At 41.5% G+C, this 57,671-nt stretch carries 47 protein-coding genes and 1 pseudogene (2 of these 48 running past the window's edge); 36 read left to right on the top strand and 12 right to left on the bottom strand.

Annotated features, from left to right (window positions below):
* From DWZ47_RS09245 to tsf, 8 genes and pseudogenes are all read left to right on the top strand, one after another.
* A protein-coding gene (locus DWZ47_RS09245) for a hypothetical protein (RefSeq protein ID WP_117512901.1) crosses the window boundary here: on the top strand, nt 1-580 show its 3' portion. The gene continues 971 nt to the left of window position 1, outside the view; 580 of the gene's 1,551 nt are visible here — the last part of the coding sequence; its start codon lies beyond the left edge, outside the window; the stop codon is at nt 578-580.
* A 126-nt stretch (nt 581-706) separates the two neighbouring features.
* Nucleotides 707-3,253 (top strand): DUF4962 domain-containing protein, encoded by a 2,547-nt coding sequence (locus tag DWZ47_RS09240; protein WP_117512899.1) that lies wholly within the window; start codon nt 707-709, stop codon nt 3,251-3,253.
* Nucleotides 3,254-3,293: 40 nt separating this feature from the next.
* Nucleotides 3,294-6,510 (top strand): annotated as a pseudogene (locus DWZ47_RS09235) (SusC/RagA family TonB-linked outer membrane protein).
* Between the two features lie 21 nt (nt 6,511-6,531).
* Nucleotides 6,532-8,226 carry a RagB/SusD family nutrient uptake outer membrane protein gene (locus DWZ47_RS09230; RefSeq protein WP_117512897.1) on the top strand — a complete coding sequence of 565 codons (1,695 nt, stop codon included), beginning with the start codon at nt 6,532-6,534 and terminating at the stop codon, nt 8,224-8,226.
* A 203-nt stretch (nt 8,227-8,429) separates the two neighbouring features.
* Entirely contained in the window at nt 8,430-8,891 is a 462-nt protein-coding gene (rplM, locus tag DWZ47_RS09225) for a 50S ribosomal protein L13 (RefSeq protein ID WP_004297202.1), read from the top strand.
* A 6-nt stretch (nt 8,892-8,897) separates the two neighbouring features.
* The gene (gene rpsI, locus DWZ47_RS09220; RefSeq protein ID WP_004297203.1) at nt 8,898-9,284 is read left to right on the top strand and encodes a 30S ribosomal protein S9; all 387 of its coding nucleotides are present in this window, start codon (nt 8,898-8,900) and stop codon (nt 9,282-9,284) included.
* Between the two features lie 121 nt (nt 9,285-9,405).
* The gene (rpsB, locus tag DWZ47_RS09215) at nt 9,406-10,242 is read left to right on the top strand and encodes a 30S ribosomal protein S2 (protein WP_004305566.1); all 837 of its coding nucleotides are present in this window, start codon (nt 9,406-9,408) and stop codon (nt 10,240-10,242) included.
* 121 nt (nt 10,243-10,363) lie between these two features.
* Nucleotides 10,364-11,356: a translation elongation factor Ts gene (gene tsf, locus DWZ47_RS09210; protein ID WP_004305564.1), complete on the top strand. Its 993-nt coding sequence runs from the start codon at nt 10,364-10,366 to the stop codon at nt 11,354-11,356.
* A 121-nt stretch (nt 11,357-11,477) separates the two neighbouring features.
* Here the strand turns inward: tsf and DWZ47_RS09205 are convergent, their stop codons facing one another.
* Both DWZ47_RS09205 and DWZ47_RS09200 read right to left on the bottom strand, forming a co-directional pair.
* On the bottom strand, nt 11,478-11,987 hold the full coding sequence (locus DWZ47_RS09205; RefSeq protein ID WP_117512895.1) for a TlpA family protein disulfide reductase: 510 nt from the start codon (nt 11,985-11,987) through the stop codon (nt 11,478-11,480).
* Nucleotides 11,988-12,004: 17 nt separating this feature from the next.
* Nucleotides 12,005-12,355, bottom strand: coding sequence for a translation initiation factor (locus tag DWZ47_RS09200; protein WP_004305562.1), 351 nt, complete (start codon nt 12,353-12,355; stop codon nt 12,005-12,007).
* A gap of 165 nt (nt 12,356-12,520) precedes the next feature.
* Here DWZ47_RS09200 and DWZ47_RS09195 point away from each other — a divergent pair, with 165 nt between their 5' ends.
* The 4 genes from DWZ47_RS09195 to DWZ47_RS09180 are packed head-to-tail and all read left to right on the top strand — an operon-like array spanning nt 12,521 to nt 15,334.
* A complete protein-coding gene (locus DWZ47_RS09195; protein ID WP_008650453.1) occupies nt 12,521-13,171 on the top strand; it encodes a redox-sensing transcriptional repressor Rex in 651 nt (216 codons plus the stop codon).
* Complete coding sequence (locus DWZ47_RS09190; RefSeq protein WP_004297209.1) at nt 13,171-13,785, top strand: fumarylacetoacetate hydrolase family protein; 615 nt, start codon at nt 13,171-13,173, stop codon at nt 13,783-13,785. The genes DWZ47_RS09195 and DWZ47_RS09190 overlap by 1 nt, the downstream gene beginning before the upstream one ends.
* A 39-nt stretch (nt 13,786-13,824) precedes the next feature.
* A complete protein-coding gene (gene ispF, locus DWZ47_RS09185; RefSeq protein ID WP_117512893.1) occupies nt 13,825-14,307 on the top strand; it encodes a 2-C-methyl-D-erythritol 2,4-cyclodiphosphate synthase in 483 nt (160 codons plus the stop codon).
* 19 nt (nt 14,308-14,326) lie between these two features.
* Nucleotides 14,327-15,334: a metallophosphoesterase family protein gene (locus DWZ47_RS09180; protein WP_004297211.1), complete on the top strand. Its 1,008-nt coding sequence runs from the start codon at nt 14,327-14,329 to the stop codon at nt 15,332-15,334.
* On the opposite strand, the gene DWZ47_RS09175 is transcribed toward DWZ47_RS09180, so the two are convergent.
* Nucleotides 15,324-16,187 carry a hypothetical protein gene (locus DWZ47_RS09175; RefSeq protein ID WP_008776696.1) on the bottom strand — a complete coding sequence of 288 codons (864 nt, stop codon included), beginning with the start codon at nt 16,185-16,187 and terminating at the stop codon, nt 15,324-15,326. The two genes, DWZ47_RS09180 and DWZ47_RS09175, sit on opposite strands and share 11 nt — an antisense overlap.
* 110 nt (nt 16,188-16,297) lie before the next feature.
* Here DWZ47_RS09175 and mnmA point away from each other — a divergent pair, with 110 nt between their 5' ends.
* From mnmA to DWZ47_RS09135, 8 genes are all read left to right on the top strand, one after another.
* A complete protein-coding gene (gene mnmA / locus DWZ47_RS09170; protein ID WP_008776697.1) occupies nt 16,298-17,383 on the top strand; it encodes a tRNA 2-thiouridine(34) synthase MnmA in 1,086 nt (361 codons plus the stop codon).
* A gap of 24 nt (nt 17,384-17,407) precedes the next feature.
* Nucleotides 17,408-18,775, top strand: coding sequence for a S8 family peptidase (locus DWZ47_RS09165; RefSeq protein WP_008776698.1), 1,368 nt, complete (start codon nt 17,408-17,410; stop codon nt 18,773-18,775).
* A gap of 12 nt (nt 18,776-18,787) precedes the next feature.
* Nucleotides 18,788-20,077 (top strand): exodeoxyribonuclease VII large subunit, encoded by a 1,290-nt coding sequence (gene xseA / locus DWZ47_RS09160; protein WP_032849644.1) that lies wholly within the window; start codon nt 18,788-18,790, stop codon nt 20,075-20,077.
* Between the two features lie 60 nt (nt 20,078-20,137).
* On the top strand, nt 20,138-20,347 hold the full coding sequence (gene xseB / locus DWZ47_RS09155; protein WP_004297216.1) for an exodeoxyribonuclease VII small subunit: 210 nt from the start codon (nt 20,138-20,140) through the stop codon (nt 20,345-20,347).
* Nucleotides 20,348-20,385: 38 nt separating this feature from the next.
* The gene (locus DWZ47_RS09150) at nt 20,386-21,417 is read left to right on the top strand and encodes a branched-chain amino acid aminotransferase (protein ID WP_255299315.1); all 1,032 of its coding nucleotides are present in this window, start codon (nt 20,386-20,388) and stop codon (nt 21,415-21,417) included.
* 45 nt (nt 21,418-21,462) lie between these two features.
* A complete protein-coding gene (locus DWZ47_RS09145) occupies nt 21,463-22,086 on the top strand; it encodes a DUF975 family protein (RefSeq protein WP_004297218.1) in 624 nt (207 codons plus the stop codon).
* A 112-nt stretch (nt 22,087-22,198) separates the two neighbouring features.
* Nucleotides 22,199-22,957 carry a tRNA (guanosine(46)-N7)-methyltransferase TrmB gene (gene trmB, locus DWZ47_RS09140; RefSeq protein ID WP_008776700.1) on the top strand — a complete coding sequence of 253 codons (759 nt, stop codon included), beginning with the start codon at nt 22,199-22,201 and terminating at the stop codon, nt 22,955-22,957.
* Nucleotides 22,958-23,047: 90 nt separating this feature from the next.
* A complete protein-coding gene (locus DWZ47_RS09135) occupies nt 23,048-24,148 on the top strand; it encodes an Mrp/NBP35 family ATP-binding protein (RefSeq protein ID WP_004297220.1) in 1,101 nt (366 codons plus the stop codon).
* Between the two features lie 307 nt (nt 24,149-24,455).
* Here the strand turns inward: DWZ47_RS09135 and DWZ47_RS09130 are convergent, their stop codons facing one another.
* From DWZ47_RS09130 to DWZ47_RS09120, 3 genes are all read right to left on the bottom strand, one after another.
* The gene (locus DWZ47_RS09130; protein ID WP_008776701.1) at nt 24,456-26,369 is read right to left on the bottom strand and encodes a TlpA family protein disulfide reductase; all 1,914 of its coding nucleotides are present in this window, start codon (nt 26,367-26,369) and stop codon (nt 24,456-24,458) included.
* 189 nt (nt 26,370-26,558) lie between these two features.
* The gene (locus DWZ47_RS09125) at nt 26,559-28,376 is read right to left on the bottom strand and encodes a M56 family metallopeptidase (RefSeq protein ID WP_008776702.1); all 1,818 of its coding nucleotides are present in this window, start codon (nt 28,374-28,376) and stop codon (nt 26,559-26,561) included.
* A gap of 18 nt (nt 28,377-28,394) precedes the next feature.
* Nucleotides 28,395-28,760, bottom strand: a complete 366-nt coding sequence (locus DWZ47_RS09120; protein ID WP_004305524.1) for a BlaI/MecI/CopY family transcriptional regulator — start codon at nt 28,758-28,760, stop codon at nt 28,395-28,397.
* A gap of 398 nt (nt 28,761-29,158) precedes the next feature.
* On the opposite strand from DWZ47_RS09120, the gene DWZ47_RS09115 reads away from it, so the two are divergent.
* Entirely contained in the window at nt 29,159-29,728 is a 570-nt protein-coding gene (locus DWZ47_RS09115; RefSeq protein ID WP_004314733.1) for a porin family protein, read from the top strand.
* A 147-nt stretch (nt 29,729-29,875) separates the two neighbouring features.
* Here the strand turns inward: DWZ47_RS09115 and DWZ47_RS09110 are convergent, their stop codons facing one another.
* The 5 genes from DWZ47_RS09110 to mdh form a co-directional block, all read right to left on the bottom strand.
* Entirely contained in the window at nt 29,876-31,135 is a 1,260-nt protein-coding gene (locus tag DWZ47_RS09110) for an ABC transporter permease (RefSeq protein ID WP_117512891.1), read from the bottom strand.
* Nucleotides 31,136-32,317: an ABC transporter permease gene (locus DWZ47_RS09105; protein ID WP_117512889.1), complete on the bottom strand. Its 1,182-nt coding sequence runs from the start codon at nt 32,315-32,317 to the stop codon at nt 31,136-31,138.
* Between the two features lie 2 nt (nt 32,318-32,319).
* Nucleotides 32,320-33,312 carry an HlyD family secretion protein gene (locus tag DWZ47_RS09100; RefSeq protein WP_117512887.1) on the bottom strand — a complete coding sequence of 331 codons (993 nt, stop codon included), beginning with the start codon at nt 33,310-33,312 and terminating at the stop codon, nt 32,320-32,322.
* Nucleotides 33,313-33,418: 106 nt separating this feature from the next.
* Nucleotides 33,419-34,882: a TolC family protein gene (locus tag DWZ47_RS09095; RefSeq protein ID WP_117512927.1), complete on the bottom strand. Its 1,464-nt coding sequence runs from the start codon at nt 34,880-34,882 to the stop codon at nt 33,419-33,421.
* Nucleotides 34,883-35,154: 272 nt separating this feature from the next.
* Nucleotides 35,155-36,096 carry a malate dehydrogenase gene (mdh, locus tag DWZ47_RS09090; RefSeq protein WP_004297234.1) on the bottom strand — a complete coding sequence of 314 codons (942 nt, stop codon included), beginning with the start codon at nt 36,094-36,096 and terminating at the stop codon, nt 35,155-35,157.
* 634 nt (nt 36,097-36,730) lie between these two features.
* On the opposite strand from mdh, the gene DWZ47_RS09085 reads away from it, so the two are divergent.
* The 9 genes from DWZ47_RS09085 to DWZ47_RS09045 all read left to right on the top strand — a co-directional run bounded on the left by DWZ47_RS09085 (nt 36,731) and on the right by DWZ47_RS09045 (nt 52,450).
* Nucleotides 36,731-37,321: an RNA polymerase sigma factor gene (locus DWZ47_RS09085; RefSeq protein WP_117512885.1), complete on the top strand. Its 591-nt coding sequence runs from the start codon at nt 36,731-36,733 to the stop codon at nt 37,319-37,321.
* Nucleotides 37,322-37,465: 144 nt separating this feature from the next.
* Complete coding sequence (locus DWZ47_RS09080; protein WP_117512883.1) at nt 37,466-38,608, top strand: FecR family protein; 1,143 nt, start codon at nt 37,466-37,468, stop codon at nt 38,606-38,608.
* Nucleotides 38,609-38,895: 287 nt separating this feature from the next.
* A complete protein-coding gene (locus DWZ47_RS09075) occupies nt 38,896-42,165 on the top strand; it encodes a TonB-dependent receptor (RefSeq protein ID WP_224440821.1) in 3,270 nt (1,089 codons plus the stop codon).
* 6 nt (nt 42,166-42,171) lie between these two features.
* Complete coding sequence (locus DWZ47_RS09070; protein ID WP_117512881.1) at nt 42,172-44,022, top strand: RagB/SusD family nutrient uptake outer membrane protein; 1,851 nt, start codon at nt 42,172-42,174, stop codon at nt 44,020-44,022.
* 20 nt (nt 44,023-44,042) lie between these two features.
* Nucleotides 44,043-45,503 carry a DUF3823 domain-containing protein gene (locus DWZ47_RS09065; RefSeq protein WP_004323584.1) on the top strand — a complete coding sequence of 487 codons (1,461 nt, stop codon included), beginning with the start codon at nt 44,043-44,045 and terminating at the stop codon, nt 45,501-45,503.
* A gap of 103 nt (nt 45,504-45,606) precedes the next feature.
* On the top strand, nt 45,607-47,820 hold the full coding sequence (locus DWZ47_RS09060) for an alpha-N-acetylglucosaminidase (protein ID WP_233525026.1): 2,214 nt from the start codon (nt 45,607-45,609) through the stop codon (nt 47,818-47,820).
* Nucleotides 47,807-49,675, top strand: coding sequence for a hypothetical protein (locus DWZ47_RS09055; RefSeq protein WP_055235504.1), 1,869 nt, complete (start codon nt 47,807-47,809; stop codon nt 49,673-49,675). The genes DWZ47_RS09060 and DWZ47_RS09055 overlap by 14 nt, the downstream gene beginning before the upstream one ends.
* A gap of 33 nt (nt 49,676-49,708) precedes the next feature.
* Entirely contained in the window at nt 49,709-51,418 is a 1,710-nt protein-coding gene (locus DWZ47_RS09050; RefSeq protein WP_117512877.1) for a hypothetical protein, read from the top strand.
* Between the two features lie 159 nt (nt 51,419-51,577).
* Nucleotides 51,578-52,450 carry a hypothetical protein gene (locus tag DWZ47_RS09045; protein WP_117512875.1) on the top strand — a complete coding sequence of 291 codons (873 nt, stop codon included), beginning with the start codon at nt 51,578-51,580 and terminating at the stop codon, nt 52,448-52,450.
* Between the two features lie 632 nt (nt 52,451-53,082).
* Here the strand turns inward: DWZ47_RS09045 and DWZ47_RS09040 are convergent.
* Nucleotides 53,083-53,952 (bottom strand): NAD kinase, encoded by an 870-nt coding sequence (locus DWZ47_RS09040; protein ID WP_004305502.1) that lies wholly within the window; start codon nt 53,950-53,952, stop codon nt 53,083-53,085.
* 148 nt (nt 53,953-54,100) lie between these two features.
* Between DWZ47_RS09040 and DWZ47_RS09035 the strand changes: the two genes are divergently transcribed.
* The 6 genes in view from DWZ47_RS09035 to DWZ47_RS09010 are tightly spaced (at most 27 nt apart) and all read left to right on the top strand, a layout consistent with a single transcriptional unit that may run on beyond the window.
* Entirely contained in the window at nt 54,101-54,817 is a 717-nt protein-coding gene (locus DWZ47_RS09035; RefSeq protein WP_004297247.1) for a pyridoxine 5'-phosphate synthase, read from the top strand.
* A complete protein-coding gene (locus DWZ47_RS09030; protein WP_004297248.1) occupies nt 54,814-55,530 on the top strand; it encodes a MotA/TolQ/ExbB proton channel family protein in 717 nt (238 codons plus the stop codon). The genes DWZ47_RS09035 and DWZ47_RS09030 overlap by 4 nt, the downstream gene beginning before the upstream one ends.
* Before the next feature lie 7 nt (nt 55,531-55,537).
* Entirely contained in the window at nt 55,538-55,954 is a 417-nt protein-coding gene (locus DWZ47_RS09025; protein ID WP_004305499.1) for an ExbD/TolR family protein, read from the top strand.
* Nucleotides 55,955-55,960: 6 nt separating this feature from the next.
* Complete coding sequence (locus DWZ47_RS09020) at nt 55,961-56,833, top strand: cell envelope integrity protein TolA (protein WP_117512873.1); 873 nt, start codon at nt 55,961-55,963, stop codon at nt 56,831-56,833.
* Between the two features lie 27 nt (nt 56,834-56,860).
* Nucleotides 56,861-57,412, top strand: a complete 552-nt coding sequence (locus DWZ47_RS09015; protein ID WP_004297251.1) for a DJ-1 family glyoxalase III — start codon at nt 56,861-56,863, stop codon at nt 57,410-57,412.
* A 7-nt stretch (nt 57,413-57,419) separates the two neighbouring features.
* A protein-coding gene (locus DWZ47_RS09010; protein WP_004297252.1) for a 2-C-methyl-D-erythritol 4-phosphate cytidylyltransferase crosses the window boundary here: on the top strand, nt 57,420-57,671 show its beginning. The gene runs 408 nt beyond the window's last position; the window shows 252 of its 660 coding nt (coding positions 1-252); the start codon lies at nt 57,420-57,422; its stop codon lies beyond the right edge, outside the window.

Below are 57,671 nucleotides of genomic sequence, written 5' to 3'. Positions count from 1 at the left end.
TGATGATGTGCCGGCTAATTATCCTGTAGCACTTCAGAGCAAGACAATTGTCGGATATGCGGTAGCGATTGAGAATGTAGCGGCTGGTCGTCAATCTCTTAATCCTGACGGTGTGTTGACAAATTTGGTTGAGACAGCAGCAAGTATGACTAATGGAACACAGATTACGGAGGCGTTGTTAACAAGTATTGGAGACGTGGCGTTTAAAACAACTTATGAAAAATGGGTGGGAGAACATTCTCTTAGCAGTGAGAATTTGAGTGCATGGTATATTCCTACATTGTCGCAATTGAGTGCGTTCATGGGTACATTGTTTACTATGAAAGGAGTACCTGCTACTGGTAGTGAAGATTTCAGAAACCTTCCGGAATTTGAATTTGCCAATGGTAAAATGTTTGATAGGGAGACGATTGCTACGGTGAATTATGCTTCCAGTACTATCAATAACCAAAGTAATGTTTCAGGGGTACGTATTAATGTAAACAATGGTGTAATTGATGCACAAGAGGCAGGTATTGATGTGAAAGGAAAGGCTAATCAACAAGCTCTTTGCCGTCCAATGATTACGATTTTTAAATAGTCACTATTCGACCTTACTCAATAGAAATTCAAGGAAAGTGGGATCCCCCCATCCCGCTTTACCTTCTTCTTACATTGAAACTTTTGAAAATAGCCCTCTAATCTTATACCTAGAAAAGAAAATAATATGCACACCACATTTCGCCTATCGGTTTTTCTTTTGTTCATTGTACAGCTGTTCTGTAGCTGTACATCTGACTCGCTGCCCGAACCGGACAGTACGCAGCCAGAGACGCCTGCCGGAATTCCCGATGCCTATCAGGATAAAATACGAACGCAACCTTATCCCAAAGCAGATAATGAATTGTATCTGAATCCTGCTCCTCTTATTGTTCCTCAAGCTATGAAGACGGGCGAAAGACTGCAATTTTCCCTTTCGCGTACTGAAGATTTCAACAGTTCTGAAACGCTACTTTCCGAACCGCAGGAATGGTGTATGTATAATCTTCATCGTCGTTTGGAGGTCGGCACATGGTATTGGCGCTTTCGTTCCACCAATCTTAATGGAACTACGCCCGGTGAATGGAGTGCTATCTATCGTTTCGAAGTAAAGAATGATACACCGGAATTTGTAACACCTCCTTTTCAGACATTCTTAGCAAATGCTCCCCGTCTGCATCCTCGTATTTACTGTTTTTTAGACGACCGTATCGGAGAGGCTCGTAACCGTGTCACTTCACACCCTGAATATGCAGAATTACAAAGTCGTGCTTCACAGGCATTGAAAGCCGAATACACCGGAATGACTGATTTATATAGCCGTGCAGAAGAGCTCCGGCAACATGCCACTTATCTTTATCAGGCCTATCATTTAACCCAAAAAGAAATTTATGCCGAAAAGTTACGCCAGCTTCTCGAAGCGTTGATTGCCGCTCCCCCTGCTGACGGACAGCTTTTTGCATCCAACTTTACTGCCAGCAACATCGCATGGTGTCTTGTTGCAGCCTACGATCTGCTTTATAATAACTTGTCTGCTTCCGATCGTACTGCTGCCGAAGAACTGATGATGCGTGTGGCACGTTACTATTACAAGGTAAATTGCGGTTTTCAGGAAAACCATCTCTTTGATAATCATTTTTGGCAGCAGAATATGCGCATCCTCTTTCAAGTGGCTTTGTCGCTTTACGACAAATCGGCCTATTCTTCCGAAGTGCTGCCCATGATGGAGTATTATTATGAATTGTGGACAGCCCGAGCTCCTGCCTCCGGCTTCAATCGTGACGGTATATGGCATAATGGCACAGGTTATTTCAGTGCCAATATATTGACTTTGGCGTATATGCCGTCTCTTCTTTCATTCATCAGTCAGTACGATTATCTATCGCATCCGTGGTATCAGAATGTCGGACGCTCGCTGGTTTATACTTGTCCGCCGGGATCGAAAAGCAATGGCTTTGGTGACAATAGTGAAAAGGGTAGTGAACCCAACCGTCTGGTTGCCGCCTTTGCTGACTATCTGGCGTGTGAAACGGGTGATTCCTATGCCGGTTGGTATGCCGGAGAATGTCGGGAGCTGTTGCGCCGGGATTATGAATTGCGTCTTTACCGGATGTGTACCGAGCAGGATTACAACACAGCTTTTCCTGCCGGGGCTGATAAAATGGTGTGGTATAAAGATGCCGGTGAAGTAGCCATGCACAGTGCACCGGAAGATGTAGAAAAAGATCTTGCACTCTCGTTTCGATCCAGTACATTCGGATCCGGCAGTCACACTACTGCCAGCCAGAATGCTTTTAATCTGTTGTATAAGGGTGTCGATGTGTATCGCAGTACAGGCTATTATCAGAATTTTAGCGATGCTCACAATCTGATGTCCTATCGCCATACGAGGGCGCATAATTCACTGTTGGTAAACGGCATCGGGCAACCTTATTCTGCCGAAGGTTATGGCAGTGTGATGCGTGCTATGGGCGGACAGCATATTAGTTACTGTTTGGGAGATGCTTCACATGCTTACAGAAGTATCAGCAATGACCCGATGTGGGTTGACTACTTCAAGCAGGCAGGTATTGAGCAGACGCCTGAAAATGGATTCGGTGCCACTCCGTTGACTAAATACCGCCGGCACGTGTTGATGCTTCATCCTCATACAGTAATAGTGTATGATGAATTGGAGGCATCGGAGGCTGTCCGCTGGGAGTGGCTGTTGCATAGTCCTACGGAATTTAAGATTGATGCGGTAAAGAAAACGTTGTCTACAGATAATAAGACCAAAGGATGGGTGGCTGTGACACAACTTTTTGGAGGACATGTTTTTACGCTGTCCCAAACGGATCGTTTTGTAGTGCCGCCCGCCATCACCGGAGCAGAGTATCCCAACCAGTGGCACTTGACTGCACGGGTTGACGGTTGTTCTGCCACCCGTTTCCTGGCTATTATTCAGATAGGAGATGAGGCTGTTTCTATTATTAACCGTGACGGTGATACCTTTAACGTAGGCGACTGGACGATCAAAGCGGTTTTGGATGCTTCTAAGGCTCCGGAGCTGACAGTGAGTCATCGCACCGAACAAGCAGTATTTAGTTATGGAACAGACAATCCTGCGTTGAATGGCAATTTTTACTCTCGACAATATACGGGTTCCTCGTTGCTTTACGACGAGATAGACGGAGCTTATCAGGTGGTAGAAATGACCGACCGGAGTCCTATATCTACCCGGGTAGTAAATCAATGATAAACAATGAAACATAGTGAATATAAATAACAAACAGAATATGATGAAAAGTAGAATTATTTGCATTTTGTTGCTTCTTGTCGGTGTATCCGGCATTTATGCCCAGAGTTTGACCGTTACCGGTAAAGGTGGTGGACAACGAAGGCTTGGAAGTGATTGGAGGAAATGTGACCGTGAAAGGAAAACAAAACACGGGTACCATTACCGATATCAATGGTAAATACACCATTACCGTTAGTGATCCGCAGAAAGATGTCTTGGTTTTCTCTTTTATCGGACTGGAAAATATGGAAGTACCCGTGAAAGGAAGGAAACAGATTGATGTGACCATGAAGGCTGCGTCGGTATTGTTGGATGAGGTGGTAGCTATCGGTTATGCAACAGTAAAGCGTAAAGACCTGACCGGTTCCGTGGCTTCTGTGAGAAGCGACGATTTGCTCAAAGTTCCTTCGTCTGATGTAACCCAGGCTTTAGCGGGACGTATGGCAGGGGTACAGATTATACAGACAGACGGTCAGCCCGGTGCTACGATGTCAGTGCGTGTTCGTGGCGGTATATCAATTACGCAAAGCAACGAACCGCTTTATATTATCGACGGATTTCCGACGGAAGATGGTATGTCCAGCCTTGATCCTGCCGATATTGAAAGTATTGATGTGTTGAAAGATGCTTCGGCAACAGCAATTTACGGTGCCCGTGGAGCAAATGGCGTAGTGGTAATCACTACCAAAAGCGGTGCGAAAGGAGAAGGAAAAGCAACACTTACTTTCGATTCTTATGTAGGTGTGCGTACGCTTGCCAAGCGGTTGGATGTATTAAGTGTAGAGGAATTTGTGTTGGCGGATTATGAAAGAACATTAGGGGATGCTACTGATCCCGAGGAAAGTATGCGGTCATGGCAAAATCGTTACGGTGGTTTTGTCGATCTTCATGAGAACTATGGCAATCGTAAAGGTATCGATTGGCTGGATCGTACGATGGGACGCACTACCGTTACGCAAAATTACCGGGTAGGCGTCAACGGTGGTAATGATAAGCTGAACTACAATATGTCTTATGGTTACTTCAAGGATGAAGGTGCGATGGTATATAGCGGCAGCGACAAACATAATATTGCGCTTAGCGTGAAAAGCGAAGTGAATAAGCGGCTCTCCGTTACAGGACGTATCAATTTTGATTATTTGAAAGTCTATGGAGCAGGTGTTGCCGGAAATGGTACGAATGAGGGCGGAAGCAATGTAGATGCAAAGTTTAATAAAATGGTTCAGATTTTGCAATACCGTCCTACTATTGGTATACGTGGTAGTGATTCGGATTTGTTGGCAGGAGAAGATCCTGTATTAAGCGATGCGGATGGAAACGTGATGCAGAATCCATTGATTGCCGCCGCTGAAGAAAAGGATAATAAGGAAACACGCACTTTGCAAGCCAATGGCGGACTGACTTTCAAAATCATCAAAGGATTGACCTTCCGCAACAATACGGGTATGCGTTATCAACTTTATCGCCGGGAGCTTTTCTATGGCGACCAATCTATAATGGGAAGACGCAACGGTATTTACGGCTCTATCAGAAATACAGAGACCGGAAGTTTTCAGACCTCTAACGTCCTGACTTATGACAAACGTTTTCAGAAAAAACATAAAGTAGTGGTACAATTGGGACAGGAATTTGTAAAACGCTGGACTCGTGTGCTCGAATCCGGTGTCAGTGGGTTGCCTACCGATGAGTTCATTTTGGGAGATATGAGTCTGGGTACTCCGTCCGTTGCTTCGTCCGATGAAAACTATGATGATAATCTGCTCTCTTTCTTTGCTCGTCTCAACTATGATTTTACCGATAAGTATTTGTTTTCTGCGACGTTCCGTGCGGATGGGTCTTCTAAATTCGGAAAGAATAATAAATGGGGATACTTTCCTGCTGTATCGGCAGCATGGCGTGTAGGTGAGGAGGATTTTATAAAGAAACTGAATGTTTTTTCCGACTTGAAATTCCGTATCGGATACGGTTTGGCGGGGAACAACAGAATCGGTAGCTATAACAGCCTTGCTTTGATGTCTTCTATCACCACAGCTATGGGAGATCAGCTTACTCCCGGTTATGCTTCCAAGCAGATACCGAATCCCGATCTGAAGTGGGAAGCGAACAAGACTTTTAATATGGGGGTCGATTTAGGGTTTCTGAATCAACGCATTACCATTTCACCCGAATTCTATATAAATAGGAGTAGTAACTTGCTGCTTAACGCCCAGCTGCCTTATTCTTCCGGTTATCAGAGTATGTTGATTAATGCCGGAGAAACGAAGAATGTAGGTGTGGAACTGACTGTGAATACTGTGAATTTCTCTACAAAGAAGTTTAGTTGGAACACTACACTGACGCTGTCGCACAATAAAAATTCCGTGAAAGCATTGACCGGTGAGGCGGTGCAACTCTATGAAGCCAAGTTCGGCTTTAATCAAAATACCCATCGTATTGCTGTCGGAGAACCATTAGGACAGTTCTATGGTTACATCACCGAGGGGCTGTATCAGGTAGATGATTTCAATTATGATGCTTCTACACAGACCTATACCCTGAAAGATGGTGTACCTTATCATGGTGATAAAGGTCAGATTCGTCCGGGCATGTGGAAGTTTAAGAACTTGACCGGAGATGATAATGTGATTGATGAAAATGATAAAACGGTCATTGGTAACGCTCAACCGAAATTCTACGGAGGCTTGAACAATTCTTTTACTTACAAAGGATTTGATTTAAGTATATTCCTGACTTTCAGCTATGGTAACGAAGTGTTGAATGCGACCAAACTGGTTACCAGTAAGGTGGGTAGCCTGAACTACAACGCATTGGACGTGATGAATAGCTCTAATCGCTGGATGACCATCAATTCGGATGGACAGAAAGTGACAGATCCCGGAGAACTGGCTGCTCTGAATGCTGGTAAAACCGTAGCTGCTTATCATGATGCTCAACAAGGAGACAATTATATTCATTCATGGGCAGTGGAGGATGCTTCCTATTTGAAACTAAGTAATGTGACTTTGGGATATACATTCCCTAAAAACCTGATTGCAAGGGTAGGATTGAAGAACTTGCGTTTGTATGCCACTGGTAATAATCTGTTAACTTGGACCAAGTATTCAGGTTTCGATCCGGAAGTCTCTACGATGAAAAGCGGTTTGACACCGGGTGTTGACTTTGGAGCGTATCCGCTTAGCCGTTCTTTTATTTTTGGTCTCAACGTAGCATTTTAATTCTTTAAATACATAGTAATCATGAAAAAGATACATCTATTATATGCCGTATTCGCCTTGTTGGCAACAGGATTTTCCTCTTGCGAGGATTTGCTAACGGAAGAACCTAACTCAAAATATGACCGGGACCGCTATTTCGATTCGGAAGATAAAGCGGAAATGGCAGTGATGGGAATATATAGTTCATTGTCGGACTTTAATCATTACGGTTGGTACGAAATGGCTTCTCCCGCATCGGACGATACCTATTATACGGCTCGTACGCAGTCTGACAATCAGGTTCACGATATTGCACATTATCAGCTAAACTCCACGAATACGTGGATTGAAAGTATCTGGAAACTGAAATATGAGGGAATCGACCGGGCTAACCTCACCATTGACGGAATTTGTGGCATGACAGGATACGCAGAAAATACCCGTCTGAAAGCATTGGAAGCAGAAGCTCGCTTTCTGCGTGCTTTCCTCGCATTTGATTTGGTGAGATATTGGGGAGATGTGCCTTTCAAAACATCTTATTCTTCATCCTACGAATCTGCTTTTGGTGAACGTGTGGACAGGGAAGTGATTTATGACGAGATTATATCTGACCTTACTTTCGCTAAGAACAATCTGGATTGGGCAACTGCTTCTTCCAGTCCCGAACGGGTGACGCAAGGAGCTGTCCGTGCATTGCTGATGCGTGTCTATTTGCAGCGTGCAGGATATAGCCTTCAGTCGAATGGACAGTTGAAACGTCCGGAGGACAGTAAGCGAATGGAATATTTCGATGCTGTGATAAAGGAGTGGGAGGCTTTTGAAAAGAAAGGGTACCATGATTTTTATGACGGTGGTTATGAGGCACTCTTTAAAAGCTACTCGCAGGGGGTACTGAATAATAAGGAGAGTCTTTGGGAGATTGCTTTCTATCATTCGCAAGGACGTCGTAATGGTGGAGCATGGGGAATTTATAACGGCCCGCAGGTAGCGGAACCTACCGGAGTTTCCGCATCCGAAGCAAATCAGTATATGGGACGTGCCAACGGCTTTTTTATAGTGGTTCCCGAATGGCGTAACTTCTTCGAAGCGAGCGATAAACGTCGTGATGTTGCTATTTGCACCTATCGTTATACTTGGAATGGTACTAAAAAAGAGCATGTAAAAGAGGAAAGAAGCGCAGGAAGTTGGTATGTGGGAAAATGGCGCCGGGAATGGATGCCGAAAGAGTCATGGAACAAGAATATCAATTATGCGGATGTGAACTATTGCCCTTTGCGTTATGCTGATGTGGTATTAATGGCTGCCGAAGCGTATAATGAAACGGGAACGGACAGACAGAAAGCATGGGATTTGCTGAATAGCGTACGTACACGTGCTGAAGCAACTTCTATTACAGAAGCGAATTATGATGAAATGATGAGCGCACGGAAAAAGACACATAACCTGACTTTCATCGACGACTCTACACCGGAAGGAAAGTTTCGTACAGCTCTTTACTGGGAACGTGGCTTTGAGCTGGCTTTTGAAGGACAACGCAAATATGATCTGATACGTTGGGGAGTACTGGGCAAGGCTCTGAAACTGTTTGGTGAGATCAGTTCCGTCAATCAGAAAGAGAACAAACCATATCCGGCTTACCGGAATTTTACGGAGGGTAAACATGAACTTTTCCCTATCCCTCTGAAAGAGATACAAAGTAATCCGAAACTCAATGGAATGAATAATAATGGGTATTAAGAAGACTCTCAATAGAATAGGCGACTGGAAAAATATACAAAAATAGTTTGCCAATTCAAAGAAAAGCCGTACTTTTGCAAGCCGATTATTATCACAAAATGATAAGAGATTAATTCATAGCAAGTTAGTATTCCTTTGTCCGGGGAAGACTAATGAGTGGTGAAGAAAATTTTTAGTAGTAACATTTAAAAAACAAAATTAGAGTGGATACTTTAAGTTACAAGACCATTTCTGCAAACAAAGCGACTGTAACCAAAGAATGGGTTATCGTTGACGCTACAGACCAGACTTTAGGTCGTCTGGGAGCAAAAGTTGCAAAATTGCTGAGAGGAAAGTACAAACCAAACTTTACTCCTCACGTAGACTGCGGTGATAACGTTATCATCATCAATGCAGACAAAGTAAAACTGACTGGTAACAAATGGAATGACAGAGTTTATTTGTCATATACTGGTTATCCTGGTGGTCAGAGAGAAATGACTCCTGCCCGTTTGATTACAAAACCGAACGGTGAAGAGAGATTACTGAAAAAAGTAGTGAAGGGCATGCTTCCTAAGAATATCCTGGGAGCTAAATTGCTGAATAACTTGTATGTTTACGCTGGTAGCGAACACAAACAGGCTGCTCAGAACCCGAAAATGATTGATATTAATTCATATAAATAAGATATAATGGAAGTAGTAAATGCATTAGGCAGACGTAAACGTGCTATTGCACGCATATTCGTAAGCGAAGGTACAGGAAAGATTACTATTAACAAGAGAGACCTTGCAGAGTACTTTCCATCAACTATTCTTCAGTATGTTGTAAAACAACCATTGAACAAGCTGGGTGCTGCTGAGAAGTATGACATCAAGGTGAACTTGTGTGGTGGTGGTTTCACTGGTCAGTCTCAGGCATTGCGTTTGGCAATTGCTCGTGCACTGGTTAAGATGAACGCTGAAGATAAAGCTGCTCTTCGTGCAGAAGGCTTCATGACTCGTGACCCTCGTTCTGTTGAACGTAAGAAACCGGGACAGCCGAAAGCTCGTAGAAGATTCCAGTTCAGCAAGCGTTAATGTGCTGCCTGATAGAGGAATATGTTTAGTATCTAAACTACTGGGACTCTGCTCATAGACTACCCAGCGGTTGGTTTAGAAAAAACAAAAAAGAAAGTAAACGATTTAAAGAAAAAACAAGATGTCAAGAACAAATTTTGATACATTATTGGAGGCTGGTTGCCACTTCGGACACCTTAAGAGAAAGTGGAACCCTGCAATGGCTCCTTATATTTTCATGGAACGCAATGGTATTCATATCATTGACCTCCACAAAACAGTTGCAAAAGTAGACGAAGCTGCTGAAGCTTTGAAACAGATTGCCAAATCTGGCAAGAAAGTTCTTTTTGTTGCTACTAAAAAACAAGCTAAACAAGTTGTAGCTGAGAAAGCTCAATCTGTTAATATGCCTTATGTAATCGAGCGTTGGCCGGGTGGTATGTTGACTAACTTCCCGACTATCCGTAAGGCTGTGAAGAAAATGGCTACTATCGATAAATTGACTAACGATGGTACATATTCTAACCTCTCTAAGAGAGAAGTTCTTCAGATTTCTCGTCAACGTGCAAAATTGGACAAGACTTTGGGGTCTATCGCTGATCTGACTCGTCTGCCGTCTGCATTGTTCGTAATCGACGTAATGAAAGAAAATATTGCAGTTCGCGAAGCTAACCGTTTGGGTATCCCTGTATTTGGTATCGTTGATACTAACTCTGATCCTTCAAACGTGGATTTCGTAATTCCTGCTAATGATGACGCTACTAAATCAATAGAAGTTATCCTGGATGCTTGTTGCGCTGCAATGATCGAAGGTTTGGAAGAAAGAAAAGCTGAAAAGATCGACATGGAAGCAGCTGGTGAAGCTCCTGCTAACAAAGGCAAGAAGAAATCAGTAAAAGCTAGACTCGACAAGTCTGACGAAGAAGCTATCAACGCAGCTAAAGCTGCTGCTTTCATCAAGGAAGACGAAGAGGCTTAATATATAAAATGTGCCAATTTGCTAATGTGCAAGGGTATTGTTATACACTTGCATCTTGATTGGCAGATTGGCACATTTTTTGTTTCGAAAATTATTATTCATTTAAATAAAGGAAATTATTATGGCTGTAACTATGGCTGATATTACCAAGCTGCGCAAAATGACCGGAGCTGGTATGATGGATTGCAAGAATGCATTAACAGAGGCTGATGGCGATTACGACAAGGCAATGGAGATTATCCGTAAGAAAGGACAAGCTGTTGCTGCTAAGCGTTCTGAACGTGAGGCTTCTGAAGGTTGCGTTTTGGCTAAGACTACTGGTGACTATGCCGTTGTCATTGCTTTGAAGTGCGAAACTGACTTCGTAGCTCAGAATGCTGACTTTGTGAAACTGACTCAGGATATTCTTGATCTTGCTGTGGCTAACAAATGCAAGACATTGGACGAAGTAAAAGCATTGCCGATGGGTAACGGTACTGTACAGGATGCAGTGACTGACCGTAGCGGTATCACAGGTGAGAAAATGGAACTTGATGGTTACATGACTGTAGAAGGCGCAAGCACTGCTGTTTACAACCACATGAACAGAAATGGTCTTTGTACGATTGTTGCTTTTAACAAGAACGTTGACGAGCAGTTGGCTAAGCAAGTAGCTATGCAGATTGCTGCTATGAATCCGATCGCTATTGATGAGGATGGTGTTTCTGAAGAAGTGAAGCAAAAAGAAATCGAAGTAGCTATCGAAAAGACAAAGGCAGAACAGGTACAGAAGGCTGTAGAAGCTGCTCTGAAGAAGGCTAACATCAACCCGGCTCATGTAGACAGCGAAGATCACATGGAAAGCAATATGGCTAAAGGTTGGATTACAGCTGAAGATGTAGCGAAAGCAAAAGAAATCATTGCTACTGTTTCTGCTGAAAAGGCTGCACATTTGCCTGAACAAATGATTCAGAACATCGCTAAGGGTCGTCTGGCTAAGTTCTTGAAAGAAGTTTGCCTGCTGAACCAGGAAGATATCATGGACGCTAAGAAGACTGTAAGAGAAGTGTTGGCTGCTGCTGATCCTGAACTGAAGATTGTTGACTTCAAGCGTTTCACTTTGAAAGCTGAATAATCTGATTCAAATCTTGTTAAGTACTACTTACAAAGTCAGATTTATTATATGTAAAATTTGGGAAAAGGGTTCGGTATTGCACCGGACTCTTTTTTCTTTAAGGCATATCTTAGGATAGGGACTACTTCAATGCTTTATCTATTTGCTTCATCAGCGTATCTATGGCTCCATTTTCATAGCCGGTAGTAGCTGATATTACTTTTCCTTCTTTGTCTATTAAATAACTTCTGGGAATCATTTTGGTGGCAAATTTACCTGTAACTTCCCGTTTGGGATCCGGGTAGAGGGGAAATGTAAACCCTTTTCTTTTATTGTATTCCGCTAATTGGTCGTCTGTATGCTCGCGACCGATCACTAACATACAGAAATCCTTGTTGTTTTTATATTTAGGCCAGAGTATTTTCTGAACTTCAGCCAGTTCGCTTTGGCAAGGGCCGCACCAGGTAGCGAAAATATTGATTAATACAACTTTCCCTTTTAGATCTGTAGAGTTTATGGTGCCATTTGCTGTTGAATGAAGGGTGAAGGCAGGTATATTGTCACCTACCTTTACAATATCCGCATCACTTTCTTGTGCGAATGACAACAGTGAGAATAGTGTTGTCGCACAGAATAATATTACTTTTCTCATTTCTTGTATTATTTAATTTAACCTCCTATACCTTTGGTTTTAGTATATCCTTCTTTGATGAGTAGATCTATGATCTTGGTCTTGAAATCTCCTTGTACCATTATCTCTCCGTCTTTAGCTGAACCGCCTACTCCACATTTGCTTTTCAGTAACTTGCCTAGCTCTTTCAAATCATTATCCGTACCCACAAATCCGGTAATTAATGTTACCACTTTACCACCCCGGTTCTTTTTGTCAATGGAAACTCGCAGGTTTTGCTTGTCTTTGTCGAGGGTAACCTGTTCTTCATCGTTATCCATTTCATAACCGAAGTCAGGATTCGTGGAGTACACAACGTTCAATCTATCTTTCCAATCATTATTTTTCATACTTGTCATTTTTAATCCTTTTCAAAAGTATTAAACTTATCGAAAAGAGCAAAATTTGAGTCTCTTTTCATCGTTTTGTTTAATCTCTATTAAGGTTTTCTGTTATAGGGTTGTCAGTCTCAAAAAATAATGTACTTTTGCAAAATACCAAATTTTGTAAGAAGTATGAGCACTTATATACGAAAAGAGGCGGATAAAGTGCCGGAGCCTACCTTGCGCAGACTTCCCTGGTATCTGTCCAATATAAAACTAATGAAAGAAAAAGGGGAGCAGTATGTCTCTTCTACACAAATCTCTAAGGAAATAAATATTGACGCTTCCCAAATCGCCAAGGATTTGTCATACGTCAATATCTCGGGGCGTACGAGAGTGGGATACAATATTGATGCGCTGATTGAGGTGTTAGAGAGTTTTCTTGGATTTACCAATATGCACAAAGCCTTCTTGTTTGGTGTAGGTAGCCTGGGGGCTGCTTTGCTTCGGGATTCTGGTTTGCATCATTTCGGACTGGAGATTGTGGCTGCTTTTGATGTGAATCCGGAACTGGTGGGAAAAGACCTGAATGGTATTCCTATTTTTCATTCCGATGACTTTGAAGCAAAGATGAAAGAATACGATGTAAATATCGGTGTATTGACCGTACCTATTAATATTGCTCAGGAAATTACAGATAAGATGGTAGACGGAGGCATAAAAGCCGTATGGAACTTTACTCCTTTCCGAATCCGTGTACCCGAGAATATAGTGGTGCAGAATACGTCTCTATATGCTCATTTGGCTGTTATGTTTAACCGATTGAATTTTAACGAGAAATAATGAAGATTATTGCAGTAGGAATGAACTACGCCCAGCATAACAAAGAACTGGGACATACACAAGTAAATACGGAGCCGGTGATTTTTATGAAGCCTGATTCTGCTATTCTGAAGGATGGCAAACCGTTTTTCATTCCCGACTTTTCTAAAGAGATACATTATGAAACGGAGCTGGTGGTTCGTATTAATCGATTGGGGAAAAATATAGCTCCCCGCTTTGCTAACCGTTATTATGATGCAGTGACTGTAGGGATCGACTTTACGGCTCGTGACCTTCAGCGAAAGTTCCGTGAGCAGGGTAATCCCTGGGAGCTTTGCAAAGGTTTTGATTCGTCGGCTGCTATTGGAACTTTTGTTCCGGTGGAGCACTATAAGGATATTCAGAATCTTGACTTTCATTTGTTGATCGACGGTAAGGAAGTGCAGCGCGGTTGTACGGCAGATATGCTTTTCAAGATAGATGATATAATCGCTTATGTAAGCCAGTTTGTAACTTTGAAAATTGGTGACTTGCTCTTTACTGGGACTCCTGTGGGTGTAGGTCCTGTTAGTATCGGACAGCGTTTGCAAGGTTATCTGGAGGGAGAAAAACTGCTGGATTTCTATATTCGTTGATCTTTTTTTATTCATTAGTACTCATTTGTTATATAAAATATGAAGATAAGAGTAGGCTTTGGTTTCGACGTACATCAGTTGGTCGAAGGTCGTGAGTTATGGCTGGGTGGCATTCTTTTGGAACACACAAAAGGATTGCTGGGGCATTCGGATGCTGATGTATTATTGCATGCTGTTTGCGATGCTCTGTTGGGGGCGGCGAATATGCGTGATATTGGCTATCATTTCCCCGATACGGCAGGAGAATTTAAGAATATAGATAGCAAGATACTGCTGAAAAAAACAGTGGAGTTGATTGCTACCAAAGGATATAAAGTGGGCAATATCGATGCAACTATTTGTGCCGAACGCCCGAAGTTAAAAGCGCACATTCCTTTGATGCAGGAGACGATGGCAACTGTTATGGGGATTGATATGGATGATATTTCCATTAAGGCGACTACTACCGAGAAACTCGGTTTTACAGGTCGTGAAGAAGGTATATCGGCTTATGCTACTGTGCTGATAGAGAAGATTTTTTAACCCCCTAAAACAAATAATTATGATTCGTCTTTTTAAAATTTACTTAACACTTGCCTTCTTATTGGTAACGACTTTTTGTATGGCTCAGAAGAGTGAACTGAAATTTAGCAAAGATGGTAAATTCAAGATTGTGCAATTTACCGATGTGCATTTTAAATATGGAAATCGGGCTTCAGATATAGCTCTGGAACGTATTAATCAGGTGCTTGATGACGAACGTCCGGATTTGGTGATATTTACCGGTGATGTTGTTTATTCTGCTCCGGCGGATTCCGGAATGTTGCAGGTACTGGAACCGGTAGTTAAACGTAAACTACCTTTTGTGGTCACTTTTGGTAACCATGACAATGAACAGGGAATGACACGGGAACAGTTATATGATATCATCCGTCAAGTTCCCGGCAATTTATTGCCTGATCGCGGAACAGTTTTATCGCCGGATTATGTATTGACAGTGAAATCGTCTTCCAATCTAAAGAAGGATGCTGCTTTGCTATATTGCATGGATTCTCACTCTTATTCTCCTTTGAAAGATGTGAAGGGGTATGCATGGCTTACATTCGACCAGATAAATTGGTATCGTCAACAGAGTGCGGCTTATAAAGTGCAAAACGGCGGACAGCCTCTGCCGGCTCTTGCTTTTTTCCATATTCCTCTTCCTGAATACAATGAAGCTGCCCGTAGCGAAAATGCAATTCTTCGTGGAACTCGTATGGAGGAAGCTTGTGCGCCTAAATTGAATACAGGAATGTTTGCAGCGATGAAAGAAGCTGGTGATGTGATGGGTATGTTTGTAGGACACGACCACGATAATGACTATGCAGTGATGTGGAAAGATATCCTTCTGGCTTATGGACGCTTTACCGGTGGAAATACGGAATATAACCATTTGCCGAATGGTGCGCGTATCATCGTATTGGATGAGGGTGCCCGTACATTCACATCCTGGATTCGTCAGAAAGACGGTGTGGTGGATAAAATCTCTTATCCGGCAAGTTTTGTCAAAGACGATTGGACTAAACGTTGAGGCTTGCGAACTTCACATGGCTAAGGCGCGTGTATTTTGAACCATAGCTTTCGTATCGGCGCGATACTTTCGCCGATGCAACGTAGATAATATCTCCCAGTCGGTATTCATGTTCTATCCCGGATAGAGTGCATGAAACCGCACTGGGATTTTTTGATGGAATACTCATGGTGACTAAATTTCCACTGGCATCGGTCAAAGTCAGTACCTGCTTGACAAAAAACTGTGGGGTAGTGCCGTTCACTCTTGTTTTGTACGGATCGTCTTCCAATCTTACCCGGGTGACTTTTAATTTTAAGTCTGTCAGCTTTTCTCCTAATTCTCCCAGATAACGGCTGGATGAACGCTTCTCCCTTGATTTTCTTATCATTATATCCAGGTGTATGGAATGATAAGCTTGTGCTATTTTGACGAAACGTTCCTGTTTCGGTATTTTGGGAATGAATTTGTATGCTACCCAACTTAGGTAGGCGGGATCTATTTTGAGGATTTCATGTAGAAAATGTCCCCGGTATTTTCCGAAGAAGATAAGATCGTCACCGTTACTCTGCATTCTTTTCTCATTGTAATCTACCAGGATGATGCAACGCTTCGAATAATAAAACATCGTGCTGGCCATCCGCAGGGATTCGTTGATGTCTGGTGACAGGTCATGTATATAAAGAATGGATTGCTTTTCGAGCAGGGGAGAGTACAGCCAAAGGGAATAATTTGGTTTCCCCGGTCGGGGCAACACCACCAGGTAGACTCCTACCTCTTTAAAAGAGGCTCTGCCTCGGTTGTACTCATTCAATTTGGCATACAATAAGGCTTGCTCGTTTTCGGAAATGCCCGGTAATCTGGGGTTAGCCATAATTGTTCTCGCTTTTGGTATATTTCAAATATAAGGATTTTCTTTCAGAAAAGCAACTTTTCTCTTTGAAATCTCGTACATTTGTATCCATGTAAATTTTCAAAATTCGAATGGAAGAACGAAATAAGAGAGTATTGGTAGGTATGAGTGGTGGCATAGACAGCACCGCTACTTGCTTGATGCTGCAGGAACAAGGATACGAGATTGTAGGGGTTACCATGCGCGTGTGGGGAGATGAACCACAGGATGCCAGGGAGTTGGCTGAACGAATGGGGATCGAACATTATGTAGCAGATGAACGTATTCCTTTTAAAGAAACCATCGTAAAAAACTTCATAGACGAATATAAGCAGGGGCGTACACCGAATCCGTGCGTGATGTGTAATCCGTTGTTTAAGTTCCGTGTTTTGACGGAGTGGGCGGATAAGTTGAATTGTGCATGGGTGGCTACCGGACATTATTCACGATTGGAAGAGAAAAACGGAAATATTTATATAGTAGCCGGAGACGATGATAAGAAAGACCAGTCGTATTTTCTCTGGAGATTGGGGCAGGATGTGCTGAAACGTTGTATTTTCCCATTGGGAGATTATACGAAGGTGAAGGTTCGTGAGTATCTTGCAGAGAAAGGATATGAAGCAAAGTCGAAAGAAGGAGAAAGTATGGAAGTCTGCTTTATCAAGGGGGATTACCGTGAATTTCTTCGTGAGCAGTGCCCCGAACTGGATAGTGAAATTGGACCGGGATGGTTTGTCAACTCTGAAGGAGTGAAGCTTGGGAAGCATAAAGGAGCACCTTATTATACGATTGGGCAACGAAAAGGATTGGAGATCGCTTTAGGAAAGCCTGCTTATGTGTTGAAAATCAATCCGCAGAAAAATACGGTGATGCTTGGAAATGCCGACCAACTGGAAACTGAATACATGTTGGCGGAGCAGGATAAAATGGTGGATGAACGGGAATTGTTCGGATGTGAGAATCTGACGGTACGGATTCGTTATCGCAGTCGTCCGATTCCTTGCCGGGTGAAAAGATTGGAAGACGGACGTTTGTTGATACGTTTCCTTGAAATAGCTTCGGCCATTGCTCCCGGACAATCAGCTGTGTTTTATGATGGAAAACGGGTGCTGGGAGGAGCTTTCATTGCTTCCCAAAGAGGAATCGGGCTGGTGATTATGGAAAATGAAGAATTATGATTGATTAAAATAGAAAGATAACTTATGAAGAAGTTTATAGTATTGATTCTCGCTTTAAATATGTATTTGGGTGTGTTTGCCCAGTTTACTCCGGGAGATACCTTAAAATACCGGATTAGTCTGAAAGACAAAGCGGCTACGGACTATTCTTTGCAGAAACCGGAAAAGTATTTGTCTAAGAAATCTATAGAACGGAGAAAGAAACAAGGATTACCCATTGATTCCACTGATTTGCCGGTCTGCAAGAAATATGTAGATGCTATACGGAAGACGGGGGTTCATGTACTTGTGACGGGGAAATGGGATAATTTTGTTACTGTTTCTTGTAATGATAGTACTCTGATTGACGAAATAGCAAAGTTACCTTTTGTACATTCCACGGAAAGAGTGTGGAAAGGTATCACACAAAGAGCCTTTCAAAGAGATTCGCTAATAAATAAACCGGTACGTACCGATAGCCTTTACGGTCCTGCAATAACACAGGCGGCAATGAGTCGTGTTGATCTTCTGCATGATGCGGGCTTTAAGGGACAGGGAATGACCATTGCCGTGATTGATGCCGGATTCCATAATGTAGATAAGATTGACGCCATGAAAAATATTCATATTCTCGGGGTGCGTGACTTTGTGAATCCGGAGGCAGATATTTATGCGGAAAGCAGTCATGGAATGTCTGTATTGTCCTGTATGGCCATGAATCAGCCGCATGTGATGATTGGCACAGCTCCTGAAGCTTCTTATTGGTTGTTGCGTAGCGAGGACGAATATTCGGAGAATCTGGTAGAACAGGATTACTGGGCGGCAGCCATTGAGTTTGCGGATAGTGTAGGAGTGGATTTGGTGAATACATCGCTTGGATATTACTCATTTGATGATCCTGCGAAGAATTATAGATATCGTGACTTGAATGGTCATTATGCGTTGATGTCTCGTGAAGCTGCGAAGGCAGCCGATAAAGGAATGGTCGTTGTTTGTAGCGCTGGAAATTCGGGTGCAGGTTCGTGGAAGAAGATTACTCCTCCGGGAGACGCAGAGAATATAATAACGGTAGGAGCTGTCAATAAAAGGGGAGAATTGGCGCCGTTTTCTTCTGTTGGGAATACGGCTGACGGACGTGTGAAACCGGATGTAGTGGCTGTCGGTCTGAATTCGGATGTGATGGGAACGGATGGTAATCTTCGCCGTGCCAACGGAACTTCTTTTTCTTCTCCGATTATGTGCGGTATGGTAGCTTGTCTGTGGCAGGCTTGTCCGAAGCTGACAGCGAAGCAGATTATTGATTTGGTACGTCAATCGGGGGATAGAGCCGATTTCCCGGATAACATATATGGATATGGTATTCCTGATTTGTGGAAGGCTTATCTAAACTCTTCTTCCAAGGAAAAGAAATAAGGTGACTGTTGTATGATAAACGCTATAAACAAGTTGAAGCAATCTGACTCACCCTCTTTGGGAGAGGGTGGGGAGAGGCTTTCTCTTTTAGAACTGAATGCACTCGTGCGCCGTAGTCTGGAGCAATGCCTGCCCGATGAATATTGGATACAGGCAGAGTTGAGCGATGTCCGTTCCAATACGACAGGGCATTGTTATCTGGAATTCGTGCAGAAAGATCCTCGCAGCAACAATCTCGTAGCCAAGGCACGCGGTATGATTTGGAATAATATCTACCGCTTGTTGAAACCTTATTTTGAGGAAACCACAGGGCAGCTATTTACTTCCGGCATTAAGGTGTTGGTGAAAGTAACAGTTCAGTTTCATGAGCTATACGGTTATAGTCTGACGGTACTTGATATTGATCCTGCTTATACATTGGGAGATATGGCTCGTCGCCGTCGGGAAATATTATTGCAGTTGGAAGAGGAGGGAGTGTTGACGCTGAATAAAGAGCTTGAGATACCGATTCTTCCCCAGCGTATTGCTGTCATTTCTTCGGCTACTGCGGCCGGATATGGAGATTTCTGTCATCAGTTGCAGCACAATTCGGGCAGGTTCTTTTTCTATACGGAGCTTTTTCCGGCTTTAATGCAGGGAAATCAGGTGGAGGAATCCGTGTTGGCTGCTTTGGATCGTATTAATGCCCGCATCAATGAATTTGACGTAGTAGTCATCATTCGTGGCGGTGGAGCTACTTCCGATTTGTCCGGCTTTGATACTTATCTATTGGCAGCTGCATGTGCGCAATTTCCATTACCTATTATTACCGGTATTGGGCATGAACGCGATGATACAGTGCTTGATTCCGTGGCTCATACCCGGGTGAAAACTCCTACGGCTGCTGCCGAACTCCTGATTCATCAGGTGGCGGAAGTCGCGGAGCATCTGGAAGAATTATCTATGCGGATTCAACAGGGAGCTTATATGCTTCTTGATCTGGAACGACGGAGGTTGGAAACCCTTCAAACCCGTATTCCCAATCTTGTTCATCGCAAACTTGCGGACGCCCGTTTTTCTTTGCTGGCAGCAAAGAAAGATTTGTCACAGGTGACGAAAGCATTAGTGGCCCGTCAATCTCACCGGTTGGAACTTTTGCAACAACGAATAGCGGACGCTTCTCCGGATAAACTCTTGAGTCGGGGATATAGTATTACGATAAAGGATGGGAAAGCGGTGACGGATGCTTCTTCACTGAAGCCGGGAGAGCATTTGATAACCCGGCTATCGAAAGGAGAAGTTCGATCGGTAGTAGAAAAGTAGCTATCCGTCAAACGTGTATTTGTAAAAACATTCATTATTAACCATTAAATATCAATCATCGTGGCAGCAAAAAAAGAAACATATTCCCAAGCGATGGAACGTCTTGAAAAGATCGTTCGCCAGATAGATAATAACGAACTGGATATCGACATTTTGAGTGAGAAAATAAAAGAAGCCAATGAAATTATTGCCTTTTGCAAGGATAAACTGACAAAAGCCGACCGGGAAGTCGAAAAATTATTGCAAGAAAAGAGGCAATCTGAAGAATAAAAGTTATTTTTGCGTTTCAATGCATAGAAAATAAACTAATACATAACAATATGAAAGAAATAGACTGGGCGAATCTGTCGTTCGGATATATGAAGACAGATTACAATGTGAGAATCAATTTCCGTAATGGTGCATGGGGAGAACTGGAGGTAAGCAGTGAAGAACACCTTAATTTGCACATGGCGGCAACCTGTTTACATTATGGTCAGGAAGCTTTTGAAGGACTGAAAGCATTCCGTGGAAAAGATGGTAAAGTACGTATTTTCCGTTTGGAAGAAAACGCTGCCCGTCTGCAATCTACTTGCCAGGGAATCCTGATGGCAGAACTTCCGACAGAACGGTTTAAAGAAGCAATCTTGAAAGTCGTAAAACTGAATGAACGTTTTATCCCTCCTTATGAAACTGGTGCTTCTCTTTACATCCGTCCGCTGTTGATCGGAACAAGTGCCCAGGTAGGTGTACATCCTGCTGAAGAGTATATGTTTGTAGTGTTCGTAACTCCGGTAGGTCCGTACTTCAAAGGTGGTTTCTCTACCAATCCGTACGTTATCATTCGTGAGTTCGATCGTGCCGCTCCTCATGGAACAGGTATTTATAAAGTGGGTGGTAACTATGCAGCCAGTCTTCGTGCTAACAAGAAGGCACATGATCTGGGCTATTCCTGCGAGTTCTACCTTGATGCAAAAGAAAAAAAATATATTGATGAATGTGGTGCTGCCAACTTCTTCGGTATTAAGGATAATACTTATATCACTCCGAAATCATCTTCTATCTTACCTTCTATTACCAATAAGAGCTTGATGCAGTTGGCAGAAGACATGGGTATCAAAGTGGAACGCCGTCCGATACCGGAAGAAGAACTGGAAACATTTGAAGAAGCTGGTGCTTGTGGTACTGCCGCAGTAATCAGCCCGATTCAGCGTATCGATGATTTGGAAAATGGAAAATCTTATGTGATTTCTAAAGACGGCAAGCCGGGACCTATCTGTACGAAATTGTACAATAAGTTGCGTGGAATCCAGTATGGCGACGAACCGGATACACATGGTTGGGTGACGATTGTAGAGTAATTGTATATTATGAAATAACACATTTATCAATTAATATTATTCACTATGTTAAAACTAAACTCAGAACTACGTGCGCAGGCGCGTGAGGCACTTCGAGGAAAGTGGCCTATGGCAGCCGTTGCTGCACTTATTTATTCAGCAATTGCCGGTGGATTATCTGCTATTCCTGTGATTGGCGGATTATGTTCATTGTTTGTTGGACTTCCGGTTGCATACGGCTTTACTATTGTAATGCTTGGCGTATGTAGAGGCAAAGACATTGATTTTGGTGTTTTGTTCGAAGGCTTTCAGGATTATGGACGTATTTTTGTAACTATGTTGCTTCAGGCTGTCTATACAATTTTGTGGTCACTGTTGCTGGTTATACCGGGTATCATTAAGTCTTATTCTTATGCAATGACATCTTTTATCTTGAAAGATGAACCGGAAATGAAAAACAATGCAGCTATTGAGAAAAGTATGGCTATGATGGAAGGGAACAAGATGAAGCTGTTCATGCTTGATTTAAGTTTCATTGGCTGGGCTATCCTTTGTATTTTCACTTTGGGTATTGGACTTCTTTTCCTGCAACCGTATGTTGCTATTTCGCGTGCAGCTTTCTATGAAGATTTGAAAGCCCAACAAGGTGGAAGTGTAGAGGTAAACGTTGAAGTGAATGTTGAGATTTGATAAGACGAATCATTCGGTACTATAGAAGAATGGAGCATAGAGAAATCTGTGCTCCATTTCTTTTTGTCGGTTGCTTCAAAATCAGTACCTTTGCGACCTAATCAGGATTGATATGGGAAAGAATAAATTAGAAAAGTTTGCCGATATGGCGAGTTATCCGCACGTGTTCGAATATCCTTATTCGGCGGTAGATAACGTGCCTTTTGGCATGAAAGGGAAATGGCACAAGGAGTTTTTTAAAAACGATCATCCGATTGTGCTCGAGTTGGGTTGCGGACGTGGTGAGTATACTGTTGGCCTGGGTAAGATGTTTCCCGAAAAGAACTTTATAGCAGTGGATATAAAAGGCGCCCGTATGTGGACGGGAGCAACGGAGTCATTACAGGTCGGAATGAAGAATGTCGCTTTCCTGCGTACCAATATTGAAATCATCGAGCGTTTTTTTGCTGAAGGCGAAGTGAGTGAAATATGGCTTACCTTCTCTGACCCGCAAATGAAGAAAGCAACCAAGCGACTGACTTCTACCTATTTTATGGAAAGGTATCGCAAATTTTTGCAACCGAATGGTATTATCCACCTGAAAACGGACAGCAACTTTATGTTTACCTATACAAAATACATGATTGAGGCGAACAAACTTCCGGTTGAGTTTATGACTGAAGATTTATATCATTCTGATCTGGTAGATAATATTCTCGGTATTAAAACCTATTATGAACAACAATGGCTGGATCGTGGTTTAGATATAAAGTATATCAAATTCCGGCTTCCGCAGGAAGGTAAACTGCAAGAGCCGGATGTAGAAATAGAGCTTGATCCCTATCGTAGCTACAACCGCAGCAAGCGTAGCGGTCTAAGTACAAGCAAATAGCTTGCTGGGACAATCACCCTAAAGTGAACCGGCAGCCATCTGAATAGTGACTTTAAATAGTAATTTGTAAATCGTCAAATAGTAAATAAAATGACTCTCTATCCTAAATTGATATTGGATGCATTGGCAACGGTGCGTTATCCCGGTACGGGAAAGAATTTGGTGGAAGCGGAGATGGTTGCCGATAATCTCCGTATTGATGGTATGACTGTCAGCTTTTCATTGATCTTTGAGAAACCGACTGATCCGTTTATGAAATCAATGTTGAAAGCTGCGGAAACAGCTATTCATACGTATGTCTCTCCTGATGTGCAGGTAACAATCACAGCAGAGAGTAAGCAAGCCGCTCGTCCGGAAGTTGGCAAGCTCCTTCCACAAGTGAAGAATATAGTCGGTATATCTTCCGGTAAAGGTGGAGTAGGTAAGTCTACGGTGTCTGCGAACTTGGCAGTTGCTTTGGCTAAATTAGGCTATAAGGTTGGCTTGCTCGATGCTGATATTTTCGGTCCTTCCATGCCTAAGATGTTTCAGGTGGAGGATGCACGCCCCTATGCTGAACGTATAGATGGTCGTGACATGATTATTCCGGTAGAGAAGTATGGCGTGAAATTATTGTCTATCGGTTTCTTTGTCGATCCGGATCAGGCAACTTTGTGGCGTGGCGGAATGGCAAGTAATGCGTTGAAACAGTTGATAGCTGATGCAGCCTGGGGAGATTTGGATTATTTCCTGATAGACCTTCCTCCCGGAACCAGTGACATTCATTTGACGGTTGTTCAAACATTAGCCATGACAGGAGCGATTGTTGTCAGCACTCCGCAAGCGGTTGCTTTGGCAGATGCCCGTAAGGGAATCAATATGTTCACCAACGATAAGGTAAATGTACCTATTCTCGGTTTGGTTGAGAATATGGCTTGGTTTACTCCCGCTGAACTACCCGAGAATAAATACTATATCTTTGGTAAAGAAGGTGCCAAGAAACTGGCTGAAGAAATGAATGTTCCTTTGTTGGGGCAGATTCCTATCGTGCAAAGCATCTGTGAAGGAGGAGATAATGGTACTCCCGTTGCGTTGGATGAAGACTCCGTGACCGGACGCGCTTTCTTATCCCTGGCTGCCAGTGTTGTTCGTCAGGTAGATCGCCGGAATGTAGAGATGGCTCCGACTCAAATCGTGGAAATGCATAAATAAATGGAATCTGGAGTTGGATAGCTTTGCAGTAAGTTATCCATAGGATATAGAGCGAGCCTCTGTAGTCTTTTCAAAGACTATGGAGGCTCGTTTATTTATTAGGATCATATAGAATCCGTTGTTGGCGGATTCTCTTCTACAAAATAGTGACGCTATCCAATATAAATAGTGACGGTATATGACAACGATACCGTCACTATCCTAAGCATATACCGTCACTATTTTTTCTATATCAATCAGGGGTCTTGCATTTATTTATGGCGTATATCAACAACGATTTCTGCTTGATCTATTTTTTACGTTTGAATTATTTATTCAAAGCTTTCATGAGTTCTTTTTTCATGGTGTCTACTCCGGGAAATCCAGTTTGTTTGAAGGTGATATTACCCTCCGGATCAACAACAAAATAAGTGGGAACTCCTCGGATATTGAAGTTGGACATTAGAAAGCTCCATTGCTCATTTGTCACACGGAAATGCTCACCATGAATATCGGTAATCATGTTCTCCCAGGTACCTTTGGGGGAAGTTTCGCCTGTGATGTAGAGGTAGATAATATCCTTGTCTTTTAATTCCTCTTTCATTGGGGTGATGGCTTTATTAGCTGTGCGACAAGGGCCACACCATGTTGCCCAAAAATCAACTAACAGTGTGTGTCCCCGGAATTTAGAGATAATGGATGGGAATAAATCTTCATTGGAGACTTGTCCAGTCTCGTTAACAGTGAAGCCTGTCTTTCTTTTGTTTAATTCTATCTTTTTTATTATCTCTTTGTTAACTTGAGTAAGCATCTCTGCATATACCGGGGAAGAAAAAGTCTTTAATTCAACATTCTGTTCTGCTGTTAACGGGGTAAAATCCTTAATGGATTGATATAGCTTATTAAATTTAATGTTATCGAATAGAGGTCCCTGTCCCGTTCTTAGTGTCTCTTTAAGTACATCTAAAGAATTCGGCAGAAAGTTTATTAAATATATCGTTGACGCGTAATATTTGCCGTATAAAGCTTTAAGAGTGTTGATAGAACTGAATTCCTTCAGTATGTCATAGTAGCCTTTGGGAGTATCGATGTGGGTATTATAAAAATAATCGTCTGTCTGTTCTCTATTCAGTTTGTTAACAGCAATATATGCAGATTTTAGTTCTCTCTCTGTCATGGCGATTTTGCCAGTCGCTTCCAGATCTACCAGGATATTTAATAGCTCTTTGCACGCATTGCTGTATGGGGATTGCGCAATTTCTTTTCGAACGGATGGAAGGCGCTCAAGTACATAAGCTTTATATTCATCTGCACTTTTCCCGACAATGTCATTGTACATATCCATGTAATAAACGCTTTTTAATACAATATCTATATCTACTGAAGCTAATTCTTGTTGTAGGCTAGCCAGATAACCATTGAAGTATACAGGCTCTCCATACGTTTTATCTTTTCTTTGTAGATGTGCTTGTCTGCGGCAAAGTTCCTTTGTATTTATAATGAGTGATGTCTCTTCATTGGGAGCTATCAGACATTCAATCCAACCAAAAGGAAATTCCAATGCTACGCTTGTGACAGATGCAACCTTTACTTCCGCCAGGAAAGTGCCGTCCTCCTTGATTTTTATGATATTCTGTTCGTTGTGGATATTCAGTGCAGGACTTTCTATGTGCATCTTCACTTGCTTTATCATCTCTTTTTGATAGTCTAGTATTTTTCCTTTAAGGGTGGCAGTTCCATAGACTAACTTAGGAGTCGGCAATATCGCTTTCTTATTTATTTTGTGCACGACTGCTTCTTTGGGAAGTTTCTGTTTATAGAATGCGTCCTTATCCAGTTGTATGCCCCATATCTTATATGCTCCGTCAAAATCCCCTTCCGAGAAGTCCAGACTGGTTACATTTTCGGGTATGGGAGGAAATTGTAATTGGAATTCCGCTTCTCCTGATTCCGGCATCCAGAACTCTTTATCTAATGTGATTCCAACTCCTCTTCGAATGGGATAAAGCATTCCATTGTTGTCTTTCAGGAAACTGCCCGTAGCTATTTTTATCCAATATTTAGGATGATAGAAAGCCTTTATATACACTGTTGTCACTGTATCACTCATGACAATTTTATCGACCTCAATACTATTGGAACTCCATGCAAGAAAAGGAGGACGCTCGATCACTCTGTCTTTGGCTTGTATGGTGCAGGTTATGCAGAATATCAAACCGATAATCCATACGAATCTTTTCATGTGAATAATGTTTTATTACACGAACAAATATAAGGATCTTTTTATAACTATCCTTGTAAAAAACTAAAAAAGAAATGATTTTTTTGTACTGGAGAAGGATATATCCGGCTCCGGGGAGAAAGGTGTTTCCCACCGATGAACGCCCCGTTCCTCACCGATGAGGAAAGGGGGCGGCACCGGAGAGAGAAATTACTGTAACCTGAATACGATAGGAATGGTATACTTGACAGAAACAGGTTGTCCTTTTTGCATTCCTGGTTCCCATTTAGGCATATTACCCACTACGCGTACGGCTTCTGCATCCAGTGACGGAGATACACTGCGTAAGACTTTGATATTCGACAAACTTCCGTCTTTACTAATAACCATCTGTATGATGACTCTGCCTTGCTCCTTACTTTTTTGAGCGATGACGGGATATTTGATACTTCTAGCCAGATATTGGAACAGACCGGCTTGTCCTCCCGGAAATTTAGGCATTACTTCTACCATGGTGAATACTTCGTCTTCATTTTCTCCTTTTACACTGCCTCCCTCTGGAGTTGGATCATCTTTTGCAGCATAGCCCACCACCACTACTTCATCCATGTCGGACTGCTTTACTTCTTCTGCTTTGGGAAGTTCAGGACCGGATAGCCGGAAAGCAACAGGAACTGTAAATTTCACGTTCACTGCTTCCCCCCTTTGTTTGCCGGGTTTCCATTTGGGCATGGCGGCAATTACACGCATGGCTTCCTTGTCGAGATACGGATTGACACTTCGCTCCACTTTCGTATCGGCTATGCTTCCGTCCTTTTTGACAGTAAAGCTTACAATCACACGTCCTTGTGCACCGATTGCATGTGCTTCAGCCGGATATCTGACGTTCTTCGATAAGTAGTCCATCAGTGCCTGTACTCCTCCCGGAAAATCCGGCATTTCTTCTACAACCTGGAAGACAACGGAATCTGGTACACTTTTGATTTGAGTTTCCACCATTTCCTTTTCTTGCTTATCCCGTGGAAGTGTAGTTCCTTGAATATCTTCTGTAGGAAGTTCCGGAATATCCGTAGTTTCAGCTTGCATGGCAACTTCTTTTGTTGCTTGTCCCATCATTTCTTTGGCAAATTTTTCAGTGGTACGTGCTACCATTTCGATGTTACTGACAATCATTAAGATAGCAGCCAAGGGAAGAAACATCAGATATTTTGTCCTTCCTATTTCTTTCGTTCTTCGTTTATTCATCATTTTAATACGATTTTTGAGTGGTAAAACATTGAAACTATTTGATAAATTTGCTGCAGCCTTGTGATGTGCCAGTCCCAACAAATGGTACTGGTATGATTTACTATCATGCCCCGTCTCTAATACACGGTGATCTGCCATGTATTCGAGGTTTCTTCTGACTTCCCGTTTCATCAGCCAGATAAATGGATTGAACCAGCAAAAGATACACATTATCTCGCTGATAAGCACGTCTACCGAATGGTATTGACGGGCGTGGGTCTCTTCATGAGTAATAATTTCACTGATTTCAGATTCCGTATGTGATTGTGGGTGTATGAATATCCAGTGGAAGAAAGAAAAAGGGCCGGTTTTTTTCTTTAATAGATGTACGCGTACTCCTTGTATCTTGCTTTTTGAGCATTGGAAGTGTAACCGGATGATGCTGCCCAGTTGTACAAAGAAACGTGTGGCTAGTAATAACATTCCGCTCCAATAGATAACTTTCGCGAGCTGCATGATAAACTCTTGCCAGTTCATTGCAGGCTCTTGTAAAGGAGTAACTACTTGCTCCGGAAGGATGATGGTTGCATAAAGATCTGCCATTGCCACCATTGGTTCGTGAGCTTTTATCCATCCCTGAATATTCAGTAAAGGATAAAGCATGGAGATGGCAAAGAAACATAGCAAAGCCATCCTACGCCAATGGAAGAAGGTGTCTTTATGGAAAAACAACCGATAGAATGCATAGAACAGAGCTATCGCTACATTTATCTTTAGAAAATAAGCTAGTTCCGGAGTCATGGTGATGAATGTTTTCTATTAATTTTCTTTTCCTTTTTCAATGAGTTCGATAATATCTTTGAGATCATCGGTCGAAATTTTCTGGTCTTTGGCAAAGAAAGAAACCATTTCTTTGTAAGAGTTCTCAAAGTAGTTACGAACTACGCCACTCATAAAATGGCGTTTATATTCATTTTCGCGAATGGCAGGAGTATATTGGTAGGTATTACCCACACGTTTCGGTGTGACATATCCTTTCCGCTCGAGATTCTTTACGATAGATGCTACTGTGGTATAAGGAGGTGCCGGTTGCGTATACTTTGCAACAATGTCTTTTACGAAACAGCATTGTAACTCCCAAATGTAGATCATTACTTCTTCTTCTTGTATAGTTAACTTTTCCATGGAGATGTTGTTTAATTACGAATACTTCGCAAATCTACGAATATTTCGTAAATGAGCAATAGCTAGTCGGTTAATAATTGTAAATGTATAAATCTTGCAAGAATATTTTAATTGCATTGTTATTCGGAAATTATTTAAGCATAAAAAAAGACCGGATGAACATTATTTTTTTCTATATAGTCACTCTTTAATAACCTTTATGCAAAAAATAGACTATCAAGGATTTTTTTATATAAAATAAATGAAATATATTTGCGGCTACAAAACATACGTTAAATACGGAAGGGTGTGTTTCAATACTTTAATCGGTTGCGAATAATTCCCCACACTTCAAACAGAACTATTAACTAACAATGCCAACCAAAGGGAAGAGGAAGGCAAACTAAAAAATGAATGATATGAAAAAAGGTTTGATTTTTGTGCTATTTGCACTTGTTTCTATCGTTTCTTATTCTCAGATTTCTTGGAATGCCAAAGTTGGTATGAACATGAGTAACTTTACTGGGGATATGGATACTGACATGAGGATTGGATTCAATGTAGGCGTTGGCATGGAATATCAGTTCTCTGATATGTGGTCTATTCAACCTTCGTTGATGTTCACTCAAAAAGGTGCTAAACAGGATGAAGTGAAAATGAATCCAATGTATTTGGAGATTCCGGTATTGGCTGCTGCAAGATTTGCAATTGCTGATAACCAGAATATTGTAGTGAAAGCTGGTCCTTATTTTGCATTTGGTATTGCTGGTAAGTGTAAAATTGGTGATGAAAAAATTGATTTCTTTGGTGACGGTGATGATCAATTTGGAGCAAAAAGATTTGATGCAGGTCTCGGTGTAGGCGTTGCTTATGAAATTAATAAATTCTTTATTGACTTATCAGGAGAATTTGGTTTGGCTAAATTGGCTGATGGTGACGGTGCACCGAAGAACATGAACTTCTCTATCGGTGTAGGTTACAAGTTCTAAACTTATTATACTCTCTTTATAATATCTCTAAAATCCCTCGTTCTATACTCTCTTGGAACGGGGGATTTTCATGTTCTTATTTGAAAAAAACGGCATATCCCATTGAAAGGATACACCGTTAATTCTCTCTCTTGTAATTCTTACTCATTAATCACTTATCTGCTTGGATAAGTTTGCTTTCTCTTTTAATTCTTTGTATCTCTCTATTGCATGTTTGCGACTCATCAGTATTTGCCAGCGGTATACCCAACAGGTGGTCAGGAAATAAATGCCGGCTTGCAACCACAAAGCCTTATATTCAAAAGCTACTTCACTAAGAGTGGCTCCCATATTGTTGATTTTTACAAAGCCGTTAATTCCAAACGTTGAGGGGAAGATGTAGGATACATACTTCCAAAACGGAGGAATAGCTGCTCCCGGCCAGGAAATTCCTGAAATAAATAACAGGGGGACTGATGTGAATACAAAAATCAGCATACACGTTTCCCGATTGCGAATGGCAATAGAAGCTGTCATCGCAAAGAAGATACAAGCCGCAAGATAGGGGACAACGAATAATATTAATGAACTGGGTTGCCCAATTTGGTTGAGGCTAAACAATCTTGGAACGACATAAAGTACGTAGAAAGCTACCAATATATAAACTAGGAAATAACTCAATCCTTTTCCTAATACAATTCGTAACGTCCCGTTATAGTGACGATTAATAGGTACAAGATCCTTAAATCTGTTGTTCTCACGAGCAGTTCCTGCAGCGAGACCGATGCCGAGCAATAATGTCTGTTGGATAATCAATACCAATACAGCAGGAATCAGGAAAGCGGCGAACCCGGCAGTGGGGTTGAAGATGGAGATTTCTTCATATTCTATCGGATAAGCAGTGATTTCATCCTGACGGTCGGTCGTGTTTCCGCTACGTGCAATTTTGATATCCTTGTTCATATCCAGAGAAACGGCAGTGTTGGCAAGAAGCATCGATTTATAGTATAACAATCCGCTCATGTCGCAATAGATACTGACTTGTGTCTGTTTTCCTTTGGCAATATTGTCGCTGAAATCCGAAGGGATATAAATGATACCATACGCACGCCGGTTCTTTAGCATTTGTTTGGCTTCTTCCATATCAGCACAGTAAGAGACGATTTGAATATCGGGTGTGGCATCTACCTTACGGAGATATTCACGACTAAGAGATGAATGTGAATCGTCTACAACAACGGCAGGAACTTCACGCACTACTTCGTTGTCATAAATGAAACTATACAACAACGGATAACCTAATGGGACGAGTATGAAAAATATCAGCACCCCCTGGTCGCGGAAAGTTGTCTGAAACTCCCGCTTCCAGATATAAAACAGGTCATTGATGCCTTGGGCTATCTTGTCTTTTAATTTTATATCTTTCATTTAGGGTATATATTTATAGTAAACCAATGCTTCCTTCAGGCGATGAACCACAAAGAAGGGGAGCATCATAAATATTAATAGTGCCATATAGTTGGTCCATGAGTAAGCCATACTATATCCGTTGAGTGCTTGATCGACGTAAATCAGGAAATAATGCCGCAACGGGAATAGATTACTCAAAGCCTGTAGAACAGGATGCATAGCCATGACCGGGAATGAAAAACCGGAAATGGAGAACGATATGACTCCCCACAGGGAAGCAAAACTTAATCCGAGTCGTAGAGTCGGCAGAGTTCCTATCATAACAATACCACAACATTGAGATGCTAGTACGAGACACAGTGTGGCGAATATCATCGGGAATATGCCGCTGTTGCAAGGAAAATGCAGAAATCCATACAGGTATACATTATAAAATATACCCATAATGAAAAAGACTATTGTGTGGGGAAGCAGTTTTCCTGCCAATGCAATGTAAATGGAGTTGTTACTCATTCGTAGCCATTCGCGGGCAGTGCGATCCTTGAGTTCCACACCGATTGAATAAACGGTAACCATAAATATTAATAGCATGAGTACTCCCGGTATCAGTGTATTACATAAGTATACCGAATAGTTCAGCCACGGATTATTTAGTGGGTGTGTATCAATTACGATCGGTTGCAGATAAGCCATAGCCTGATTCTCTGTCGCACCTTTGGCATACAGCATCGTCCGGGCTGCAGCTCCGGAGGTGAGTTCTCCCATCATTTTCATATCCCTGAACAATAGAGAGCCTGCAATCAGGTATGAGTAATTGGTATAGAAAGAGATCGTTGGCTGCCGTTGGCTTTGTGCCTCTGCCGATAAACCCTTGGGGAGATAGAAGAACCCGTAGATTTTTCCCTCCTGCATGGCAATACGCGCATCTGTTACATTGCTGTAATGAGCTACAACCCCTGTCTGCGAAAAAGCATCCAGATTGCGGACAATATTACGGGAAGTAGACGAATCATCCATGTCCACCACTCCCGCAGGAAGATCCTTGGGAAGCCCCGAATCCATTAAAGTGGTGAAGAATATATAACAAAACAGCGGGGCAATGACCATACAGAAGAGATAGAGCGGGCGTGATACCAATCGCCGGCACTCTCTTTGCATAACCTGCCACAAAGCTATATATTTCTTTTCTCTCTCTTTCATGGTTACTTGTCAATGATAACAGACATACCCGGACGGAGATTTTCCACTTTCTCTACCGGAGAAGCTTTCACCTCGAATGTTTTCAGATCAAATTGTCCGGTCGTTTTGGTTGCTTTCCAGGCAGCATAAGTGCCTAAGTCTTTCAGATAATATACTTTGAGCTGGATCTTTTTATTATCCAGAGCAGGAATGATAGCTTCGAACTCCGACCCCATCGTCAGGTTCTTGAGCAAATCTTCGCGTACATTGAATGTTACCCACATATCGTTGAGTTCAGCAATATTCATGATAGGAGCACCGGTACCAACCAATTCGCCTACCTTCGGGAATATTTCAGAAACTTCCCCGGCAGCCGGAGCAATGAGATAAGTCTCCTTAATATACGATTCAACTTCGGCAACAGCTCCTTTCGCCCGGTTTACCAAAGCTTCCGCAGCCATCTTATCTTCACGTTCCGCTCCATTCTTCGCCATGGTATATTGTGCTTTGGCAGCTTTCTCTGTTGCAATACTTGCGTCCCGTTGCGCAGTCACTTCATCCAGCTTCTGTGCAGGCATCACTCCCTGTTCGTAGAGATTCTTGATGCGTTGATATGATTTCTCGGCAATGGTAACGCCTGCCTGGGCTTTTTGCCACATTTCGTATGCCGCCTGGATTTGTTCCTCACGCACGCCTTTGATTGCTTTTGCGTTTTGTGCCTGTGCGGCAGCTTCAGCAGCACGTGCCTGTTCCATTTTTGCTACCACGTCAGGAGCTTCCAAAATGGCCAGCGTATCCCCGGCATTGACACTTTGGCCTTCTTTCACGCGAAATTCCAGTATACGTCCCGGAACTTTACTTGAAACGCGATATTCGGTAACTTCAGCCTGTCCCTGTATAATTTCAGGACCCTTGCGGAGCATGAAGAAACCGACGACTGCAACGATTGCAATAACTCCCAACAGAGTAAGGAATGCAAGAAGCATATTGCTGTTTTGTGATTTTATAGGTGCCATATGATTTATGAATTATGATTTATGGATTGTGATTTATAGATTGTGAGTTGGTTAGAGATTGGGTTGTTTCTGATTGGGTTCTTAACTTTATTTTTCCGAATCTTATTTATTTCAGCGTTCCCAAAGACTTCTTCAGATAGATTTCCGTTAGCTTCACATCTATTTGCGCGTCAATCTTTTCTGAATGAGCAGACAACCATGCTGTTTGTGCTTCAAGAACATTGCTGGTGGCAATCACTCCTTCTTTAAAACCAAGTGTTGCATAGCGTAGATTTTCTTCCGCTTTTTCCATGTTTTTAGAAGACATTACCAGTTTCTTACCAGCTTCTTTTACCTTGAATGCAGCCTGATTGACCTGCAACTCTATTTTTTCACGAGCATCCTGAAGTTGGTACTGTGCAATACGAGCTTCGGCTTTTGCCGCTCTGGTTTTATAAATACCTTCTCCCCAGTGCCATATAGGTATCTGTACCATAACTCCCACATTCCACATACCTTTGAACTTGTTTTCAAAGCTGTTGAAAACAGAGGGATTGGTTACCATATAATTCCCCATCAATGCGATGGATGGAAGATGCTCCGCACGGGTTACATTTACTTTCTGTTTATAAATCTGCGTTGCCAATTCGAGGCTACGTATCTCCGGACGATTCTCATAAGCGGTGGATAGATCGAAATGAGGGTCCGTTGTCAGTAATGGAATGTCTTCCATATTTTCGTCTGCCAGTGTGATGGGAGAACTAAGATCAATACCACATAGTTGACACAGCAACATTCGCGCAAGACTCAATCCGTCTTCCACTTTAGTCAGTGTCATTTCGGCTTCATTTACCTTGACGCGTACAGACAAACCATCCGCTTTGGTGGCTACTCCTTCATTAATCATTTTCTCTACATCGCTGTCCAGCTGTTGCAGAAGCTTTAGATAACCTTCCGCCAACTTCTTCTTATTAACCAGTGAAATGACTTGCCAATAGGCTTGGTCCGTACTCATGATTACTTCCTGCATACCGCCGTGATGTTGTTCTTGAGCCAACTCTTCGGCATACTTTGTTATTTTGTTGTACGCCCGGATTTTCCCGCCCAAGTATAAAGGTTGTGTCAATGTAATGGCACCTGCATAGACATTTCGGGTGTCTGTACGGAGTGCATCCACTAAAGAGTTTCCCGCTTGATCGAGGGCGGGCAGCACCGCTCCTAATTTTCCACTTAAGGAAGAAATAAGTGGTGCCAAGTCAGGATGTGCTGTTGCAATCTCGGTTGCAGCTTGTTGGATGGGGCCAGCCAGATTCGTTCCTAACCCTGAAAGCGCGGCTTTCTGGTCATTGTTTAATAATGAAAACTCTTTCTGGTTCCTCATGTAAGCTCCCGTTGCCGAGAAATTAGGCAAATAATTTGTAAATGCAGCTTTCCGTTGATAATGAGCCGCACTTATTTTTTCATTGCTTATCAACAAATCTTTGTTGTTGGCAAGAGCTAATGCGCGGCAACTATCCAGACTTAGAAAGCTCTGCGCTTTTACTGTAAAAGTGAAACTTAACAGAAATGTCAGAAGAAAAACTTTTTTCATCGCATCTTGCATATTAATAAGGTGGTACTTCTATTTTAAATAACCCTGTTCTTATGCAATTTGTTTATTAAAGTAGTCTGTTTTTTTGTACTTGTTTACTTAAACAATAATTGCATAAACAACGATGCAAATGTATGTGCTTTCTGTGAGAACTCAAAACGAATTAGCTTTTTTTAGAAATATAGTGGGGATGGATTCTGTTGAAAAGAAAGAAGGCTATTCCTCATGGCGGGGAACAGCCTTTCTTGATATATAAAGTAAGGGGATTTTAATTACAGAGCACCTACTTCTTTCAAAGCAGCGTTAGTTCCGTGAACAGCTTTTGCGCTAGCTGCGAACTTAGCTTTTTCGTCTTCGTTCAGGTTCAGTTCAACGATCTTTTCGATACCATTCTTGCCAAGGATTACAGGAACACCGATGCAAAGATCTGATTCGCCGTATTCACCTTCCAATAATACAGAACAAGGAACCATCTTCTTTTGGTCGTGAAGGATAGATTCAACTACGAATGCTCCTGCTGCACCCGGTGCATACCATGCAGAAGTACCTAGCAATTTAGTCAGCGTAGCACCACCTACCATAGTAGCAGCAGCAACTTCTTCCAATTTCTCTGCAGAGATGAAATTAGCTACAGGCATACCTTTGTAAGTAGCGAAACGAGTCAAAGGAATCATCGTAGTATCACCGTGACCACCGATAACCATACCTTCTACTTCGTTAGCGTTGCAACCGATAGCTTGAGACAAGAAATATTTGAAACGAGAGCTATCCAGAGCACCACCCATACCGATAACACGGTTTTTCGGCAAGCCCAGAGCTTTCAATGCCAAATAAGTCATTGTATCCATTGGGTTGGAGATAACAACGATGATAGCGTTAGGAGAATATTTCAACAGGTTTTCTGCTACCGATTTAACGATACCAGCGTTCACACCGATCAGTTCTTCACGAGTCATACCCGGTTTACGAGGAATACCTGAAGTAATCACAACAACGTCAGAGTTAGCAGTTTGAGCATAGTCGTTCGTGCAGCCTACCAATGTAGTGTCGAAACCCAACAATTGAGCTGTCTGCATCATATCCATTGCTTTACCTTCTGAAACGCCTTCTTTAACGTCCAGCATTACTACTTCGTCTGCTACTTCATTAAAAGCAAGTACATTTGCACATGTAGCACCTACGTTACCTGCGCCTACTACGGTTACTTTTGACATAATACTATATATTTAAAAAGTTGATAATTTGTTTTATCTTTTAGCGCGACAAAATTACAACGATAATCCTGATTAAAGAAATTTTTCCGTAATAATTTTAGTTAAAGCTCAAAGTTCCCAATAATATAATTGGTAAATGAAAAGTTTGGGTAGGGGAAGCTGTTTTGAGTACGGCTATAAACCGAATGTAGCTATAGTGAGAATGTACTGTTATGGAGAATTGTTCATTTAGCCATTTTTTTATAATTGCTTGCCTATTCGGATTTACTTCGTTCGTTAGTATTACTTCGTTTCACTATAGTTATACGCAAGAATAACTATAGTCTCCCTTGCGTATAACTATAGTCATACGTAAGGGTAACTATAGTCAAACGAAGTAAAAATAGGCAGTGAGATTAATTATATTAGGCAGTGAAAGAAATAAAGATAGTATCTTGATGGAGAACTTTTGGCGATGCGTTACATCAATTACCTGATTCATTTTTGTATGGAAAAAGAAGATACCAGTTAAAGTGGCAGGGAACCTGGCAAGTTTTTTAAATAATGAACGAATAAAGTCCGAAAGCTTATTATCTTTGTGCCAATCTGTTAATTGAAAGTTTAATGAACTGCTGAAAATATCGAAAATATCAAAATGAAGTTCTGGGAATCAAATCATCAATCTGTTCAGGAAGGGGATATGCAATTTATTGCACTTTACAAATTCTACTATCAAGATTTGTATGCTTATGGAGTGAGTTTGGGGTTCAATACCGAAGATGTGAAAGATGCAATTCAAGAAGTATATCTAAAATTGTATTTCAATGAGCGCCTGTGTATTGATGAGAAGAAAATAAAATTTTATTTGTTGCGTTCGGTTAGGAATCAGCTGATTGATTGGGAGCGTACAAAGAAAGATACATCTTCTATAGAAGAAGAGGAAAGGAGTTTTAAATTATCCGTATCCGTTGAAGAAAACTTTATTTCTGATGAAGAAGACTTATTACTGAAAAAAAGAGTGAATAGAATTCTTGATTTGCTGACAGATCATCAGCGGGAAATAGTCTATTTACATTTTATAGAGGAAATGCCTTATGAAGAGATTGCGGTAATGCTGGATATGAAAATTCAAACGGTGCGCGGACAAGTCTTTAAAGCGATGGAGAAATTAAGAAAACTGGATTCAAAAGATTATTTTCTGTTTTTTCTTATCTTATACCTGCATGGCGTTTCTGTCTTTAAATAATTGAAAAAGAGTATTGTATACGGAAGGCGGGGAGCGTAAACCTATACCTCTCTGCTTTTTTATTTATTTTTTTGAGGAAAAAAGGAGATGAAAGGCATACGAAGCTCGTATATATAGTAAACAGGTCTTTAATTGAAATAAATAATGAAAGAATATTCATCATATACTACAGCTGATTTTTTGAACGATGATTTATTTCTTTTCTGGTATTATTCCGGAGAAGGAGATTATTATCGAAAAATCATTGCCGATTGTCCCGATCGTGAGCCGTATTTAAAAGAAGCGATGGAGAGACTGGCGGCGTTAAAGTGGGAAAAGCCGGTTTTACCCCCAAAAGAAGTGGATAATGCTTGTTTGAAACTGGAACAAGCCATTCAAAATCGGAAAATGTCTCAACGTAAACATCGATTGTATAAGATGAGATGGTGGAGCGCTTCAGTTGCGGCAGCTATTCTTATCCTGTTTGTTTTGGTAGAGGTTATTTGGAAAAGTGCTCCGGCAATTGATTATCTAGCTTTGTTGCAAGTGAATGACTCTGTGTTTATGAGTGGTAAAACGCAGCTTTTTGTTGACGATCAGTTGAAAGAAACTTTTGAAGGTAATCCGGATTTGGCTTACGATCAAATGGCGACAGATGCTGGTGAAGGGGAATTTAATAAATTAGTTGTTTCGTATGGCAAACGTGCCCGTGTCACTCTTTGCGATGGTACGAAAATATGGGCGAATGCAGGAACGGTGCTTCTATATCCAACACATTTTGAGGATAAGAAGCGTGAAATATATGTAGATGGAGAAATATATATTGACGTGACTCCTAATCCGGAGAAACCTTTTATTATTAAGACGTCGGATATGGGAGTAAAAGTGTTGGGGACTTCTTTCAATGTTTCGGCTTATCGGGAAGATGTAGAGAAAAGTGTTGTGCTGGTTACAGGTAAAGTGGAGGTAACAGCATCTAATGGAGAATCTGTACGTATTTTACCCAATGACCGGTTCAGGCAATCCACTGATAAATATGTGGTAGATAAAGTGAATGTGGAGGATTATGTGTCGTGGAAGGAGGGACGATTATCGTTTAAAAACACAAAGCTTGGCGGAATACTCAAACAACTGTCCAGATACTATAACGTAAGGATTGATTATGATAAACAACAACAAATCACTTGTAGCGGAAAACTGAATTTGGACGATACGATCGAACAGATATTGAATACTATCACAGAAACGGCTCCTGTGATAATAAGTAAGGAAAACAATGTTTATAAAGTAACAATAAAGAAAAAATAGCCTATGATTAATATGTGAAAAACCATACTCTAATTTATCCTTTTGAGAGAGAAAGGATACCAGTCAGTTTTATTCGTAATAGAATAGCCTTAAAATATTGAAGTATAATTTTAATTCTTAAACAGATGAATGAAAAACATCAAAAAAAGAATCACACTTGCCTAAGTGTGAGAAGGCCCTTTATATGCTTTTTTCTAGCATTGGGTGTGTTTCTGCTATCCGCTTTTCCTACTGAATTGTATGCCCAGAAGAAAACAATTACTTTGGACTATAAAGAGTTGGGACTAATGGAACTTTTTAAGAAGATAGAAGAAAAGAGTGATTATGTCTTTTTCTACTATGACGTATTGATAGATAAGGATGTGAAGGTTCCTGCACGTTTCAAAAACATGACAGTAGAGCAAATTCTGGATAAAGTTTTTGCTAACATGGAGCTTGCCTATAGCATTAATAAAAAACAGATAACTATTAAAAAGAAAGTATTGCAGGAAAAAACGAAGAAAGAAGGTCAAAGCTCTATTGTAAAAGGAGTGGTATTCGACCAGTCTCGTGAACCGTTGCCCGGAGTTAGTATTGTAGTGCAAGGTACTAATATCGGGACCGTCAGTGATCTTAATGGAGCTTATTCCATTCATGTGCCTTCGGATGATTCGAAGATTATTTTCTCCTATATAGGTTTCGCTCCTGTGACTTATTCGGCAAAAGAAATGAATAAGCTGTCAGAAGTGGTGTTAGTTGAAGATACAAAAACAATTGATGAAGTGGTTGTGGTAGGATATACGACCCGTACACGTGAGAAATTAATCAGTTCCGTCTCGACTATAAACAATCAGGAATTAGTTAAGTCCACAGTCCCCAATCTGGAGAATGCGTTGACAGGGCGTGTGTCCGGAGTCTTTTCCCGTCAGACTAGTGCTGAACCGGGTTCAGATGGTGCCGATTTGAAAATTCGCGGTTTTGGTTCTGCTTTGGTGGTAGTAGATGGTATTCCGGGAAGAAATTACAGTGATATCGATCCTTCCGAAATTGAATCCGTTTCCGTATTGAAAGATGCATCGGCTGCCGCTGTTTATGGGATGCAGGGAGCAAATGGAGTTATTCTTGTAACGACTAAAAGAGGAGGAAAAAACAAACCGACGACATTGGATATCAATACGCGCTTCGGATTGCAAATGCCTCATAACTATCCACAGCCTGCATCAACCCCGCTGTGGCAGACATTAGTTGGTGAATATTATGCTAATATGAAATTGATTAATGATAAGAACGCGGTAATTACTCCCGCTGATATGGCTACGCGTGACTATGCTTATAATACCAATTGGTATGAGGAAATGATAAAGAACGCTCCCATCACCCAGTCCAATATCAATATTTCGGGAGGCACAGATAAAGTCAGTTATTTTATTTCAGCCGGCTATTTATATCAGGGAGGTATTTGGTCAACAAATTCTACTGATAAGAATCGTTTCAATTTCCGTAGTAATTTGGATGCGGATATACTGAAAAACTTGAAGTTATCTGTCGGAGTGGGAGCTGTCATTAACAGTCTGAATTATCCGAGATCCGCTTCGTATGAGATAGCCCGCAAAATGAAAGATATGGCTCCGAATATTCCGGTAAAGTGGCCGGGGCATGACGACTATTATGCATTTGGTGGGGAAGGTACGGTGAATCCGATGGCATTGGCGGATAAAGAGGCATCCGGATATTCCAAGAAAATAGCCAAGAATCTGAATGTGGATTTTTCTTTAGAGTATAAGGTTCCCTTTGTAGAGGGGCTTTCTTTGAAGGCTACAATGGGATATACGCAATCTGATTCGTGGAATAAGAACTGGAATATGAATATCGTTTATATGGGCTATCGGGAGGATGCGCAGGAATATTATGAGAGTGCTTCCGCCTCTAATGCCAATAAAGCAAGTTTGAGTTTGGAAGATGGTTTTTCCTATAATATAACCGGACAAGGTTTTATCAATTATATCCGCTCGTTCGGGAATCATAATATAAACAGCGGACTGGTCTTTGAATTCTCGGATGCGGAAAACCGTTCTACTGTTACGTCTCGTGGAGAATTTCCTTCTACTGTGTTGGATATGATGGCGGGTGGAATTGCCAATAAACAAGTGACAAATAGTGAAGTTTTCCGTAAATACAGGACGGCTTCTTTCATCGGTCGTTTCTCTTATGATTATCGTTCCAAGTATTTTGTCGATTTCAACTTCCGATATGATGGTGCCCAGTATTTTGCCGATAAGTGGGGTTTCTTTCCCTCTGCCTCTGTAGGATGGATGCTGACAAACGAAGAGTTTATGAACCCGTTGAAGAAAGTTTTGAATGAGTTTAAAATTCGTGCCTCCTGGGGAGAATTGGGTGACTTGTCGGCTGCCAGTCAATATTATGCTAATAATGAGCAATACTATTTTCAAAGCGGATATCAATATCCGGGTACTCCGATGAATTTTGGTGACCGCACCATTTATGGATTAAATCCCACCTTGAATCCTAATCCGGATTTTACATGGGCTACCTCGTCAATGATAAATGCGGGTGTTGATTTTAAGTTGTGGAATGGCTTGCTTAGCGGATCGGCAGATGTGTTCTATCGTCAGCGTAAGGGACTTCCGGCACAAAAGGCCAATGATAATGCAGGAGCATTGGCTACTTGGTATAACTTAGACCATGACAACACCCGCGGTTTTGAGTTCTCATTGAATCATCAATATAAAATAGGAGAAGTCAACTATTTTGTCGGAGGAAACATGTCGTGGTCCAGAACCCGGAAAGGGAACATTGAGCACGGAAGATTTACAAGCGGTTATGACGAATGGAAATGGAACACTGAAGGACATTGGAATAACGTACGTTGGGGATATAACTGTATTGGACGTTATCAGTCGTATGGAGAAATAGCCAATGCACCCATGCATAATAATTCGAATAATAACAGTGCCATATTGCCGGGTGACTTAAAGTATGAAGACTGGAATGGCGATGGCTATATTGACAATTATGATCAACGTCCTATCGGAAGAAATGCTTATCCGGAGTTGGTATATGGTATTAATCTGGGACTTTCCTGGAAGGGAGTTGATTTCTCCATGTTCTGGCAGGGAGGGGCATTGTCGGACTTCCAGATCGGTGCTTTCGATATGGATGCTTTCCAGGAAGGAGCTACTAACTTGAACACTTGGGAATATTTTGGCGATCGTTGGCATCGTGCCGATTATACTGATCCGAATTCTGAATGGATACCCGGGTATTTTCCGGCAGTCCGAGATTTTACATCAGTAACGATCAATCGTCTAAGTTCTAATTTTTGGATGTGGAATGGAAGTTACATTCGTCTGAAAAATGTGGAATTGGGATATACTTTGCCACAACGAATTACCCAGAAGGCTAATATCAAACAGTTGAGGATTTATGCGAATCTTTATAACTGCCTGACCTTTTCCTCACAGAAATTCTTTGATCCGGAACAGCTTGAAAGTCAGTATTCGTTTGCCAGCTATCCGCAAATCATGTCATTTAATGTAGGTATAAATCTTAAATTCTAACAGGTTATGAAAGTAAAATCTATCATATATATGGTATTGGCATTGAGCTTGTGCTGTGGATGTAGCGATTGGCTTACTGTCGATTCGAAAACCATTCTTAGTGAAGAGGACATTGCCAAATATCCCGAACTGGCAGAAGCACAGTTCTTATCCAATTATGCGGAATTACGTAAATCAATTCATTGTATCGGTGACGGAGCAATGTCGTACAGGCAACATCATCTGGATGCTTTTACCGATGATGGAGCGAGCAATATTACCTACGAGAATGGGGTCATGAGAAATAACACTCCGGGTACTGTTTTTGGAGGAGTCTTTTCTCAAAGCAAAGGTGAAATATTTGAGGCGGTATGGAATTATAAGACAATCAATGTTGTAAATAAGTTTATCGCCACTTATAAGAATTCGGATAATGAAGGGGTGTTGAGTACAGTTGGTGAGGCTTATTTTATTCGTGCTTATCTGTATTTTGAGATGGTGAAACGATATGGGGGCGTGCCTTTGTATTCAAGTCCGTTGGATGATGTAAGCTCCATCAACAATCGTTCTACAGAGGAAAAATCCTGGGATTATATAAAAGATAACTTGGACTCGGCTCTTGTATTGCTTCCGAAAGTACAGCGTATTGCATCAGAAGATCGTGACCGTGCCAATCGGTATACAGCTTTGGCGTTGAAGTCGAGGGCTATGTTGTATGCGGGGACTATTGCTAAGTATGGAAAAGTTTCAAATAATAGTTTCCAGGGAATCCGCAAAGAAATGGCGAAAACATATTTATTGGAAGCGGCAAAAGCTGCAAAGGAAATCGTTGATGATGGTAAGTATGCGCTCTCTACTGAATTTGGCGATTTGTTTGATGGAAAAGATGAAAATAATAATGAGATAATTTTCCGTTTTGCTAACGTTGCCAAGACAGGAGTGGCTGTATATGAGGATTACTGGTATCAATCTTATCGTATCAAACGGGCCGGTTACTGTGCCTTTATGGTTCCTCCTTTAGATGTTGTCGAGCAATTTGAAACATTAGACGGAAAGATTCAGCCATTGGACTATGCCGCTTCAAAGAATAATCCCGAAGATTTTTTTGCAAACCGTGATAAACGTCTGGATGCCACTGTCATTTATCCGGGAGGAGAGTTCTTGGGAGAACGTTTCTCTATTTACCGGAAAACACTCGTAAAAAGGACAGATGGAACTACTGAAGAATATTCTTATGAAAAATCTGAAGATTGGATGGGAGCGGGGAAAGTGCCAGGTCACGAAAAATACATGAAAAGTGGAGCAGATGGTATCTTCTTGAACCTTTCTGCCGCAGGAACTACTAACTGGGGATTTTTTCTGAAAAAAACACTTTATGGAGTGAAGAGGCTGGATGATTATCTTATACAAGAAAACGATCAGGATGCAGTCGTTATTCGGTATGGCGAGGTTATTTTAAATTTGGCTGAAGCTGCCGTTGAGCTTTCAACCTATGGAGTGAATGACTATTTAGCGGTTGCCCAAGTCGCTTTTGACCAATTGCGTAGTATACATGGAGGATTGCCTGCCAAAACGATGGACTTGGAGGTTGTACGGCATGAACGCCGGATAGACTTGATGTATGAAGGATTCCGTTATTGGGACTTGAAGCGTTGGCGCATTGGGGAAGAAAAGATGCACAATAAAACGTTGAAGGCTCTCTATCCCATTCTTCATATCGATGAAACAACTTCTCCTGCCTCCGTTTATTATACGTTGGAGAAAGTAGAAGCACCGGATTTGGCTACGAGAGTGAAATGGTTCGAGGAAAGAGACTATTATTGTCCGCTTCCTTTAAGCAAAAGCCCGGGGATCGTGCAGAATGACGGTTGGAATTGATAACCCTAAAAGAAAAGAATATGAATAGAGCTAGATTATATATAAATATCAAACTGTTACTTTTAGCAGTGTTAACACTGAATCTGTCAGGGTGTGAACTTGACGAACGTGTGGACGATTTGACCGGTGGCTACGAAGGCGCTTTTATTGACAGGCTGACCGGTGAAAAGGTGGCTACCGAATATTATGGAGCTAAATTAAAGTTACTTGATCTGGAGTATGGAAATGTAGCGGTTCCCTTGGAGTATAACACACTTCCTGAAGGAACATATCGCAATACCAAAGTATATCCTTCCCGCTATAAAGTATGGGCGAACGGACCGTTCTTTGAGTTGGATACCATTTATGGTGATATTCGTAGTTTTAAGAAAATGGACTTGATTGTTACCCCTAATGTAACATTGAAAATCAAGAAGGTGGAAGTGTTGTACGGCATTACAGCGAACGTCACTTTTACTTATCAGGTAAATGACGAACGTTCCAAGAATCAGGAAATAGGATTGGTATATGGCAAAGAGCAATATCCCGGACAACGTACGGCTATGAATGAAAGCGAAAGCGGTTCACATACTTACAAACGAATAAAGAAGAATTTGACAGAATTGTCGGGAGAATTTACGGAGACTCTGTTCTTAAACCCTAACAGCACATATTATCTAAGAGCTTTGGGACGTACGGAATCAGCAGGAGATTACTGGAATTATTCAGAACAGACTGTGATTAATACGACAGATATTGATTTGTCTTCCTTACCGATTGAAGCCGCTGTCGGAGTAAGTAGTGCCACTTCTGCTGTTTTGCAGTGGGCATTTCCTCCCGTTGTTGACGAGATAAAGGTTTCTTATACGGATCGGGATGGTGAAGAGGTGATGGATAAATTTAAACCTACGGATTATTCATACGTTGCCAATTTACCTCATAATCAAAAGAGTACAATCAAAGTACAACTTCTGGCGAAAGGAGTTGCCGGTCCGGAACAAACGATTGAAGTACAGACTAAATCTTTGACGGATAAATATGTACCTGCCTCAAACACTCGTCCGGAAAATGTTCCTTTCTACAATGATTCGGAATTTAAAAAATCATTATCAGGTGAATGGGCATTGATATATGGTCCTACAATCGGCGAAGACTGGTCCACTACCGATTTACGTTTTGAATATTTCGATTGGTGGGACACATGGTTGATAGGATTTGCCGACCGTATGCCTGCTTGCCAGGATATAGAGAATTTTAAATCACTGACGATTCAGGGAGAAATACAAACGTTGGTTGATATTTTACCTTTTGTTAATCTGGAAACACTTTCTATCATAAAGGGTAAAGGCTTCTCGGTGGATAAAACGATTAATCCGAAAGTGGACCTGACAGTTCTGAAGAAACTGAAGAAACTTAACACTGTTATTATAGGACCGGATGTGCCGCTTACTAAAAAGAATTTTGATGATGCGGGACTTACACATCTGACGATTACCAACTAGGTCGGTAATCACACTACTCCCTTTGACAAGCGAATGTGTCTAGTGGGTAACATCGGATACATTCGTTTTTTAAAAGAAATATATAAATGAAAATATAAATAGTATGTGTAAGATTAAATGTTTATTTCTACTGATGTTGATCGTATTGTGTTCTTCCTGCAAAGAAAGTACAGAAGATGAAAAAGCGATGCAACAGATGGTGGAACGTTTATTTCCGGAGTATGCTTCCCAATTTAGTTTTGAACAATCGGAAAAGATTGATAAAGATTGGTATGAAATAGAAGCGCAAGGAGGAACAGTACGAATACGGGGAAATAACGCAAATTCGATGGCTGTAGGGCTGAACTATTATCTGAATCATTACTGTCTTACCTCTGTTTCCTGGTATGTGAACGATACGGTGGAGATGCCGGAAGTATTACCCATGCCACCGGCAAAAATAACTTCGACTGCCCGTTGCAAGAACCGATTCTTTCTTAATTACTGTACCTTCGGTTATACAATGCCATGGTGGACATGGAAGGATTGGGAACGGTTGATAGACTGGATGGCTTTAAATGGAATCAATATGCCTTTAGCAATCACCGGACAAGAATCTGTCTGGTATCGCGTATGGACGAAATTAGGATTGACGGATGAGGAAATACGGAACTATTTCACAGGGCCTGCTCACTTGCCTTGGCATCGTATGTCTAACCTGGATTATTGGCAGGGGCCTCTGCCTAAAGAATGGCTGGATACACAAGAAGCATTGCAGAAACAAATCGTAGCCCGTGAACGTCAATTTAATATGCGCCCCATACTTCCTGCATTTGCCGGACATGTACCGTCGGAACTTAAAAGAATCTATCCGGAAGCTAAGATTAGCCGGATGAGCTCTTGGGGAGGTTTCGAGGATAAATACAGAAGCCACTTTCTGGATCCGCTTGACCCATTGTTTGCAACCATACAGAAAGAGTTTCTGGAAGAGCAAACTAAGTTGTTCGGAACAGACCATATTTATGGGGCAGATCCTTTTAATGAAGTAGCCCCTCCAAGTTGGGAACCGGAATTTTTAGCCAATTGCTCGAAGCATATTTATCAATCGATGACGCATGTCGATCCGGATGCTACTTGGTTACAAATGACATGGTTATTCTATATTGACCGACATTTATGGACAAACGAACGGGTAGAAGCTTTCTTGAAAGCAGTCCCTCAAGATAAACTGTTGCTACTGGACTATTATTGTGAGAATACTGAAGTCTGGAAGCAGACAGATCGGTATTTCGGGCAACCATATTTATGGTGCTATTTAGGAAATTTCGGAGGAAATACAATGCTTGCCGGAAACACCAAAGAAGTGGGGAAACGAATCGAAAATGTATATACCAATGGTGGAGAAAACTTTTCGGGACTGGGTTCTACTTTGGAGGGGTTTGATGTAAATCCTTTCATGTATGAATATGTTTTCAGTAAAGCATGGGATTGTAATCTGCCGGACTCTGTATGGATAGAACAACTGGCAGACAGGCGAATTGGCTTGAGAAACCAACAAATGCGTCGGGCATGGAAATTGCTTTATGACAGTATTTATACAGTACCAGCTGCTTTGGGACAGGGGACATTGATGAATGCGCGTCCTTGTTTAAAAGGAAATGGCAATTGGACGACTACGCCTACGGTAGCGTATTCCAATGAAACTTTGTTTGAGGTATGGGAGATGTTGTTGAAAGCCGGAGAACATCGACATTCTACTTATGAATATGATGTTGTTAATATAGGAAGGCAAGTGCTGGGGAATTATTTCGGGAAGCTTCGCGATGAATTTGCGGAAGCTTATTCCCGGAAGCAATTACCGCTATTAAAACAAAAAGGAGCTGAAATGAAACAACTACTGCGTGATGTTGATACTTTATTAAGTACACAATCTTCTTTTTTACTGGGAAAATGGATTAAAGATGCCCGTTCATTAGGTATAGACGAAGCCTCTAAAAATTATTACGAAGAAAATGCCCGTACTATCGTTTCAACCTGGGGAGATAAAGATCAAAGTTTAAACGATTATGCAAATCGTACTTGGGGAGGTTTGGTATCGGGATATTATGCGCCTCGTTGGGAAATGTTTATAGATGAAGTTATTCGCTCTGTTTCTAACAAGCAGCCGTTTAATGCTGATGCTTTTCATCAAAGAGTGACGCAGTTTGAAATTGACTGGGTCAAGTCACATGAACGTTATCCTTCCGAACCGGTTGGTAATGCTGTTGAGATTGCTACTTTATTGATGAATAAATACAAGGATTCAATTTTAAAAGAAAAACACAATGAGAATAATTAGTTATATTTCAAGTATAATCATCACTTTTTCTGCATTGGCTATCATGAGCGGATGCAAAGATTCGGAAGTTGTTGATGACGGCTTTCGTACAACAATGGCTAAAGCCTCTGATGTGAAATTAAATAAAGTTGCCTATTGGCCGGGAGATCCTGTAAATTGCTCTTTTACCTTGAAAAATGAAACGAACTATCCGATGGATATTCGTGAAGTAAAAGTGGTGATTCAGAACTTGGATGATGGAGGGTGTGTATTGACAGAAAAGTCTGTTGCTTCCCATATTCAAATAGAACCGGGACAATCTGTTCCTGTGGATGCCGGGACACTGTATACCCTTCCAGCTGCATTAAAGCCTTCTTCCTTTTGTGCTGTCAAGTTCCTGTTAGATTTTGAAGATGGGATAACCACTACAATTGACGGAACATATTTCAGAGCTGTCAACGAGCAGTCGCTGTTGACTTACGATATTCAAAAGTTAGATTATCAGGGACTTCCTGTTTATCGTCAGATAGGAGATATGAGTGCCGGGTTCGGTGTGTTAAAAACGATGGTTGCTTTCGATCAAGGAATGGCTGCCACCATGGAGGAGGCTCCGCAGGGTGGTACTTATCCGGTTGCGCCTACTCCGGAGTTTTTGCAACGTTCCGTTCGCAAAACTGTTGAGCTTTACAATTCGGAGATCGGGGCTGCCACAAAGATAAAGAGAGTGGTGGTTGGAACGGGGATCGCATCTGTTTCTTACTTTGCAACAATGATGGGGGCAGCCTATTTACCTATTCATTATCTGGTATCGGCTAATTCTGCTTCTGAAGTACAAGCTATACTCGATTATTCCAATCAAAATGGATATGCCTCTTATGCCACATTGGGTTATGACGGTTCTATGCCCGGAGTGGGAGTTGCCTGGATAAAATTATTGGATTTGCCGGAAGAATATAAGCAATTTATAAAAGATCATCAGGTGGAAGAAGTTTATATTTATGGAGTAGGTCAGGAAGGACATGGAGAGTCTTATTCCCGAAGGGTTTTGACGCAGAATACAATTACCGATGAATATGCGCCTGGTTCTTTATATATATTGTATACTAACTTTGGTTCGGATGCCGATATTGACGCACTGAAACATCGGTTGTATGACTATAATCAGTTAAAATTGGGTGAAGGACAGTATATCTCTGATTGGGAAAGTGGAATTGTCGATGATCAGATAGCCAATATATCCGGCTCTGCGCAAGCGATGGCAAATGTGAAAGCTTATACGATTGAGACTGATGATATGATGGCTTTGTACAATATATCTTCTTTCCTGACGCTTCAATATATAAAAAAGAATCAAAGCAAGTTGCAGGCACCTTTTGTGAATGGAGTTATTTTTAACGAGTATCTTACGAATCACCCTCAATATGAAGCGTTTGTTGGATATGTACCTTTATTATATTGGCAATTTAATTCGGCGGCTTCTACAGTAGAACGTATTGATGGTTATCTGAAGCCAGCTATTGCCGGGTATTTTCCTGATGTTGTCGATCATCTGTATGAGGGATCTTTCTATCTGAATTCTAATATGAGACGCTATGAGTTTTATGACGAGCTGATAGCAAGAGGTGTCACTTCGGAGAATATTAGAATTAGGCAGAGTGTAGATAAATGGAATCCGGAAGATGATGGAGAAACGGAAGAGTATTTGGGACGCATTAATCATAAAATAGGTTCGGCTGAAGAATTTGCTTATGATATAATTGAACGTATTGGAGTGCAGAAGTATCGGAATACGGTTAAGTCGATGGAGTACCTGACATTGGAGGAGCTTCGTACTATTTGTGCACAGGTTGGAAATATGAGATTAGTAGAACATTGATATAACATCGGATTTAAGATTTAAACTAACGAAATGAATATAAAACAATTGATGGTAACTTTCTTCATTGCACTATTGGCAGGAGGAGAGATTGGAGCTCGTGTGCTGACGGATAAATTCGTTTATTCACAAGGGGAGAAGGTTGTGTTTACTTTTGATGGGAAGTCAGAAGGTAAAACGATTATACTGAAATATCTCTCCAAGAAAGGAGAACCGGTTCTTGCGGAGATTGGCGGAGAACCATTTGTTTGGGAAGTTCCTTCAGAATTTACGCCTGCAGCCGTAGGTGTTTATCAAAAAGAGGAGGGACAGTTGACATATTCTTCTTATTTTAGGGTGGTAACTCCCGGAATGTTGACTACCTATCAGATTGCTAAAGAGGAATATAAAGGTTTGAATGTGTTTATGCTCAATGGTGGAATGAGTGCGGAATATACTGTCCAAAAATCTTTAGCTAATCTGACGGCAGGTGTGAGCCATACATGGCAGATTGGTCCGGGAGGAGGTCCCAAACCGGTATGGGGGACACCTGATTTCCTTCAACAATCCGTTCAGCATACAGTAGATTTATATAATGAGTATTTGGGTAAGTCGAAGAAACTTAAAACTGTGATAATAGCTACGGGAGTACCGGCGGTACCTTATCTTTCTGCAGCTATGGAGGCTCCCGTATTGCCATTACATTTTTTGGTTTCTGTCAATTCTACCAAAGAAGTTTCTTCCATATTAGAATATTCCTCGCAAGCTGGAGTACCCTGTTATGCGACATTGGGATATGATGCTTCCATGGATGATGTCGGAGTTGCCTGGATAAAATTATTGGCTTTGCCTGATGAATATCGGAAGTTTATAATAGAACATGAAGTAGAAAATGTAATTATCGCAGGCATAGGGGAAGACGTGAAAAGTGAATCTTATTGTCGGAAACTTAATAAAACCGGAGTGGATGGTCAGGAGTATGCAGACGGCTCTCTTTATATTTTATATACCCAATCCGGTTCAGAGCATGACATCAAAACGATATCAAGAAATGTCGTGGACTATGATACGTTATCTCTTGAAAAAGGTAAGGACTTGGCCGATTGGGAGAGCGGTGTTGTCAACAGGCAGATTGATAATATATCAAAAGGTATTTGTGAACATACTCCGGCACAAGTTTATTCTTTGATTGCTACTCATGATATGATGGATATGTATAATCTCGGTGCAAATATGGGTATGTATTTTATGTATAAGAATCGGGAGCAAACAAAGGTTTCCGTACAGGGGACTTATCTAAATGAATATTTAATATCACAACCTTTGTATGAGTTGACTCAAGGATATATTCCATTATTGTTTTGGCAGTTTGTCCCTCCTGTATCAACGATCGACAGGATAAAACGTGATATACAGAAAGTGGTGGATGTTTATGAAAAAGGTATTCTCCTAGAGAATAAAACCGTACATGTGAATGCACGTATCGGGAAAGAAGAGTTGGTGCAGGAACTAAAGAAAAGGGGATTTCGGTTTGTTACTAAGCGCAAAGATAATGTGGAAGAATTGTGGAACCTATCCGATGGAATAAATTCTCCTTGTGAAGAGGTTGTACAGAATATAGTGGAACAGATTGGGGTAAAACAATATCAGACTCAATGTAAGAATGCATTGTATTTAAATATGGGTGATCTTAAACTAGTAACGAATAATATTCCGGGACTTGTCTTTCATTCTTTTAAGAAAAAGTTGCAAGATGTTTATTAGTTACAGTAGTAACACCTGCTGAACTGAATAAGTTAGCAAGCAAATAAGTTAAAATTGTATGGATTAGCAGAGGGTTATCAAAAAACTCTCTGCTTTTCTGCTTGACTTCTGTTGCGAAATGATTACTTTTGCGCACGTTATCAATTCACAACTGAAACTATGAGTAAAAAAAGCCTTCTTATTGCGGCCGTGGCTATCTTGGTGATAGCTATTATTGGTATTACTTATTTATTGTTTACCGAAAAACAAGCTAACCGGGAGTTAGTGCAGGAATTCCAATTAGATAAGGAAGATCTGGAAAACGAATATACCCGTTTCGTACAACAATATGATGAGTTAAAGATGACGATTTCTAATGACTCTTTATCTCAATTACTGGAACAGGAACAATTGAAAACTCAACGCCTTTTGGAAGAGCTTCGTACAGTGAAGAGCTCGAATGCTACAGAGATCCGTCGTTTAAAGAATGAGTTGGCTACTTTGCGTAAGGTAATGGTTGGCTATATCAATCAGATCGACTCTCTGAATAAACTGACTGCACAGCAGAAGCAGGTCATAGCTGAAGTGACTCAAAAATATAATCAGGCTTCACAACAAATCAGTAACCTTTCCGAAGAAAAGAAAAATCTGGATAAGAAAGTGACGTTAGCCGCACAACTTGATGCAACTAATATTCGTATCGAACCACGCAATAAACGTGGCAAAGCTGCAAAGAAAGTGAAAGACGTGGTGAAACTGGCTATCAGTTTCACGGTCGTGAAGAATATAACTGCTGAAAACGGTGAACGTACCATTTATATACGTATTACCAAACCCGATAATGATGTACTGACCAAGAGTGCATCCAATACTTTCCCTTATGAAAACCGTACATTGGTTTATTCAATTAAGAAGTATATTGAATATAACGGAGAAGAACAGAATATCAATGTGTTTTGGGATGTAGAAGAATTCTTGTATGCCGGAAACTACCGTGTTGATATCTTCGAAGGTGGTAATCTGATTGGTTCGCAGACCTTTATGTTAGATTAATATCGGGGTATTCTTTTTCTCTACCGATATTCTATTTTCTTCTATATTAGCTAACCCGATGGTCTGTTTTTAATATTTCTTCGGGCAACAGTTGTTCTTTTATGGATGAACTGGGGAAAGAACTGCATAAATAATTGCAATAATATACAGAAAATAGGGCGAGCACAGCATGAATTTGCAGACAATATGCAGCTTTTTAATCATGGAAGCCTTCGTTGGATTAAAACCAACGAGATGTCCCTCACCGAGAAAGGATAAGTTCCTCGGTGAGGGACATCTCATTTCTCGGTGAGGAACTCATATAGGAATGATTAGAAGCTATTTTTTTCTCTAGTTTGTATGTAAATAAAGGTAAGGAGAAACTGATAAAATGAATGACTGTTGTCTATAAAAGAATGATTTGCAAGTGTAATCAGTATATTTTAATCTTATTGAGTAAATATAGGGGAAAATAATGTTAATCTGATTTCTGAAGATAGTAAATCCCGGCCCCTTTTCTCTTTAGTTGGAATCTATACCCAATTTGTTGCATTCCCAACAACTTGAATGTCCCTTTTTTTAGAAGTTCTATTTTTAAGTACCGTATAGTTGAATCGGGTGATGAGGAATAACGGTTGCATAATGTGGACTGCTTACCGTCTTCCGTCAGCTCCCCACATCATCTTGCTGCGGAGTGTATCGAAAAAAATGTGATTAAAACGTTTCACTACCTTTACGCTGTAATCTGCCCGGCGAATGGTTAGTTGAGTCGTTTCTTTGCAAGTTTCGCTCCTCCCGTCAATGGCGACGAGGAAGTTGTGACTTCTGCTTTCTACATCTAATGTAATCTCCCAATCATCCCGAATAACGATAGGGCGGACGTTGAGACTATGTGGAGCCACCGGAGTGATGGCAATAGTGTTGGAATGAGGAACGATGATCGGGCCTCCTACACTCAAAGAGTAGGCTGTGGAACCTGTTGGAGTGGCAATTACTAACCCGTCAGCTTGATAAGTATTCAGATACGCGCCATTAATAGCTGTCCGGATACTGATCATTGAGGAGCTGTCCCGTTTGAGAATAGCTATTTCGTTGAGGGCATAAGGAGAATCTTGGAGATGTTTGTCGTTGCAGATTAACTGAAGTACGCTCCGTTCCTCCACACTATATCTGCCGTTTTGGATTTCATCAAATGTTTCCTCCATTTCTTCCGGTGAAATATCTGCCAGAAATCCTAAACGTCCTGTGTTAATTCCCAAAATAGGGATCCCTTTTCTTCCTACGCGGCGGGCAGCTTTCAGAAACGTTCCGTCGCCTCCGATGCTGATTACCATATCGGCAGTAAAATCATCACCATCAAATAATTGATCTGCTTCAATATCCATATTTTCAGAAACTAGGAATTGATAAAATTCCCTGCACATACCAATCTCTGCTCCTTGTTTCTTTAAAAGTTTAAACAAGGTGACAGCATGAGAAGACTTTTTAGCCTGATAAGTATTTCCAAAAATGGCAAATTTCATAAGCAACATCATTAGTTCAGGATGCAAATTTGGCATTTTTTCTTGGATTTCTACTTTAAATAACCAAAAAAGAGTAGAGAATGCGTTTCGTATTATTAGGCAACTAATAATAATATTTGTATTTTTGCGGCAAATATAACGTAGAACTATGACTAAATTAAGTGTAAACATAAACAAGATTGCTACACTAAGAAATGCTCGCGGGGGAAATGTGCCTGATGTAGTAAAGGTAGCGCTTGATTGTGAATCTTTTGGGGCTGATGGTATCACCGTTCATCCCCGTCCTGACGAGCGTCACATTCGTCGTTCTGATGTATATGACTTGCGTCCTCTGTTGAGGACTGAATTTAATATTGAAGGTTATCCGTCTCCGGAATTTATTGACTTGGTGTTGAAAGTAAAACCTCATCAGGTTACTCTAGTTCCCGATGATCCTTCACAGATCACCTCCAATTCCGGTTGGGATACGAAAGCAAATCAGGAATTCCTGACGGAAGTTCTCGATCAGTTTAACAGTGCCGGCATTCGTACTTCCGTTTTTGTGGCAGCCGATCCTGAAATGGTGGAATATGCAGCAAAAGCAGGGGCGGATCGCGTCGAACTGTATACTGAACCTTATGCGACGGACTATCCGAAGAATCCGGAAGCAGCTATTGCTCCTTTTATCGAAGCTGCAAAGACTGCCCGTAAACTGGGTATCGGATTGAACGCCGGTCATGATTTAAGTCTGGTGAATTTAAATTATTTCTATAAAAACATTCCTTGGGTGGATGAAGTGTCTATCGGACATGCGTTGATTAGCGATGCACTGTATCTGGGACTCGAACGTACCATTCAGGAATATAAAAACTGTTTACGCTCATGAATGCAATGATCTTGTTAGCCCAAGGGGCTATGAATATGGCCGACTCACTGGCTACTGCCAACCCCGTGCTGACGGAGGTAAACGCTCCGGAAATGAACATGCTTGATATGGCTGTCAAGGGTGGATGGATTATGATTGTATTGGGCGTACTGTCGGTTATCTGTTTCTATATTCTGTTTGAACGTAACTACATGATTCGCAAAGCAGGAAAAGAGGACCCTATGTTTATGGAACGGATTAAAGACTATATTCATAGTGGAGAGATCAAAGCGGCTATTAACTATTGCCGTACGATGAATACCCCTTCGGCACGTATGATAGAAAAAGGAATCAGCCGTCTGGGACGTCCTATTAACGATGTGCAGGTAGCTATTGAGAATGTGGGTAACATTGAAGTTGCAAAGTTGGAAAAAGGACTGACTGTGATGGCAACTATTTCCGGAGGTGCTCCAATGCTCGGATTTCTCGGTACGGTGACCGGTATGGTACGCGCATTCTACGAAATGGCGAATGCCGGAAGTGGAAACATTGATATCACTTTGCTTTCGGGAGGTATCTATGAAGCTATGATTACAACGGTCGGTGGTCTGATTGTCGGTATCATCGCTATGTTTGCCTATAATTATCTGGTGATGCTGGTAGACCGTGTGGTAAATAAAATGGAATCTCGTACAATGGAGTTCATGGACCTGTTGAACGAGCCTGCAAAATAATTGGCAGATGGGATTAAAAAGAAGAAATAGAGTATCGCCCAATTTCAGCATGGCCTCCATGACGGACGTCATCTTCCTGTTGCTGATATTCTTTATGATAACCTCTACGGTGGTGTCGCCCAATGCCATAAAGGTATTGTTGCCTCAAGGCAAGCAGCAGACTTCGGCCAAGCCGCTGACAAGAGTGGTTATCGATAAGGACTTGAATTTCTATGCCGCTTTCGGCAATGAAAAAGAGCAGCCGGTGGCGCTGAACGATCTGACTTCATTTTTGCAGAGTTGTGCAGAGAAGGAACCGGAAATGTATGTGGCATTGTATGCAGATGAATCGGTACCTTATCGTGAGATCGTAAGGGTATTGAACATTGCAAACGAGAATCATTTTAAGATGGTGCTGGCTACCCGCCCGCCTGAAAATAAATAAGAAACAATGGACAGAAGAAAAAAGGGTGAATACATAGGAGCGCTCGGTGCACTGTTGGTGCATGTGGCAGTGATTGCTCTTTTGATTCTGGTGAGCTTTACTGTCCCCCAACCGGATGAAGATGCAGGCGGAGTGCCTGTGATGATGGGAAATGTAGACGCAGCAAGTGGTTTCGATGATCCCTCTCTGGTAGACGTGGATATTATGGATGAAGATGCGGCAGCGCCTGCGGAGGCAGAACCACAACTTCCTTCGGAACAGGATTTGTTGACGCAGACTGAAGAAGAAACAGTAACTCTGAAACCTAAGACGGAAGAGCCGAAAAAAGAAACGGTGAAACCCAAAGAGGTGGTTAAGCCGAAAGAACCGGTGAAGAAGCCGGAAAAAACGGAAGCGGAAAAAGCTGCGGAAGCGAAACGACTGGCGGAGGAAAAAGCGGAGCGTGAACGTAAAGCTGCCGAAGAGGCCGCTAAAAAGAGAGTATCCGGTGCGTTCGGAAAAGGAGCGCAAATGACGGGTAATAAAGGTACGGCAACCAGTGGTACGGGAACCGAAGGTAGTAAAGAAGGTAATTCTTCTACCGGAGCGAAAACCGGAACCGGAGGTTATGGAACATTTGACCTTGGCGGACGTTCTTTAGGTACGGGTAGTTTGCCGAAGCCTGCATATAACGTGCAGGAGGAAGGACGTGTAGTGGTGAATATCACCGTGAATCCCGCAGGACAAGTGGTGTCTACCAGCATTAGCCCTCAAACGAACACTGTAAATTCTGCTTTACGTAAGGCGGCGGAGGATGCAGCTAAGAAAGCCCGTTTTAATACGATCGATGGAGTGAATAACCAGACAGGGACAATCACCTATTATTTTAACTTGAGATAGTATCATTAACCAAATATATTAAGCATTATGGGAACTGTATACGCTTTTTTTGCAGATGGTTTTGAAGAAATTGAAGCCTTTACTGCTATTGACACGTTGAGACGTGCCGGACTGAATGTAGAAATCGTATCCGTTACACCGGATGAAATTGTAGTAGGAGCACATGATGTATCCGTTCTTTGCGATATCAATTTCGAGAATTGTGATTTCTTTGATGCTGAACTTTTGTTGTTGCCGGGAGGAATGCCGGGAGCTGCTACACTTGACAAGCACGAAGGATTGCGCAAATTGATCCTTGATTTTGCTGCAAAAGGTAAACCTATTGCTGCCATTTGTGCTGCTCCGATGGTGTTGGGTAAACTGGGACTGCTGAAAGGAAAGAAGGCTACCTGTTATCCGAGTTTCGAACAATATCTGGATGGTGCCGAATGTGTAAATGCACATGTCGTACGTGATGGAAACATCATTACGGGTATGGGACCAGGTGCTGCTATGGAATTTGCCTTGACAATCGTTGACCTGTTGGTAGGTAAAGAAAAAGTAGACGAACTGGTAGAAGCGATGTGCGTTAAACGCTAAACCGTCCATGAAGAAATATGTAATCATTGTCGCCGGTGGAAAGGGCTTGCGAATGGGAAGTGATCTTCCCAAACAATTCCTTCCCATGGGTGATAAACCTGTGTTGATGCATACCCTGGAAGTCTTCAGGAGATATGACGAGGCACTTCAAATCATATTGGTGCTTCCGCAGGAGCAACAAAGTTTCTGGAAGCAACTTTGCGATGAACATCATTTTACGGTAAAACATGTCCTTGCAGAAGGAGGTGAAACACGTTTC

Source organism: Bacteroides sp. AF32-8BH (assembly GCF_003435205.1).
Lineage (GTDB): Bacteria > Bacteroidota > Bacteroidia > Bacteroidales > Bacteroidaceae > Bacteroides > Bacteroides ovatus.
This window is presented reverse-complemented; position numbering and strand designations above follow the sequence as displayed.

Excerpts from the sequence above, each read along its gene's own strand:
- DWZ47_RS09240 (WP_117512899.1), top strand. The coding sequence starts at position 707 with ATGCACACCACATTTCGCCTATCGGTTTTTCTTTTGTTCATTGTACAG.
- DWZ47_RS09230 (WP_117512897.1), top strand. The coding sequence starts at position 6,532 with ATGAAAAAGATACATCTATTATATGCCGTATTCGCCTTGTTGGCAACA.
- rpsI (WP_004297203.1), top strand. The coding sequence starts at position 8,898 with ATGGAAGTAGTAAATGCATTAGGCAGACGTAAACGTGCTATTGCACGC.
- rpsB (WP_004305566.1), top strand. The coding sequence starts at position 9,406 with ATGTCAAGAACAAATTTTGATACATTATTGGAGGCTGGTTGCCACTTC.
- tsf (WP_004305564.1), top strand. The coding sequence starts at position 10,364 with ATGGCTGTAACTATGGCTGATATTACCAAGCTGCGCAAAATGACCGGA.
- DWZ47_RS09205 (WP_117512895.1), bottom strand. The coding sequence starts at position 11,987 with ATGAGAAAAGTAATATTATTCTGTGCGACAACACTATTCTCACTGTTG.
- DWZ47_RS09200 (WP_004305562.1), bottom strand. The coding sequence starts at position 12,355 with ATGAAAAATAATGATTGGAAAGATAGATTGAACGTTGTGTACTCCACG.
- DWZ47_RS09195 (WP_008650453.1), top strand. The coding sequence starts at position 12,521 with ATGAGCACTTATATACGAAAAGAGGCGGATAAAGTGCCGGAGCCTACC.
- DWZ47_RS09190 (WP_004297209.1), top strand. The coding sequence starts at position 13,171 with ATGAAGATTATTGCAGTAGGAATGAACTACGCCCAGCATAACAAAGAA.
- ispF (WP_117512893.1), top strand. The coding sequence starts at position 13,825 with ATGAAGATAAGAGTAGGCTTTGGTTTCGACGTACATCAGTTGGTCGAA.
- DWZ47_RS09180 (WP_004297211.1), top strand. The coding sequence starts at position 14,327 with ATGATTCGTCTTTTTAAAATTTACTTAACACTTGCCTTCTTATTGGTA.
- DWZ47_RS09175 (WP_008776696.1), bottom strand. The coding sequence starts at position 16,187 with ATGGCTAACCCCAGATTACCGGGCATTTCCGAAAACGAGCAAGCCTTA.
- mnmA (WP_008776697.1), top strand. The coding sequence starts at position 16,298 with ATGGAAGAACGAAATAAGAGAGTATTGGTAGGTATGAGTGGTGGCATA.
- DWZ47_RS09165 (WP_008776698.1), top strand. The coding sequence starts at position 17,408 with ATGAAGAAGTTTATAGTATTGATTCTCGCTTTAAATATGTATTTGGGT.
- xseA (WP_032849644.1), top strand. The coding sequence starts at position 18,788 with ATGATAAACGCTATAAACAAGTTGAAGCAATCTGACTCACCCTCTTTG.
- DWZ47_RS09145 (WP_004297218.1), top strand. The coding sequence starts at position 21,463 with ATGTTAAAACTAAACTCAGAACTACGTGCGCAGGCGCGTGAGGCACTT.
- trmB (WP_008776700.1), top strand. The coding sequence starts at position 22,199 with ATGGGAAAGAATAAATTAGAAAAGTTTGCCGATATGGCGAGTTATCCG.
- DWZ47_RS09135 (WP_004297220.1), top strand. The coding sequence starts at position 23,048 with ATGACTCTCTATCCTAAATTGATATTGGATGCATTGGCAACGGTGCGT.
- DWZ47_RS09130 (WP_008776701.1), bottom strand. The coding sequence starts at position 26,369 with ATGAAAAGATTCGTATGGATTATCGGTTTGATATTCTGCATAACCTGC.
- DWZ47_RS09125 (WP_008776702.1), bottom strand. The coding sequence starts at position 28,376 with ATGACTCCGGAACTAGCTTATTTTCTAAAGATAAATGTAGCGATAGCT.
- DWZ47_RS09120 (WP_004305524.1), bottom strand. The coding sequence starts at position 28,760 with ATGGAAAAGTTAACTATACAAGAAGAAGAAGTAATGATCTACATTTGG.
- DWZ47_RS09115 (WP_004314733.1), top strand. The coding sequence starts at position 29,159 with ATGAAAAAAGGTTTGATTTTTGTGCTATTTGCACTTGTTTCTATCGTT.
- DWZ47_RS09110 (WP_117512891.1), bottom strand. The coding sequence starts at position 31,135 with ATGAAAGATATAAAATTAAAAGACAAGATAGCCCAAGGCATCAATGAC.
- DWZ47_RS09105 (WP_117512889.1), bottom strand. The coding sequence starts at position 32,317 with ATGAAAGAGAGAGAAAAGAAATATATAGCTTTGTGGCAGGTTATGCAA.
- DWZ47_RS09100 (WP_117512887.1), bottom strand. The coding sequence starts at position 33,312 with ATGGCACCTATAAAATCACAAAACAGCAATATGCTTCTTGCATTCCTT.
- DWZ47_RS09095 (WP_117512927.1), bottom strand. The coding sequence starts at position 34,882 with ATGAAAAAAGTTTTTCTTCTGACATTTCTGTTAAGTTTCACTTTTACA.
- mdh (WP_004297234.1), bottom strand. The coding sequence starts at position 36,096 with ATGTCAAAAGTAACCGTAGTAGGCGCAGGTAACGTAGGTGCTACATGT.
- DWZ47_RS09085 (WP_117512885.1), top strand. The coding sequence starts at position 36,731 with ATGAAGTTCTGGGAATCAAATCATCAATCTGTTCAGGAAGGGGATATG.
- DWZ47_RS09080 (WP_117512883.1), top strand. The coding sequence starts at position 37,466 with ATGAAAGAATATTCATCATATACTACAGCTGATTTTTTGAACGATGAT.
- DWZ47_RS09075 (WP_224440821.1), top strand. The coding sequence starts at position 38,896 with ATGGAACTTTTTAAGAAGATAGAAGAAAAGAGTGATTATGTCTTTTTC.
- DWZ47_RS09070 (WP_117512881.1), top strand. The coding sequence starts at position 42,172 with ATGAAAGTAAAATCTATCATATATATGGTATTGGCATTGAGCTTGTGC.
- DWZ47_RS09065 (WP_004323584.1), top strand. The coding sequence starts at position 44,043 with ATGAATAGAGCTAGATTATATATAAATATCAAACTGTTACTTTTAGCA.
- DWZ47_RS09060 (WP_233525026.1), top strand. The coding sequence starts at position 45,607 with ATGTGTAAGATTAAATGTTTATTTCTACTGATGTTGATCGTATTGTGT.
- DWZ47_RS09055 (WP_055235504.1), top strand. The coding sequence starts at position 47,807 with ATGAGAATAATTAGTTATATTTCAAGTATAATCATCACTTTTTCTGCA.
- DWZ47_RS09050 (WP_117512877.1), top strand. The coding sequence starts at position 49,709 with ATGAATATAAAACAATTGATGGTAACTTTCTTCATTGCACTATTGGCA.
- DWZ47_RS09045 (WP_117512875.1), top strand. The coding sequence starts at position 51,578 with ATGAGTAAAAAAAGCCTTCTTATTGCGGCCGTGGCTATCTTGGTGATA.
- DWZ47_RS09040 (WP_004305502.1), bottom strand. The coding sequence starts at position 53,952 with ATGAAATTTGCCATTTTTGGAAATACTTATCAGGCTAAAAAGTCTTCT.
- DWZ47_RS09035 (WP_004297247.1), top strand. The coding sequence starts at position 54,101 with ATGACTAAATTAAGTGTAAACATAAACAAGATTGCTACACTAAGAAAT.
- DWZ47_RS09030 (WP_004297248.1), top strand. The coding sequence starts at position 54,814 with ATGAATGCAATGATCTTGTTAGCCCAAGGGGCTATGAATATGGCCGAC.
- DWZ47_RS09025 (WP_004305499.1), top strand. The coding sequence starts at position 55,538 with ATGGGATTAAAAAGAAGAAATAGAGTATCGCCCAATTTCAGCATGGCC.
- DWZ47_RS09020 (WP_117512873.1), top strand. The coding sequence starts at position 55,961 with ATGGACAGAAGAAAAAAGGGTGAATACATAGGAGCGCTCGGTGCACTG.
- DWZ47_RS09015 (WP_004297251.1), top strand. The coding sequence starts at position 56,861 with ATGGGAACTGTATACGCTTTTTTTGCAGATGGTTTTGAAGAAATTGAA.